General features: G+C 40.5%; 54 protein-coding genes and 1 pseudogene (1 of these 55 cut by a window edge). 24 read left to right on the top strand and 31 right to left on the bottom strand.

The window, feature by feature from the left end; genetic code table 11:
* Positions 1-396 carry the 5' end (the start) of a serine hydrolase domain-containing protein gene (locus R2Q80_RS20980; RefSeq protein WP_316801493.1) on the bottom strand. The gene continues 1,023 nt to the left of window position 1, outside the view, so the window shows 396 of its 1,419 coding nt (coding positions 1-396); its start codon is at positions 394-396; the stop codon falls past the left edge of the window.
* 255 nt (positions 397-651) lie between these two features.
* On the opposite strand from R2Q80_RS20980, the gene R2Q80_RS20975 reads away from it, so the two are divergent.
* A complete protein-coding gene (locus R2Q80_RS20975) occupies positions 652-1,263 on the top strand; it encodes a GIN domain-containing protein (RefSeq protein WP_316801492.1) in 612 nt (203 codons plus the stop codon).
* Positions 1,264-1,366: 103 nt separating this feature from the next.
* Here R2Q80_RS20975 and R2Q80_RS20970 read toward each other — a convergent pair whose 3' ends face one another.
* Together R2Q80_RS20970 and R2Q80_RS20965 are read right to left on the bottom strand one after the other, a co-directional pair.
* Positions 1,367-1,921: a hypothetical protein gene (locus R2Q80_RS20970; RefSeq protein ID WP_316801491.1), complete on the bottom strand. Its 555-nt coding sequence runs from the start codon at positions 1,919-1,921 to the stop codon at positions 1,367-1,369.
* Positions 1,922-1,964: 43 nt separating this feature from the next.
* Positions 1,965-2,150 (bottom strand): hypothetical protein, encoded by a 186-nt coding sequence (locus tag R2Q80_RS20965; RefSeq protein WP_316801490.1) that lies wholly within the window; start codon positions 2,148-2,150, stop codon positions 1,965-1,967.
* Between the two features lie 227 nt (positions 2,151-2,377).
* On the opposite strand from R2Q80_RS20965, the gene R2Q80_RS20960 reads away from it, so the two are divergent.
* Entirely contained in the window at positions 2,378-2,989 is a 612-nt protein-coding gene (locus R2Q80_RS20960) for a GIN domain-containing protein (RefSeq protein ID WP_316801489.1), read from the top strand.
* Between the two features lie 134 nt (positions 2,990-3,123).
* Here the strand turns inward: R2Q80_RS20960 and R2Q80_RS20955 are convergent, their stop codons facing one another.
* Both R2Q80_RS20955 and R2Q80_RS20950 read right to left on the bottom strand, forming a co-directional pair.
* A complete protein-coding gene (locus tag R2Q80_RS20955) occupies positions 3,124-3,597 on the bottom strand; it encodes a hypothetical protein (RefSeq protein ID WP_316801488.1) in 474 nt (157 codons plus the stop codon).
* Positions 3,598-3,705: 108 nt separating this feature from the next.
* On the bottom strand, positions 3,706-5,148 hold the full coding sequence (locus R2Q80_RS20950; protein ID WP_316801487.1) for a S41 family peptidase: 1,443 nt from the start codon (positions 5,146-5,148) through the stop codon (positions 3,706-3,708).
* Positions 5,149-5,329: 181 nt separating this feature from the next.
* On the opposite strand from R2Q80_RS20950, the gene R2Q80_RS20945 reads away from it, so the two are divergent.
* A complete protein-coding gene (locus R2Q80_RS20945; RefSeq protein ID WP_316801486.1) occupies positions 5,330-5,854 on the top strand; it encodes a hypothetical protein in 525 nt (174 codons plus the stop codon).
* A gap of 401 nt (positions 5,855-6,255) precedes the next feature.
* Here R2Q80_RS20945 and R2Q80_RS20940 read toward each other — a convergent pair whose 3' ends face one another.
* Together R2Q80_RS20940 and R2Q80_RS20935 are read right to left on the bottom strand one after the other, a co-directional pair.
* The gene (locus tag R2Q80_RS20940; RefSeq protein WP_316801485.1) at positions 6,256-7,572 is read right to left on the bottom strand and encodes a Fic family protein; all 1,317 of its coding nucleotides are present in this window, start codon (positions 7,570-7,572) and stop codon (positions 6,256-6,258) included.
* Between the two features lie 128 nt (positions 7,573-7,700).
* Positions 7,701-9,089 carry a DASH family cryptochrome gene (locus R2Q80_RS20935; protein ID WP_316801484.1) on the bottom strand — a complete coding sequence of 463 codons (1,389 nt, stop codon included), beginning with the start codon at positions 9,087-9,089 and terminating at the stop codon, positions 7,701-7,703.
* A gap of 513 nt (positions 9,090-9,602) precedes the next feature.
* Here R2Q80_RS20935 and R2Q80_RS20930 point away from each other — a divergent pair.
* On the top strand, positions 9,603-10,172 hold the full coding sequence (locus R2Q80_RS20930; RefSeq protein WP_316801483.1) for a Crp/Fnr family transcriptional regulator: 570 nt from the start codon (positions 9,603-9,605) through the stop codon (positions 10,170-10,172).
* Between the two features lie 71 nt (positions 10,173-10,243).
* Positions 10,244-10,633: a glyoxalase gene (locus R2Q80_RS20925; RefSeq protein ID WP_316801482.1), complete on the top strand. Its 390-nt coding sequence runs from the start codon at positions 10,244-10,246 to the stop codon at positions 10,631-10,633.
* 81 nt (positions 10,634-10,714) lie between these two features.
* Here the strand turns inward: R2Q80_RS20925 and R2Q80_RS20920 are convergent, their stop codons facing one another.
* Complete coding sequence (locus R2Q80_RS20920) at positions 10,715-13,648, bottom strand: GAF domain-containing sensor histidine kinase (protein WP_316801481.1); 2,934 nt, start codon at positions 13,646-13,648, stop codon at positions 10,715-10,717.
* A gap of 177 nt (positions 13,649-13,825) precedes the next feature.
* On the opposite strand from R2Q80_RS20920, the gene R2Q80_RS20915 reads away from it, so the two are divergent.
* Positions 13,826-14,188 carry a response regulator transcription factor gene (locus R2Q80_RS20915; RefSeq protein ID WP_316801480.1) on the top strand — a complete coding sequence of 121 codons (363 nt, stop codon included), beginning with the start codon at positions 13,826-13,828 and terminating at the stop codon, positions 14,186-14,188.
* An 11-nt stretch (positions 14,189-14,199) separates the two neighbouring features.
* Here the strand turns inward: R2Q80_RS20915 and R2Q80_RS20910 are convergent, their stop codons facing one another.
* Complete coding sequence (locus R2Q80_RS20910; RefSeq protein WP_316801479.1) at positions 14,200-15,816, bottom strand: ATP-binding protein; 1,617 nt, start codon at positions 15,814-15,816, stop codon at positions 14,200-14,202.
* 376 nt (positions 15,817-16,192) lie between these two features.
* Here R2Q80_RS20910 and R2Q80_RS20905 point away from each other — a divergent pair, with 376 nt between their 5' ends.
* Positions 16,193-16,549 (top strand): DUF1761 domain-containing protein, encoded by a 357-nt coding sequence (locus R2Q80_RS20905; RefSeq protein WP_316801548.1) that lies wholly within the window; start codon positions 16,193-16,195, stop codon positions 16,547-16,549.
* 350 nt (positions 16,550-16,899) lie between these two features.
* On the opposite strand, the gene R2Q80_RS20900 is transcribed toward R2Q80_RS20905, so the two are convergent.
* The gene (locus tag R2Q80_RS20900; protein ID WP_316801478.1) at positions 16,900-17,247 is read right to left on the bottom strand and encodes a helix-turn-helix domain-containing protein; all 348 of its coding nucleotides are present in this window, start codon (positions 17,245-17,247) and stop codon (positions 16,900-16,902) included.
* Positions 17,248-17,388: 141 nt separating this feature from the next.
* Here R2Q80_RS20900 and R2Q80_RS20895 point away from each other — a divergent pair, with 141 nt between their 5' ends.
* Positions 17,389-18,087, top strand: a complete 699-nt coding sequence (locus tag R2Q80_RS20895) for a nitroreductase family protein (protein ID WP_316801477.1) — start codon at positions 17,389-17,391, stop codon at positions 18,085-18,087.
* 18 nt (positions 18,088-18,105) lie between these two features.
* Positions 18,106-18,258 carry a hypothetical protein gene (locus R2Q80_RS20890; RefSeq protein WP_316801476.1) on the top strand — a complete coding sequence of 51 codons (153 nt, stop codon included), beginning with the start codon at positions 18,106-18,108 and terminating at the stop codon, positions 18,256-18,258.
* 559 nt (positions 18,259-18,817) lie between these two features.
* On the opposite strand, the gene R2Q80_RS20885 is transcribed toward R2Q80_RS20890, so the two are convergent.
* The 3 genes from R2Q80_RS20885 to R2Q80_RS20875 all read right to left on the bottom strand — a co-directional run bounded on the left by R2Q80_RS20885 (position 18,818) and on the right by R2Q80_RS20875 (position 22,791).
* The gene (locus R2Q80_RS20885; protein ID WP_316801475.1) at positions 18,818-21,214 is read right to left on the bottom strand and encodes a TonB-dependent receptor domain-containing protein; all 2,397 of its coding nucleotides are present in this window, start codon (positions 21,212-21,214) and stop codon (positions 18,818-18,820) included.
* 90 nt (positions 21,215-21,304) lie between these two features.
* Positions 21,305-22,420, bottom strand: coding sequence for a M56 family metallopeptidase (locus tag R2Q80_RS20880; RefSeq protein ID WP_316801474.1), 1,116 nt, complete (start codon positions 22,418-22,420; stop codon positions 21,305-21,307).
* Between the two features lie 2 nt (positions 22,421-22,422).
* Positions 22,423-22,791, bottom strand: coding sequence for a BlaI/MecI/CopY family transcriptional regulator (locus R2Q80_RS20875; RefSeq protein ID WP_316801473.1), 369 nt, complete (start codon positions 22,789-22,791; stop codon positions 22,423-22,425).
* Between the two features lie 239 nt (positions 22,792-23,030).
* On the opposite strand from R2Q80_RS20875, the gene R2Q80_RS20870 reads away from it, so the two are divergent.
* From R2Q80_RS20870 to R2Q80_RS21950, 5 genes and pseudogenes are all read left to right on the top strand, one after another.
* Entirely contained in the window at positions 23,031-23,615 is a 585-nt protein-coding gene (locus R2Q80_RS20870) for a hypothetical protein (protein ID WP_316801472.1), read from the top strand.
* A gap of 313 nt (positions 23,616-23,928) precedes the next feature.
* Positions 23,929-24,303: a hypothetical protein gene (locus tag R2Q80_RS20865; protein ID WP_316801471.1), complete on the top strand. Its 375-nt coding sequence runs from the start codon at positions 23,929-23,931 to the stop codon at positions 24,301-24,303.
* A gap of 1 nt (position 24,304) precedes the next feature.
* A complete protein-coding gene (locus tag R2Q80_RS20860) occupies positions 24,305-25,600 on the top strand; it encodes a hypothetical protein (RefSeq protein WP_316801470.1) in 1,296 nt (431 codons plus the stop codon).
* A gap of 56 nt (positions 25,601-25,656) precedes the next feature.
* Positions 25,657-25,920, top strand: coding sequence for a tetratricopeptide repeat protein (locus R2Q80_RS20855; protein ID WP_316801469.1), 264 nt, complete (start codon positions 25,657-25,659; stop codon positions 25,918-25,920).
* Positions 25,921-25,926: 6 nt separating this feature from the next.
* Positions 25,927-26,124, top strand: a pseudogene (locus R2Q80_RS21950) (hypothetical protein); the annotation flags it as partial.
* Here R2Q80_RS21950 and R2Q80_RS20850 read toward each other — a convergent pair.
* Together R2Q80_RS20850 and R2Q80_RS20845 are read right to left on the bottom strand one after the other, a co-directional pair.
* A complete protein-coding gene (locus R2Q80_RS20850) occupies positions 26,029-27,567 on the bottom strand; it encodes a P-loop NTPase fold protein (protein ID WP_316801468.1) in 1,539 nt (512 codons plus the stop codon). The pseudogene R2Q80_RS21950 and the gene R2Q80_RS20850 sit on opposite strands and share 96 nt — an antisense overlap.
* Positions 27,568-27,766: 199 nt before the next feature.
* The gene (locus tag R2Q80_RS20845; protein WP_316801467.1) at positions 27,767-28,456 is read right to left on the bottom strand and encodes a hypothetical protein; all 690 of its coding nucleotides are present in this window, start codon (positions 28,454-28,456) and stop codon (positions 27,767-27,769) included.
* Between the two features lie 325 nt (positions 28,457-28,781).
* Between R2Q80_RS20845 and R2Q80_RS20840 the strand changes: the two genes are divergently transcribed.
* Complete coding sequence (locus tag R2Q80_RS20840; RefSeq protein WP_316801466.1) at positions 28,782-31,484, top strand: hypothetical protein; 2,703 nt, start codon at positions 28,782-28,784, stop codon at positions 31,482-31,484.
* Positions 31,468-32,499, top strand: coding sequence for a hypothetical protein (locus R2Q80_RS20835; protein ID WP_316801465.1), 1,032 nt, complete (start codon positions 31,468-31,470; stop codon positions 32,497-32,499). The genes R2Q80_RS20840 and R2Q80_RS20835 overlap by 17 nt, the downstream gene beginning before the upstream one ends.
* 323 nt (positions 32,500-32,822) lie before the next feature.
* Here the strand turns inward: R2Q80_RS20835 and R2Q80_RS20830 are convergent, their stop codons facing one another.
* From R2Q80_RS20830 to R2Q80_RS20810, 5 genes are all read right to left on the bottom strand, one after another.
* On the bottom strand, positions 32,823-34,265 hold the full coding sequence (locus R2Q80_RS20830) for a two-component regulator propeller domain-containing protein (protein ID WP_316801464.1): 1,443 nt from the start codon (positions 34,263-34,265) through the stop codon (positions 32,823-32,825).
* Between the two features lie 326 nt (positions 34,266-34,591).
* Positions 34,592-35,722 (bottom strand): protein kinase family protein, encoded by a 1,131-nt coding sequence (locus R2Q80_RS20825; RefSeq protein ID WP_316801463.1) that lies wholly within the window; start codon positions 35,720-35,722, stop codon positions 34,592-34,594.
* A 64-nt stretch (positions 35,723-35,786) separates the two neighbouring features.
* Entirely contained in the window at positions 35,787-36,545 is a 759-nt protein-coding gene (locus R2Q80_RS20820; RefSeq protein ID WP_316801462.1) for a DUF2971 domain-containing protein, read from the bottom strand.
* A gap of 69 nt (positions 36,546-36,614) precedes the next feature.
* On the bottom strand, positions 36,615-36,947 hold the full coding sequence (locus R2Q80_RS20815) for a hypothetical protein (protein ID WP_316801461.1): 333 nt from the start codon (positions 36,945-36,947) through the stop codon (positions 36,615-36,617).
* Entirely contained in the window at positions 36,937-39,075 is a 2,139-nt protein-coding gene (locus tag R2Q80_RS20810) for a hypothetical protein (protein ID WP_316801460.1), read from the bottom strand. The genes R2Q80_RS20815 and R2Q80_RS20810 overlap by 11 nt, the downstream gene beginning before the upstream one ends.
* A gap of 398 nt (positions 39,076-39,473) precedes the next feature.
* Between R2Q80_RS20810 and R2Q80_RS21945 the strand changes: the two genes are divergently transcribed.
* Entirely contained in the window at positions 39,474-39,659 is a 186-nt protein-coding gene (locus R2Q80_RS21945) for a winged helix-turn-helix transcriptional regulator (RefSeq protein WP_410478777.1), read from the top strand.
* 148 nt (positions 39,660-39,807) lie between these two features.
* Here the strand turns inward: R2Q80_RS21945 and R2Q80_RS20805 are convergent, their stop codons facing one another.
* The 4 genes from R2Q80_RS20805 to R2Q80_RS20790 all read right to left on the bottom strand — a co-directional run bounded on the left by R2Q80_RS20805 (position 39,808) and on the right by R2Q80_RS20790 (position 41,846).
* Positions 39,808-40,248, bottom strand: a complete 441-nt coding sequence (locus R2Q80_RS20805; protein ID WP_316801459.1) for a hypothetical protein — start codon at positions 40,246-40,248, stop codon at positions 39,808-39,810.
* Entirely contained in the window at positions 40,245-40,793 is a 549-nt protein-coding gene (locus tag R2Q80_RS20800; RefSeq protein ID WP_316801458.1) for a peptidoglycan-binding protein, read from the bottom strand. Before R2Q80_RS20800 ends, R2Q80_RS20805 begins: the two co-directional genes overlap by 4 nt.
* On the bottom strand, positions 40,712-41,086 hold the full coding sequence (locus R2Q80_RS20795; protein ID WP_316801457.1) for a hypothetical protein: 375 nt from the start codon (positions 41,084-41,086) through the stop codon (positions 40,712-40,714). The genes R2Q80_RS20800 and R2Q80_RS20795 overlap by 82 nt, the downstream gene beginning before the upstream one ends.
* A gap of 109 nt (positions 41,087-41,195) precedes the next feature.
* Positions 41,196-41,846, bottom strand: a complete 651-nt coding sequence (locus R2Q80_RS20790; RefSeq protein ID WP_316801456.1) for a DUF6266 family protein — start codon at positions 41,844-41,846, stop codon at positions 41,196-41,198.
* Between the two features lie 536 nt (positions 41,847-42,382).
* Between R2Q80_RS20790 and R2Q80_RS20785 the strand changes: the two genes are divergently transcribed.
* Together R2Q80_RS20785 and R2Q80_RS20780 are read left to right on the top strand one after the other, a co-directional pair.
* Positions 42,383-43,018, top strand: a complete 636-nt coding sequence (locus R2Q80_RS20785; protein ID WP_316801455.1) for a DUF6266 family protein — start codon at positions 42,383-42,385, stop codon at positions 43,016-43,018.
* Positions 43,015-44,196, top strand: coding sequence for a hypothetical protein (locus tag R2Q80_RS20780; RefSeq protein WP_316801454.1), 1,182 nt, complete (start codon positions 43,015-43,017; stop codon positions 44,194-44,196). Before R2Q80_RS20785 ends, R2Q80_RS20780 begins: the two co-directional genes overlap by 4 nt.
* Before the next feature lie 67 nt (positions 44,197-44,263).
* On the opposite strand, the gene R2Q80_RS20775 is transcribed toward R2Q80_RS20780, so the two are convergent.
* Positions 44,264-45,184 (bottom strand): LytTR family DNA-binding domain-containing protein, encoded by a 921-nt coding sequence (locus R2Q80_RS20775; protein WP_316801453.1) that lies wholly within the window; start codon positions 45,182-45,184, stop codon positions 44,264-44,266.
* A 171-nt stretch (positions 45,185-45,355) separates the two neighbouring features.
* On the opposite strand from R2Q80_RS20775, the gene R2Q80_RS20770 reads away from it, so the two are divergent.
* The 3 genes from R2Q80_RS20770 to R2Q80_RS20760 all read left to right on the top strand — a co-directional run bounded on the left by R2Q80_RS20770 (position 45,356) and on the right by R2Q80_RS20760 (position 46,973).
* Positions 45,356-45,739: a hypothetical protein gene (locus R2Q80_RS20770; RefSeq protein WP_316801452.1), complete on the top strand. Its 384-nt coding sequence runs from the start codon at positions 45,356-45,358 to the stop codon at positions 45,737-45,739.
* Positions 45,740-45,823: 84 nt separating this feature from the next.
* On the top strand, positions 45,824-46,378 hold the full coding sequence (locus tag R2Q80_RS20765; RefSeq protein ID WP_316801451.1) for a hypothetical protein: 555 nt from the start codon (positions 45,824-45,826) through the stop codon (positions 46,376-46,378).
* A 235-nt stretch (positions 46,379-46,613) separates the two neighbouring features.
* The gene (locus tag R2Q80_RS20760) at positions 46,614-46,973 is read left to right on the top strand and encodes a hypothetical protein (RefSeq protein WP_316801450.1); all 360 of its coding nucleotides are present in this window, start codon (positions 46,614-46,616) and stop codon (positions 46,971-46,973) included.
* A gap of 40 nt (positions 46,974-47,013) precedes the next feature.
* On the opposite strand, the gene R2Q80_RS20755 is transcribed toward R2Q80_RS20760, so the two are convergent.
* From R2Q80_RS20755 to R2Q80_RS20745, 3 genes are read right to left on the bottom strand one after another with little or no spacing between them, the layout of a single operon-like run.
* A complete protein-coding gene (locus R2Q80_RS20755) occupies positions 47,014-48,369 on the bottom strand; it encodes a RagB/SusD family nutrient uptake outer membrane protein (protein ID WP_316801449.1) in 1,356 nt (451 codons plus the stop codon).
* 15 nt (positions 48,370-48,384) lie between these two features.
* Positions 48,385-51,561 carry a SusC/RagA family TonB-linked outer membrane protein gene (locus R2Q80_RS20750; RefSeq protein ID WP_316801448.1) on the bottom strand — a complete coding sequence of 1,059 codons (3,177 nt, stop codon included), beginning with the start codon at positions 51,559-51,561 and terminating at the stop codon, positions 48,385-48,387.
* Positions 51,558-52,151: a TlpA disulfide reductase family protein gene (locus R2Q80_RS20745; protein WP_316801447.1), complete on the bottom strand. Its 594-nt coding sequence runs from the start codon at positions 52,149-52,151 to the stop codon at positions 51,558-51,560. The genes R2Q80_RS20750 and R2Q80_RS20745 overlap by 4 nt, the downstream gene beginning before the upstream one ends.
* Positions 52,152-53,198: 1,047 nt before the next feature.
* Between R2Q80_RS20745 and R2Q80_RS20740 the strand changes: the two genes are divergently transcribed.
* Positions 53,199-53,765, top strand: coding sequence for a hypothetical protein (locus tag R2Q80_RS20740; protein ID WP_316801446.1), 567 nt, complete (start codon positions 53,199-53,201; stop codon positions 53,763-53,765).
* 182 nt (positions 53,766-53,947) lie between these two features.
* Positions 53,948-54,349 carry a hypothetical protein gene (locus R2Q80_RS20735; RefSeq protein ID WP_316801445.1) on the top strand — a complete coding sequence of 134 codons (402 nt, stop codon included), beginning with the start codon at positions 53,948-53,950 and terminating at the stop codon, positions 54,347-54,349.
* A gap of 8 nt (positions 54,350-54,357) precedes the next feature.
* On the opposite strand, the gene R2Q80_RS20730 is transcribed toward R2Q80_RS20735, so the two are convergent.
* From R2Q80_RS20730 to R2Q80_RS20720, 3 genes are read right to left on the bottom strand one after another with little or no spacing between them, the layout of a single operon-like run.
* Positions 54,358-55,911, bottom strand: a complete 1,554-nt coding sequence (locus R2Q80_RS20730) for a non-canonical purine NTP pyrophosphatase (RefSeq protein WP_316801444.1) — start codon at positions 55,909-55,911, stop codon at positions 54,358-54,360.
* Positions 55,904-56,899 carry a beta-ribofuranosylaminobenzene 5'-phosphate synthase family protein gene (locus tag R2Q80_RS20725; RefSeq protein ID WP_316801443.1) on the bottom strand — a complete coding sequence of 332 codons (996 nt, stop codon included), beginning with the start codon at positions 56,897-56,899 and terminating at the stop codon, positions 55,904-55,906. The genes R2Q80_RS20730 and R2Q80_RS20725 overlap by 8 nt, the downstream gene beginning before the upstream one ends.
* Complete coding sequence (locus R2Q80_RS20720; RefSeq protein ID WP_316801442.1) at positions 56,886-57,575, bottom strand: hypothetical protein; 690 nt, start codon at positions 57,573-57,575, stop codon at positions 56,886-56,888. Before R2Q80_RS20720 ends, R2Q80_RS20725 begins: the two co-directional genes overlap by 14 nt.
* Between the last annotated feature and the right edge of the window lie 96 nt (positions 57,576-57,671).

Raw genomic sequence — 57,671 nt, 5'->3', positions numbered from 1 at the left:
TTTTATTCCACTGGTATGGTGAATAAGATTCTCAATGGTAATGATAGCCTCATATTCAGGCAGCTCCGGGATGTAACGTCGTACATCGTCATTTACTGACAGCTTGCCTTGTTGTTCTAAAAGAAGAATAGCTGCAGCAGTGAATTGCTTGGATACAGATCCCGCTTCAATTAAAGTATTTCTGGTGATTTTATTTTTATTGCTAATGGATGCGAGGCCCCACTGGTTTGAATATATGATTTTATTATTTCTGGATACACATAATTCGCCTCCCGGTGATTCAGGGCTATATTGTTCGAATATTTTATTAACGATAGCAGTGGTATCTTTTAATGTCTGGGCGGTCGAGGTAAAATAAGCTAAACATATAATACCAATACAAATGAGCTTGCGCATATAGCTGATATAGTTCTATTTAAATGTGAAGATACAAAATTTGAATACGCTAACAATCAGTCGCTCTTTAATCCCCATCTCCGGTCGATACATATCTTTTGATACGCTCCCGCCTGCTGCTGTTCGTATATAAATTACAGGCGTTGGTCTAGCGGTTACTCATACTGGTATAATACAGCGGTTTTGCTTGCAACGTTTGCCGTGTAGTGGCGTCTTAATAACAAAACAACAGCAAAAATTTAAAATATAAAAGATATGAAAACCTTCGCAAAATCATTATTCGCAGCAGCATTAACAGCAGTAGTAATCACTTCATCATCAATGGCCACTTTCGCCGCCGAGCCTGTTAAAACAGAAACTAAAACTCCGTCATCCTCCACCTTCAACAGGATCTGGGTAAGTGGGAATGTAAAGATCGTTCTAACGCAAGGCGATAAACAAAATGTAACCGGCGCAGCCAATTACGATGCTACCAAAACCACCGTATCTACTAATGGAAAAACCTTATTCATTAATTCACTAGAAACCAGCCAGGTCACTTTGAACATCACTGTAAAAGATCTGGAAAGAATTGAGGCTTATGGCCAGTCGGTTGTGGTAACCAGCAATAACTTCGATGTAAAATACCTTCAGTTATTCTTAAGCCAAAGCGCTACAGCAAGGATAAAAACTACAGCCCAAAGTTTGTATACCGTTGTTAAAGAAGATGGGGTATTGAAATTAAACGGTACAGCCGATCAAAGCACCATGATTGCCAGCAACCTGAAAAACGTAAAATTAGCCGACTTCGCCAGTCTTAAATCAGAATCATTTGCTTCTGAAGCTATTATGGAAGCAGAACAAAATGCAATGGTTCTGGCCAAATAGAAACGTATTTACCAGATCAATCGAAGCTGCTCCTATAAAGGGACAGCTTTTTTTATGATCCAACTTTTTTAATTACGCCGCAAAGCCGGCAGTGATTTAGAAGTTAATAAAAGATATCAAACCGTCCTTCGGTTATCTTGATGACGCCACATTTATCTGTAGGAATATCACACCAAAAAGTACCAGAGATGATTCGACTCGATTTATTAATTTTGGTGAAAACAACTTCCCCTTTATTCGATTTTGCCATTCCAAACCTTGTACTTGTATTGAAACAATCACGATAACTTGTAAGCCTTGCATAGGTATGATCAAGGTCCAGCTTATGAGTTGTGGAAACAGAAGGGCCGGAAATAATTAATGTAAGGTCTTCATAAATCAAGCCTGATGCTGAATCATTTATTCCATTGATGGAAAGCTCACTATCTGCAACAACTGCTTTAATGGAGTTAGGACTTTTTTTTGAGATCCAATTTTCACCATTGATTTTACACGCAAATATCATCGCTCCAATTTGAGTTGCTTTTGGAAGCCCATTTGCATCAAATTCCTGTTCTCGTTTTTTCTTACAACTAAAACTAACTGATAAGAAAAGGATTATGGTTGCAAAGCATTTTAGAGTAATCCTGTTTTTTGGTTGAGAAGCGTATAGAAACATGTTATTTGTTTTGGATGTGAGGAATATTAAAAAAGTCTTTTGGCTATAATCCTTTATTGCCTTCTCCATAAGTAATCTGAATGGTCCCGGTATCGATATTGATTGTCCCACTAATTTTATATGGCTTCAATTCAGGTTGATGGGCAATTGAAGTTAACGGCCAAAGCATAGCGGTAAAAGCGATGAGGGCAGCGAGCTTGATCAATCTTTGCATTTTCTTATTTTTCATCAGTTCGCCAATTTAATTAAAATATGTTATTGCTCCCGGCAAAATTCCTACCTCAGGTATATAAAGATCTTTAAACATCCTCACTTCTGAAACCGTTGGTCTATAAATTACAGGCGTTGGTCTAGCGGTTCCTCATACTGGTATAATACAGCGGTTTTGCCTGCAACGTTTGCCGGGTAGTGGCGTCTTAATAACAACACAACAGCAAAATTTAAAATATAAAAGATATGAAAACCTTAGCAAAATCATTATTTGCAGCAGCATTAACAGCAGTAGTAATCACTTCATCAGCAATGGCCACTTTCGCCGCCGAATCTGTTAAAACAGAAACTAAAACTCCGTCATCGTCAACCTTCAACAGAATCTGGGTAAGTGGAAATGTAAAAATCGTTTTAACGCAAGGCGATAAACAAGATGTAACCGGCGCAGCCAATTACGATGCTACCAAAACCACCGTATCTACTGATGGAAAAACCTTATTCATTAATTCACTAGAAACCAGCCAGGTGACGTTGAACATTACTGTAAAAGATCTGGAAAGAATTGAGGCTTATGGCCAGTCGGTTGTGGTAACCAGCAATAACTTCGATGTAAAATACCTTCAGTTATTCTTAAGCCAAAGCGCTACCGCAAAGATTAAAACTACAGCCGGAAGTTTGTATACCGTTGTTAAAGAAGATGCAGTGCTGAAATTAAATGGTACAGCTGATCAAAGCACCATGATTGCCAGCAACCTGAAAAATGTAAAACTAGCTGACTTCGCCAGCCTTAAATCAGAATCATTTGCTTCTGAAGCTATTATGGAAGCACAACAAAATGCAATGGTTCTGGCCAAATAGAAACGTATTCACCAGATCAATCGAAGCTGCTCCTAATAAGGGGCAGCTTCGATTGATCCAACCTTTTTAATTACGCTGCAAAGCCTGCAGAAATATTGAAGTCTGAGGGTAATCGTTAATCAACCTTCTTGAAACTATTTTCTTTGAAAGTTAGACCTGACCCCATAAACCTTAATCAAATCAATGCCAAACTCACGGAATGATTTCCGGGCACCCGGGGTCATAGTTTCTAATACATTTTTATCTTTTATATCTAAAACACGTACAATGGAATGACTAGAATCATAGATAAATGAATATTGCTCAGCATAGGTATCTGATAAATCTCCATCGATATACATATCAACCCTGAATTTCACCCAAAACAATGATGCATTCTGCCTTATATCCCTGGCCGTATAAGTCATTGCACATCCACCACCACAACTCACCACAAAAGACCTGTTTCTAAGCCGCCTCAGATCTATAACTCTCTCCTGTTTGGTACCTTTCAATTCGGTGCTGAACAGATCTATGGTTTGGAAAGGGTGCTTTGCAGAAAGCCCGGAATCCAGGAAAACCAAAAACAGAAAAAGAAAACAGTGTGATATGGTTTTATGGTAATGCATGTCGTAAAAATTGCTTTTCCGCAGTTTATAAGAAAATTTTAGCCCCTAAGAAAGTCACAGACCAACACAATCGACATCAGGTTACTGTAAAACTCCGATCAGCCGATTTTAGCGGTTCTTTAAAAATTCCAGCACCTCATCAACAGGCGTAAGCGGATTGTCTGCAACCTCCAGTTGTGGCAGAACCGGAGATCCATCTTTAGCATCGCCGTTAGCCCTGATAAATTGCTTGGTAGAGGTTGAAAAAGAAAACCCAGTATGGGGAAGGGTTAAAAAGACCAGTTCGCCATAATCATTTGCCGGCTCACCCGAAGACTGGCCCACCAGTGTAGCCAGCTTATAATCCTGAATCGCATTGGCAAGCATGTTTGCGCTGGAAAAGGTGCGCGGACCGATAAGGACAAAAACCTTTCCCTGATAACGCAGCGGGTTTGGCCCAGGCGCTTTTTCTTTAATATCAGTGTCGGAAAGGATAGTTCCGTTCACCGCATTAAAATAATAGGGCATGTTTTCAGCACCCTTACCACTCTGATTTTTATCGAGCTGTGATTTGTATTCTTCGCTCACTTTCCATTTTACCCCACCGCTCATCCGAAAAGATTTGTCGGTTATGTAACTCAAAAGCAGCTCTCCAAGCTGCGAATTGCCCCCTCCGTTTTTGCGCAGATCAATAATCAGTTTTTCACGGTGGTTCAGCTTTAAGTTGTTGAAACAGGAATCCAGTATTTTTTTGAAAGCGGGCAGTTCTCCTGTGAGTGAATTTATCCCAAGATAAGCAGTCCTGGCATCGGGATAGTTAAAGGAGAATGGTTCTCCGGCAGGATTTGGCAAAAAAGACTTTCCGCGTGTCTTCGCATTTTTCCGCAGCTCGTCCCAGTTAATCGCATTCAATATTGCCCTGCCGGTTTGCCCTTTCCTGATATAATCGATCGTGTAAGGTGCCTGAATATTGTAAAGGTAGAGGTAGGTAATCAGGTTACGGCAAACATCTACAGACCGGTAGACCTTTAACCCTCCTGCATATCCGCTGAGCAGGTCGACCAGTTCTGATGTCGGGATATTATTGATCGCGGTAATTTCATCACCCGGCTGAAGTGCTGCTTCCTCCGACACATCACCGCGGACCACAAAGTTTCGTCCATTATATTCCTGTACCATCACCGGAAACAATACCTTACCTCCCTGCTTCAACCGGGCCACAACACTATCGGGATAGTTGAAAACACTATGCCCCTCTCCGATTGCACCTACCATCCTGGCCAGTATCGGCCAGGCCTCGCGTCCAGTCATTCCCTCTTTCAGTGCTTTGCCGACGCTGTCCGACAAACGGCGGTAATCACTTTTACTGAGGCTATGATACATATTAGGATGTACCCTTTCTATGGATCTGATCATGTAGCTTAAATCCTGGGTAAGTTCCTTTTTGGAAAAGCGTTTTTCTGTGGCCGTGCTGTCAGCGTTTGCAAATAGCCTGGTTGTTAGCAGCAACAGTATCAGTGTGTATGTCGCTTTGATCAGCAGGATTGAATAGGTGGAATATGATCTGTCCATCTTAAAATGAATGATAGTAAATTTTTGTTCTGATCAATCTCCTGGATGCATGTAAAGCATAGCGGAGATAGATTTAAAGCAAATATATCATAACTCACCAAAATGTGATATAATATTTATTACATTTGAACTTAAAGATTTCAACACAATACTTAGAATTTTCATAGTGACCATCCAAACCATGCAAAAATGCTACTACCTTCCAAATTGGAGAGCCGCATGTGCAGGAGCCGTTGTTATTCTTGTTGGATTAGGGCTATCTGCCATCGGTTTTATCGGAAACAGAAACAGGTCTGCAATGGATACACTATTGTACGGACTTCTGGATTTCCATTCCGTCTCCGCTTTTATTGTCAGTTTAATCTTACTCGCCTGTAAAATAGGATTTGTTGGCACAGGGGTTTACTACATCTGGAATTCGCAAAAGATCATCAGGGCAAAAATTGACGAGAAGGGCTTGCACTATAAAGCTGGGCCAATAAGTAAGTATGGCGCGATATTTTTCCTGGATACCCTTGGACTAAACTTCATCCCGTTTAAAGAAATCACGGACATCAGACTAGTTGAAAATAAACTTCTGGGCGACGAGATTGTCATTATCACGAGATCTAAAAAAATTGATTTAACGACGCTGACAGTGTTAAGCCAAACTGAAAAAGAGGAGATCGTTAAGGTAATAGGGATCAAAATACTATCAATAAAATAATTTAAAGGAGATGACTGATCGGTCTGCTATAGCTCATAAGCCTAACTTAAAAAACAACCAAAATTTAAAAGATAAAAGGTTTACAGCAGCAGTATTTACGTCATTAGCAACGGTAACTCTCGCCGCTAAACCTCTTAAAACATCAACTAAACTCCGTCATCGCCAAGTCTTAAATCTGAATCATTTGCTTCTGAAGCTATTATGGAAGCACAACAAAATGCAATGGTTCTGGCCAAATAGATAAGTATTTACCTGATCAATCGAAGCTGCTCCTATAAAGGGCAGCTTTTGTTATGATCCAAGCTTTTAAATTATGCTCCAGAGCTTTCGATGATGAACCGACTTCCAAACATTTCCTAATTTATAATAAATTAGGAAATATTGATGGTATTTTGATTTACTTAACTCAGGTGTTTGTTTAATAATTGGTCAAAATTTTCTGACTTGCAGAAACCTTTCATTTTCCTGTTCAGTTCGATCACTTCCAGATACCCCATTTTTACCAACCCCTCCAAATCCGTCCTTGCCGTCTGATTGGAAATCAGTAACCTGTTCTCGAGTTCCTTGACCGTCAGCAGGGAATCAGGATCCTCGCTAATCCATTTGAGTATAGTCGCCTGCCTTTCATTAATTCCCCGGATTTTCTGAAAATCAGACATCTGCCTTTTTTCATCCATCTTTCGCTGAATATAGTCCTTGAGTTCCTTAAAGGACATTTGCATCACGTTGAGTTTATAGGCAATGAAATAGGTTAAATCATTATCGTCTGTTTCAGTGTATAAAAACGCTTTCGCATACTTCACCTTGCTTTTGTAGATGAGTCTGGAAATAGATAGGTATACCGTTAGCCAGTAACCCTTTTTTAGCAAATACCAATAGAACAGCGCCCTCGCTGTCCGGCCATTTCCATCAACGAATGGATGGATGTAGCCTATCATAAAGTGGATGATGCAGCCCTTGATGATGGGATGGATGAACTGCTCATCGTGTTTATCATTACAGAAATCGATCAGTTCTGCCATCAGGATTTTTAAAAGGCTATGATCGGGAGGAAAATGAACTACTTCTCCGTCAGTTGAGTCTACAATCCTGATGTCATTATTGTCCCTGAACCGGCCTTCATCCTGCTCCTCATCCATAGTATCCTTAACGATGAGTCTATGGATCTCAAAAAGTTTGTCGAGGGTGAGTTGATCATCCTTTTCTTTAACGATATGATTGATGGTAATGTAATTGTTCAGAATCATCTGTTCAGAGGTATTCCTGGGCTTGGCGCTTTTCCTGAGCATTTCCTTTGCCTTTTTCCTGGTCGTGACCGCGCCCTCGATCTGACTGGAGGCAATTGCTTCTTCCATAATAGAACTGACCAGATAACGCTTCTTGTCTGCTTCGGGGATGATCCTGTTCGCACCAAGGTTACCACCAATGTGCAGGTCAAATTCATGTAGCTGCTTTTGGATGGTATTGGTTAGGTTGAAAAGGAACTTGTGGCTGCCAAAAGCAAGTTTTTTAGCGTTGATGACCCTGGACGCTTTAACCCTTGCCCATAATTGATCAGGCCTGATACCCGCGTCGTAGTGTTTCACTTTATCCCAGTACAGGTAGCCGTCATTGATCTTGTCAATCATGGCCGTCACTTCATCAGACTTGCTCAGTTTCAATGATTCGGTGTATAAGGGTTCTTTATACCATAAGGGAGCACTCTCCAGTTTTTTCATAAAATATCCTAATTTATGGTGGATTTGGAAATCATACAAGTATAACACTATCTCCAAATATTTCCTAATTTATCACAAATTAGGAAATAATCCCTCCATCCGAACGCATTTTTTCTGCTGCTATACTTTTATTTTTTGATCAGGTTAATGGCCCTGTTCCATTTGGGATAAATTTCGATTGGTTCCGGATAGCCCTTGAATCTGTATTCCCAGGGAATAAGTACCTCCATATTGTTGGCTGATTTAAGTTCCGGGATCCAGTGGCGTATAAAATCCTGCGCTTTATACTTATTGGACTGGTTAACCGGGTTCGTATACCAGATTTCAAAGGCCTGCATGTGCCAGTTCATCCAGTTCGAACTCACGTCGTAGTCGATAAGCTTCGATTCGAAATAAGCTGCGCCCCAGGTCCAGTCGATTTTAAGATCATGGACGAAGTAACTCGCGCAGTTGACCCTGCCCCTGTTGCTCATGAAACCGGTCTGGTTCAACTGGCGCATGTGGGCATCAATGAAAGGGATCCCGGTCTTGCCTCCGCACCATTTCCGGAATTTCGCGGGATCGCTCTCCCACTGGTAATGCCTGTTTTTGTAGCCTTTGGTCTTAAAGATCTGATCCCCAAAGCGCATGGACTTGAAGGTGAAGTAGTCCCGCCAAACGAGTTCAAAGATCAGCCACCAGGTACTCTGGTTTTTTTTGATCTCCTGCTCATAGGCCTGCACCTTTTCAAAGATTTCCCTTGGTGATATACAGCCCAGGGCCAGGTATGGCGAAAACTTGGAACTGTAATCCATGCCTTCGGACTGGTTGCGGCTCCAGCGGTAACGGGTGAGCTCTTCGGATTTGAAGGTATAGTATTCAAGCCGTTCGAGCGCGGCATCTTCGCCGCCTTTAACAAAGGGCTTGGCGTTTTTGTATTCCTTCGGGGTAAAGCCGTAATCTTTGTAAGTCGGGAATTTAGTAGCCTTGACTTTTTTGACCGGGTTTAGCTTTTTGGGGATGTCCATTGTTTTCCTAGGCTCGGATTCCCTGCCTGCCGTAATGCGGTATGCTTTACTGGTCAGGGGAATCTTGTCAATGGTAAAGGGAATGTCGTCCTTATGGTAAAGCGTCTTTCCCCAAAAGAAATGGAACTCCGTTTCAGGGAGTTTCTGCTGTAATTCCCTGACTATGTTTAGTTCATAGCTGGCATATTCTTCCTCTGCATAGATATCAGTAATCTGAAATTTGTGGACCAGTTCGGGAATGGTAACCAGCGCGGATTGGGTACCGATAACCAACTGTCCGCCGATTGATTTCAGATTGGCCTTAAGGTTAGTCACGGATTGCTCCAAAAATCTGAACCGGTTGAGATCTGCTTTACGGAAACCCAGCTCATGGTTTTCGAAAATTGACTTTTCCAGGCAGTAACAGCAAAGCACTTCACTGCATTCCTGTTGCGCGGTAACCAGGGCCTCGTTGTCGTGCAGCCGCAGATCATTTTTAAACCAGATGAGTCCCCGTTTTTTTGCTTTCATATGTTTCCGCTATGGTGAAAAAGGCCTGATTCCCCATCACTCCGTCCTAGTACAGGCATTGTTCAGTGTGTCTTTCAGGTTAAACAACATAAAGTGCTGAAATGTTGCGGTCCGTTTTTTCTTAACAGGACACCTCCCGTCCTTTCAGCGCTGGCCGAAGAGGCGCAAAAAAAATGATCTTGATATTTCTGATCGCACATCAGTGCACGAAACCCAGACTCCGGGAACAAAAGCCGGATGCAAAGTTTGCACCGGGACCAGGTGGATACTATCTGTGAAATCCTCACGCAGAGCTAACTTTTAAAGATAAAGCTGTTTTAAATATTAAACCGATACCTGAGCGAGCTATCAACAATTTAACTAATTTGGATTTATTTTATGAGTATTCAGGTGTTGAGGACAAAAGATATCTTATATGTTGCCTTTTTACGGAAAAAATGGATACAATGGCAACCGATATCGAACACCTCAACCCAATCAGCAATTATTGATTTTATTATATTTGCCAAACACATGATTACAGACGCGCTAAACAAAACAGGATCATACAGCGAATATGATTTTGATCTTTTTGAAAAGGAATATCGAATTCGGGATATCGGGCCAGGTGACATGATTTTAAACATTGGCGAGGTGGCAAAATCTGCCTATTATGTCCTCTCTGGAGCAGTATATCAATATCGGTTGGATGATGAAATTGAGGAAATCATATTAGATCTTGCTCCAGCGGGAAAGTGGGTGCTGGATCAAAAAAGTTTCGTTGCGCAAAAACCTTCAGAAAATTGTATTAAAGCTTACGAAACAAGTCAGCTACTTGAAATAAGCCTGGATTCCATTCATAAACTTATTGGGCTTTCTGCATCATTTTTTCAGTTGGGTCGCCTATTGGACGCAACGGGTCATCGGGCACTTTTTTTTGACCGCTCACTCTCACCCCTCGAAAAATATCAAACGCTGTTAGACGATTCACCTCAAATCCTGCAGAAGTTTCCTTTGAAAATGATCGCATCTTATCTGAGAATCACACCAGAGACGATAAGCCGGGTAAGAAAAAAAATTGTTGCCAATAAGAACCCTTCTTGATCAGGATCAAGTGCTTTATTTGACTGGGAGCATTACCTTCGCTTTGTTGCTTACTGGAAAATAAAAACAATATGATAAACAGTTTATTACAGAGAAGTTTAATCGGTATCCGGCCTTTTATTGGTGCGAAAGACTTTGATCGGTCGAGGGATTTCTATAAATCTTTGGGCTTTAACGAAATAGTTTTAAGTCCGTTGCTTTCCTTATTTCAGTCGGAGGGTGTGGGTTTTTATCTGCAAAATGCATATGTGAAGGAATGGGTGGACAACACTATGGTATTTCTTGAGGTTGAGAACGTTAACCAGACCTGGGAAGAACTTTTAAACTTAAGTCTTACTGATCACTACCCTGAAGTTAGGATAGTTCCTATTCGGATGGCAAGCTGGGGCAAGGAATGCTTCCTGCATGATCCATCAGGAATACTCTGGCATTTTGGCGAATTTTTCGACAAGAATCTATAATTACAGGATACATACACCCACGTAATGCAACGTGCACTGGTGTTATCTTCAGTGAATACAAACCAACATTATGGATATGTGCTATGAGGGCTGCATAGGCAATCTGAAATAGAAAAGTGAACCTTGAGATGGCTCGCTCTCCAGTCCAATCGTTCCACCGTGTCTGCCAATCACCTCAGCACATAAATAAAGTCCGACTCCGAAGCCCCGGAAACCCTTGTTCGCTGAATCTGTTCTATAAAAACGTTTGAAGACATGTTTGTGGTCGCTCGGAGCAATACCAATACCATAATCGCGAACGCCTACTTTTACCTGCCCATCCGCTTTAGTCGCAAAAACTTCAATTTTCGGTGCACCAGGCGCATACTTTACAGCGTTAGTTAACAAATTGGTCAATACCTGGCCAATTTTCTCCCGGTCTGCGTTAACGTTGAGTGGTTCGGTGCCATGAAAACTGAGTGCATGAGTTGGAGAAGTAGATTGTACATCCATTATTGTTTCACGTATGAGCGCACTGATTTCAAAATCCTCGTGATTGAGATGGAGCATGCCCTCATCAAGCTTACTGACGTCGAGGAAATCATCAACCAATCTTGACATTTTCAACACCTGATAGCGTGCTCTTTCAGCTGAGTTAACCATTAGCTCATCCCCGGATTTACGCGCTTTCATCTGGATCACCTGAGCGTAGCCCGATAGCGCGGTCAATGGCGTTTTTAGCTCATGCGTGGCTACTGCAACGAAATCCCGCATGCGCTGTTCATTGTGAAGTCTGATGCGGTTAATTTTGATCTGTGCTCTGACCTTGCTTAGCAACTCCTGCGCTGAAAAAGGCTTTACTAAATAATCATCCGCCCCTGCCTCAAGCCCATCAATCCGGGCTTCTTCTCCGGCCCTGGCCGAAAGGAAGATTAATGGTACCCAGTGCTTTTCTTCTTTTTCACGAATCCTGGCCAATAGTTCTTTTCCATCCATAACGGGCATCATGATGTCGCTCAGAACAAGATCAGGTTTAAAGGAATCCAACTGCACGAGTGCATCTGCCCCGTTTATTGAGGCCTGTACGATAAACTCTGCACCGAGCAGGCGTTGCAGATAGGCCCGCATATCATTATTGTCATCAACGACCAGGACACGTGCCATTTCAGCAGACGTTGAATCAGCATTCAAGTTAGCATTTTTTTGTTGGTCTTGCTCATACTCAGATCCCAGCAGTCCGGAGGCTTCCTGCAGGAAAGATTCCCTGATTGCGCCAGGGCTTGCCTGATAGTCATGCTCCTGCACCAACTCCGCTGGTAAGTGTGCCCGTCCGAGCGGTATGCGGACAGTAAATAAAGAGCCTTCACCCAATGTACTTTCTACACTTACTTCACCTCCATGGAGGCTGATGAGTTCACTCACCAGTGAAAGTCCGATCCCCGAGCCTTCATGCGTTCTTCCGGCAGAGTTCTCGACCCTATGAAAACGCTCGAACATATGAGGGAGTTCATGGGGGGGTATACCGACTCCCGTGTCAGAAACTTTTAAGACAACCTCCTCAAAAGAAGATTCTAAGGCAACAGTAATGACGCCTTCGAGGGTATATTTGAATGCATTAGATAGTAAATTTAAGACAATCTTTTCCCACATCTGTTTATCAACAAAGGCTTCAAGGGGCCCCTGACCAGTCTGTACCTCCAGGCGCATGCCTGCTTTTTCAATAATCGACCGGAAGCTGCTTGCCAGATCAGCGGTAAGTTCCGCTATATCTACAGGCTGATAGGCAGCCTGAACACGCCCTGCTTCCACCCGGCTAAAATCCAGCAAATTATTGACTAGTTTCAGAAGTCTCATCGCATTGCGATGGGTGGCCATTACCGTTTCTCTCACCTCCGGATCATCCATCACCTGGTGGCGCTGAAGATCTTCAAGCGGACCGAGCATTAAGGTAAGTGGTGTTCTGAATTCGTGACTAACGTTACTAAAAAAAGCGGTCTTGGATCTATCTATAGCCGCCAGTGCTTCTGCCCGCTTCTGCTCCTGCTCATAGGCATAAACATTGGAAACCGCGGTAGAGAAAGTTCCGGCAAGCATGCTATAGAAACCCATATAATCTTCATCCATTGCCCTTCTTGAGCTCACCCCGGCAATGAGGTAACCAGTGGGATTATCATTACCTGAAATAAAAACAGGAAGAATCACAGCAGAATTGGGAGCTTCGGGATAAGGTCCACAGGAAAAATCACCAAAACGTTCATCTAGATCTTCTAAAACAAAGGGCTCTGTAACACTGGCTGACAATGGCCATCTTGCATGGTCATTGTCGTCCAAAACAATTTCGTATACTCCAAGTTGTGGTGCATTTGCAGTACCAGCCGCACTTACCAGCCTGGCGGTTTTGTTCATCTGTTCAACACTGTAGAACAATAAAAAGGGAAGATCGCTCAGAAAATCTTCATGGCGTTCAGTTGTCAGCGCTCCGATTTCTTCAATCGATTTGGCTTTTCCGATCAAAGCAGACAAATCTCGTAACACCTGTGTCCGTCTTGCACTAAGCATTTTATCGGTGGTTTCGGTAATTGGATGGAATATTCCGCCAACCTCCCCTGATTCATCCCGGATGGGCGCAAAAGAGAAGGTCATGAAGGCTTCTTCCAGATAGCCATAACGAAACAAAAACATTTGTTGATCCTTAATATAAGTTCCCTCTCCCTGCTGGCCCCGGGTAAACTTGTCGCCCACAACCTCAAGGGCAGATTCCCAGCAAATGCGGAAATTCATGCCCATCGATTGGGGATGCATGGCACCGCAAATAGGCTTATAAGCATCATTGTAGATCTGAATGGTTTCAGGCCCCCAGGCAATTAATATGGGAAATGTAGAGGAAAGGCAAAGGCTGACCGAAGTGCGCAAGCTTTGTGGCCAGTTCTCAACCGGCCCCAGCGGGTTATTGCTCCAGTCCATAGACCTAATCAATTCCCCCATTTCTCCTCCACCCGATAAAAATTGTGCCTTTGACAAGCTTTGATCAACCATTCTTCTACAATTTGTTTTTGCTTTAAAGGTAAAAAAATCAAAATTACCGGCATGGATATTCTACAAATTTTTTAAATCTGAACTTGCGTCAAGGTAATTTTATATTTACTTTTATCAGGCAGCCTGGCTTTAAATGAACAAAGCAACTGGATAATTTCATAAATACGGTTTTTAGACATGGGAAAAATTATATACGTTTTGGAAGATGACCAGGGCATTAGCGACATTGTAGAGATGGTATTGGAATCCGAAGGCTACCAGGTGAGCTGTTTTCCCAGCGTCAGCACTTTTAACGCCACTGCCTTCAAGCCGCCGGCAGACCTTTACCTGCTGGATATTATGCTTCCAGACGGCAATGGCCTTGATGTGCGTGAAGCGCTTTCAAATAACAGTAACACGGCTGCAAGTCCGGTGCTGATCATGAGCGCACATACCAACCGTTCAGAGGTATCGGGTTGGCCACGGGCTCAGCATTTCATTGCCAAGCCCTTTGACATCAATGAACTTACTGAAAAGATAGCTTCTTTATTAACAGACTAATACTTTTATTATTAGCTGAGGGGAATTGTAAACCAAAAGGTAGCCCCCTGTCCGCTGGTTGATTCAACTCCAATTTCCCCGCCGTGCTTACGGATGATGTCGGCACCAATATACAGGCCCAATCCAAGTCCTGAATAATGCAATTCCTTGTAATCCGCCCGGTAATATCTGTCGAAAAGATGAGGGATTTTTTCTGCTGAAACCCCCTGCCCCTTGTCGCTCACTGCTATTCTTGCCAGATTATCCTGTCTGGAAATATTGATTTCGATGATTTTCGACTCCGGCGCATATTTGACGGCGTTGTTAACCAGATTAATAACCACCTGCTGGATACGATACTCATCAGCGTAGAGCTGTAGTGCCCGATCCCCGGTGATGATCACCTGGTAGGCGCTGGCCAGCCTGAGATGGTTAAAGCATTCATCAAGCATCCCGGCTATCGTAAATGTCGTCTTGTGAAGCGAAAGCTGCCCTTGCTGAATATTGTTTACGTCGAGCAGGTTTGCCACCAATCCGTTTAACTTGTCCATACTCTTACTGGCCTGTTCAATGAGTTTGGGAAACATGGGAGAAGAAAGGTTTTCTTTAATCTTTTCCATAAGCTGGAGCGATGCTCTCAGGCTGGTAATAGGTGTTTTGAGCTCATGGCTTACGATACTAATAAAATCATCTTTTTCTTTTATGAGCTTTCGTCTGGCTGTTACGTCCATAAAAGTGCATACCCCACCTGAAAGCTCCTGCAATTCGTTAAAAAGCGGGGCAACATTTACAGAAATGTAAAATGTTTCTTTTCCATGGCGGCTGATACCGATTTCCTGGTCATAAACAGGGAGCCCGGTTTTCAGCATGATATACATAGGATGTTCTTCCTCTTTAATTACGGTACCATCGAGATGAACATTCACCCACAGCTGATCATTGTAAGCGCGATGCTGCATCCCCTCGAGGTCTACTCCGAATATATGCTCCGCCATGTGGTTGATGTAAGTAGCGCGGCCATTAGCATCCACGATGCAAACCCCGTCGGCCATGGTATCAAGGATACTTACCAGTCGTTGTTCGCTATCAAATAACTTTGAATTCGCCGCCTTTTGTATAAATTCGTTTTCAAGGTTCTGCAGGCGCAGTTCAAGCTGCTCAGAAACAATTACAGCTAATTTCTCCAACAAATTAATCTCTTTTTCCGAGAGATGCATGACCTCGCGGCCGACAAGACACATTGTGCCTACGGTAAAGCCATCCCTGCTCTTTATTGGTGCGCCTGCATAAAAGCGAAGGCCAAATTCACCGTAAACGTAAGGATGCCCCGCAAGTCGTTCATCCTTTAGCGCATCCGGAATTACGGTGACCTCCTCGTTCAATACAGCGATAGCGCAAAGGCTGGTTGTCCGAGGAACACGAACTACCTCATCTCCAAGTCCGACGTTCGCTTTAACGAGCTCAGTTGTTGCGTCCAGAAACGAGACATGAGCCATAGGAACGTTAAATAAGGAACAAGCCATTTCACAGATGCGCTCGAAGACCGGTTCGCGGAGGTCATTAAAAATCTGATAGCGTTCCAGTGCCGCAACCCGGCGGTGATCATTATCTGGAATGAGGTTGTCTATCGCGTGTATATAGGTATTCAAATCTGGAAGTTTTCGGATAAGTTGCATAAACATACGCACCTTTCTCAAAAGTTTTAACTTCTGGTTTGTATTTTTTTTTCGACAGCAATTGCATATATGACGAGCCTGCGATATACATTTGAAATATCGTTTTCAGGCTTAATCGGGTAAACCTGAGTAAATTGATCCCGTCTCACCAGAAATAAAATTGCTTTAAGATTTTGTTTGCCTGCATTGTAGTGAGCTGGCGGAAAAGAGTCAAATGAATTGGTTTGAACAGCCAAAGATTAATATCAAAAACATTTTTAAGCCGTGACAAACTGTTGTCACAGCATAAGAGACATTTGTATTATTAAATCATACTAAAATTTAAACTTATGATCAATCATTTACATCGCTGAACTGGATCAGCGTACTTATCGCATTCGTTATCTACTTTATGTTAAGGGGAATGTGGTTTACTTTATTTTTCAAAAAACAGTATGCCATATTTTTGGGAAAAGCCGATCAACTACCCGTCAAACCTGCGGCAATTTCTATTATCGGTCCGGCGATTTGCTCCCTGGTAATTGTCATTACGACCGCATTATTGATTTATGCACTGGATATTTCTTCAATCGCCGGTGCCATGGAATTAGCGCTGGTAGTGGGTATTGGGTGTCTGGTTGCAAATATTGTAAACATCGCAATCAGTCCTAATATCCCAAAGCATAGCCATTTTGAGGGCCTCTTTTACATGTTATTCTCTTGGTAGAAAAGAAATGCTCCGCTGCAGAGTTAGGATATATTTTGGAATTTATTAACCTAAGCCATTTTGCGAAGTTATTTGCGCGGTACCAAGGATTGAAACCAAAAAAATATGTGAAAGTACATTAACAAAAATAATCTGACGCTGTATTCGTAACCCACGATATACTGTGGATTGGCTGTAGATTTTTTTTGGCTTAGCACAAATAGTGGATCAACTGGAGTTCTGGAATAATAATCAGTTCATGGACCTATCTTATTTACAGAAAGTTGCTGAGATCATTATGAGCTTAAAGTCAGAATAAATGATTCTTTAGCCAATAAGCATCGAATTAACGGATAGCAGATGTAACTGATTTAAATGTCACTGAGAATTCTATTACGATGCCTAATTCCCCAATCGGCAATGGTATCTGTCAACTGTTTTAATGACATCCCATATTCTGTAACCGAATAGTTTACAGCCAGCGGCTTGGTTGAAGCAACTTCACGGTTGACAACCCCGTTGATTTCCAGTTCATGTAGTTCCCTGCTGAGCATTTTGCCAGATATTCCATTAAGATTCTTCAAAAGTTCGGAATAACGCATCGGTTTATAACAAAGTCTTGCAATGATAGAGATTTTCCATTTCCCATTTAATAGCTCCATGGTATCATCGATAGCTCTGATTTTAACCAGGCATTCACTAAAAGGCATTTGCTCCATAATCTAAAAGCTTAATTCTGATATAGTTACTTAAATATGGTTACTTATTTGTCACATAGGATACCTGAATGTAACAGTAACTTTTTGTCACAAAGTTACTTTATTCAAGTCGAACAATGTAATTTTGGTTAAAAAAATAATATGAGTTTACTTACAGATTTACAATGGCGATATGCCACAAAGAAAATGAATGGTAGGAGGATACCTCAAGAGAAATTAGATTACATCCTGGAAGCCGCACGTATGGCGCCTTCATCATCAGGTCTTCAGCAGTATAAGATAATTGTAGTCTCTGATCCAAAGTTACTTGAAAAAATCAAGGGATTTGCCTATAATCAAAGTCAGATCACTGACTGTTCACATCTGCTCATCTTTGCAGCCTGGGACGAGTACACAGATGAACGGATTAGCAAAGTATTCAACTATATGATGGATGAGCGCCAACTTCCGCATGAAACAATGGACAGTTACAAGTCTGTCATTATGGAGTTATTTGCAACTGAAGGAAAAGAATGGGAAGCGCATCACGCCTCCAAGCAAAGTTATATCTCCTTTGCCCTGGCAATTGCTGCGGCCGCAGAGCAAAGGGTAGATGCCACACCAATAGAAGGTTTTTTACCAGAACAACTGGACATATTGCTTAAACTGAAGGATACAGGTTACAGAAGTACCGTACTCTTGCCCCTGGGTTACCGGGATGAAGAAAACGATTGGTTAGTCGAAATGAAAAAAGTGCGAACACCCAAAGAAGTTTTCATAACAGAAATGACCATTGAAGATGCGGTGGAAACAGGTCTTGAGGCAATGAGCCAGTCTCTGGACGGCCTAATGCAAAAATAACGATAATTTACCTAAAATATGAGCAATCCAAATCATGAAAATAAAGAGTACATAATTGACTCAGATACCGCTTATCCATTCGGTGAAATTGCTGAATTGCTATCGATAAGAAAAGGCATAACCTTGCCTTACAATCCAGCAGGGATTGAGCTGTATATTAGCACCTTATAAGCCTCGGCGTTTCAAAGGATGATGAAGCGACCTGTCTAGATTTGCTACAGCGATAGCGAATGGTGAGTTCAAGCCAAATAAAAGCGATGCAAGTAAATTACCTGGCAGACAAACAGTTAGTTTATTAGATTTTTTGAGAGCATCGGGAGAAAGTGCCTTGCCAGGCATCCTTTAGACCATACCTCAATAAAAGGCCTCCGAAAACCCTTTAAACAGATCGAGATCAGCTAAGCGCTAATAAAAAAATGCCGCCCAAGGCGGCGTTTTTTTTATCATCCAAGTGAAAACTGAAAGGCAGGAATGAGAAGAGACATTCCTATGCCATACAAATGGAGCTTTCTCAGGAAATCGCAGGTCTTCCTGTTCCAATAAGCATGATCTATTGCAGCCATGAAGACTAAAGGAAAATGTTCCGTTAATTTCCAGAGAAGTTTTCCGAATAGCCCAGCTTGAAGATGGTGATATCATCGCCCTTCAATAAGATTTAGATAGCATAGAACAACTAAAATTAAATCAGTCCGATAGTTAGGAAGGGTTACACTCGGGTTCTTCCTGAACTTTAATTCTCATTTAAAGCACTTCGTTTTCGTTCATCTTCTGCACCATTGCTCTTTTTAGTGTTTTTAACCGTACCTCCAAAGCTGTAGCTAAAATTCAGCTTCACCATCCTGGTTTCAAACTGGTTTCGCCACAATTGTTGCAGGGTACCGCTATTCTGGTTATATTCATTACGGTATGATTTAAAAATGTCCATAGCATTTAACTGAACAGATGCTTTTTTATTTAATAGTTGCTGCCGAATACCTGCCGTAACATAAGTAAAAGCCCGGTTGGTAATTGTCCGATCTACACTTTTGCCACGATAATTGAAAAGAAACATCACCGAGAAATTTTTGCTCAGCGAGAAACTGTTATACGAAGTTCCAGAAAGACTGGCTATCCCATCGCTCTCCAGCAAACCCCCATTAAACTCTCCCTTAAATGAACGTTTGGATAAAATGGTATTCGAACTGGTATACCACCATGGCAATACCTGTTTGCCATACATTGCCTGAAGCGTAAAGTAATTGCCATAATCTGCATTTCCCGGGAGTGTTGATATCACACTATTTACCAAAGGAACGGAAATACTGGTAAAATCATCAACGCTGTGACTATATGTTAGTCCAAAGAAAAATGCATTTTTATAACCATACCATATATCAGCATTATAGGCAACCAAAGGTTTCAGTGCCGGATTTCCCTGTTGCAGGTTGTTGCTGCTAATGATTCGCACCAGCGGATTCAGGCTTTCGTAACCAGGGCGTTCTACCCTTTTGTTCATCCCTAAGCTAAGGCTATGATTTTTGGTAAACTTATAGTCAAGATGTACTGATGGAAATGGCTGGAAATAGCTCCTGGTAAAACGGTCCTTTCCAAACTCCTGTTCACCCTGCCCATTGGTATATTCGCCCCTTATCCCCAACTGATAGGAAAATTTATCGCCAGTGCGGGCATAAGTAAAATAAAGTGCTGAAATACTCTCTTTGTAATCAAATAAGTTGCTTTGCTGACCAGCGAAATCCTGATAAAAATTGGAATTTTTAGCATTAACATAGCTCGTTTTCATACCCATTTCTAACTGATGGCCTTTGGCTAAAGGATGTGTGTAATCCATTTTAAAAGCATAAACATCGAAAACACGGTCTTGACCAACCACGCTTTGCAGGTCTGATGCGGGGCTGAACGTAAGGGTTCTGTTGTCCTGATCGTTGTAATTACCGTAACGGTAATAATCTAAATCTAGTGTCAAATCCCTTCCCAAGCTATCTATTTGATGTTGTAGTCGAAGTCCAGATGAGAGATTAGATGCATGAATATTAACCAGATTAATAAACTGCGATTGCCGAGCAACATCATCTATATTGGCAGTGCTATTGCGGCCGAAGGTCTGAAATCCAGGTTTAAACGAAGCAGACAGTGTAGTACGCTTTGAGAGATAAAAATCCATTCCCAGATTTGGCGTGTAATTCGCATTGGTTCTGGTGCTTTTGATCGCAGTAGTTGATTGACTTAAGGCTATTCCTTCGGCACCTAAAAAAGTAGAAGCAATGTAACTATCGTAGAAATATTTGTTGTAATTATAATCTAAGTTAAGCAGCAGATTATAAGCTTTTCCTTTGTAGTTCAGGTTAAGACCTCCATTCGCTTTACCAAATGTCCCTTTCCCTCCTCCTGCGTAAACATTTCCATTCAGCCCGGCTTTATAATTACGTTTACGGATAATGTTGATGATTGCCCCATTCCCGGCAGCATCATATTTTGCAGAGGGTTGGGCAATGAGTTCTACCTTTTGGATAGCGGATGAAGAAATTCCTTTCAGCATACCAGCCAGTGCCTCTGATGAAAGTGTGGTGGCCTTACCATCAATATAGATCTGGACCGATTTACCATTCAGGCTGATTCTGTCATCTGGGCTAACACTTACACCAGGTAGCTGGTTCATCACTTCCATAATCGGTGCGCCAGAACCTAAACCGTTAAGATTTACAATGAGTTTGTCTGCCCGTCTTTCCACAAAAGGAACTGTTGCCGTAATATTTACAGCAGCCAATTGTGTTGCCGTTGGCGATAGCCGAATAACCCCGAGCGATTGAGTTTGTGCATTAGCGATGTCAAAAACTTTGGAGTGCACCGTGCTGTAACCCATCATCCTCAAATCGATAAAATATTTGCCATCAGGAACTTCGAAACTAAACTGTCCCCTATCGTTCGCAAGTATCGCTTTAACCACGCTAGAGTCTGCACTTCTTTTTAAAAGGATCTGTACAAATGGGAGTTCAGCAAGCTTTTCATCAACTACATTTCCGGTTATTTTACCCAATTTTTGTTGGGCATTAACAAGCATGGTGGTGAAAACCAAAACGAAAACTAAGCCATAATAAAAGCGGGTGGGTTGAGGTAAAATAAAAAGCATAACGTTTGGATTAATTTGAACAACCCAAACATATAACTAAATATTTAGTCAAACAACTAATAAATTAGCTATAGCAGCTAAATTATTAATTTATTGCTTATCTATCTGATTATCAGAGTTAAAATTTATCGCAATTTGATAAGCTGAATTTACTTTTTCTCCATTTTGCAATGCAGGTTTCCATTTTGGGCAAGCTTTAATAAGCCTCAATGCTTCTTTATCACTTGCTTCATCTAAACTTTTTTCAACTTTTGCATTGCTAATTTCCCCATTGGCCTGCACAACGAAACTCACAATTACCCTTCCATTTTTACCGGAAACTTTTTTTGCATTATCAATCAAGTATTTACTGAAAGCATCAAACCCACCAGGGAAACTTGCTGACTGGTCAACTTTATCATTGTTACCCGTTATACCTGAGGTATTAAATGAACACAAAACTGCAATTAGAGGCAAACATAAAACATACTTCCAGCGCCTATAATGGTTAGACCTTTTACGTTGTAACATCTTTATTCTCGATTCGAGCAGGGAGGTATTATAGAAGGTATTTGCCAATGTTGGTCCCGCATTCAGGTTCTGCAGAAAAAGCAACATGGCATATTGTTTTTTGCTTGCTGTAAAGTTACAAGCATACTCATCTGCCAAATATTCGTGGATCAACTTCAGGCTTTTACGATAGGCATAAACAATGGGATTGAACCAAAAAAATACGCCTACTGTTTCAACCAGCAACAGATCGAATGTATGCAACTGTTTAACGTGTATATTTTCATGCGCATCAATCACGGCTAGGCCAGAAAGCTTTCGGTCTATCACTTTTGTTTTCCAAAAAGAAAATGCATCGCCATCCCTGGGCAGTGTCAGCTGTTTTTTCACACCTGCTATCTTGATGAATAATCGCGTTGCACTTAGCACAACTCCAATCCAATACACAAGAGTTACCCAGTTCAGTTCTTTCTCTGTATTATTCCCTAATTTCTCTGCCCCAACAACCGCAAGTGTATGGGTTATTAGCTCTGCCTTTGGCAATACAAGTAACCAAGACAGATCCAGGAATGGCATTAGCATCGATAAGCAAAGCGCACCAAGCAGGTAAACCCTGTTAAAAACAAAAAAAGTTTCCCTCTTAAGCAATAGCATATAAAAGAGGTAAAATATAACCAGCGAAACGCCAGACCAGAGAAAGTAATATTCAAGTCCCATAATCAATCTTTTATTTGATCGATCATTTTAAGCAACTGTTCGGCGTCTTTCATATCGATTTTCTTTTCCTGAACAAAAAAGGAGAGCATGTCTTGTACTGAATTGGAAAAATAACTGCCCAAAAATTTATCCGCCTCATAACGCATGTATTCTTCTTTGCTAATTATGGGAAAGTAGCGATGGGTTTTACCGAAAGCTTCATAGCCGATTACACCCTTGCTCTCTAAAATCCTGATGATGGTTGAAACAGTGCTGTATGCAGGTTTTGGATCTGGCAACTCACCTAGAATTTCCTTTACGAATGCTTTTTCTAATTTCCAGAGTACCTGCATCAATTGGCTTTCAACTCGAGTTAAATCTTTGATATCCATAGCCTGTTTATTGGAATCCAAATATCAGCTAAAAAATTAGTTACCACAACTAAATATACAAATTATTAAAGATTGACTTAATCTCGCACCAGCGTTCAGGCGCGAGTGAGGCCCCTCGATTGATCTTGCTAACTTATCCTTTTACTAATAAGGTTTACGAGGGTGCAGTTCCGCGGATGACTAAACATTTATTGGTTCCAATTTCTTTTTTTCTTAATTTGATTTAAATTTTAGTCGTTATGAAATTCATTGTTGCTAAAGCAAAGCTTGTCATATTCCTTAAGGACTTGTACCGAATATGGTTTCCCTGGTTGGATCTGGCAATCCTGGCATTTATATATTTGTTCATATGGGGAGAATACATCAATCCATACCGCCAGTATCAATTGATTGTCTATGGAAAAACGGCAATAGGAAAAATTTCCGGCGAAGACGGACTATATGCTTATTCGGATCATCCCAGCATGCGTGATTTCACTTATACCTTCAGTTTGCCTAATGGGAAAATTATCAAATCAAGCGCACATGCATTCAGCATTGATGAAGTTGAAAGCATGAACAAAAACTTTCCGGTAACTGCCACTATCTCCTACCTGCCAGATCAACCTACAATCAATTGGGTAAAATCTAACCTTCCAAGCGACCTAAATGAACTTTTCAAAACAACCCTAATCTGTGGAACCTCATTTTTTTTGATTTCATACCTGCTCATAATGGTGATTTTCAGGCTTGGTATATTGGAGCATCGGGAAAAGAAACGTATGAAAAAACTGGAAGAAAGTGGTTATACTATTTTAGAATTACCGAAATTCCTGATGAATTAAGTTTTCGCCATCGGCGTAACTAATCATTACACTCCACTGTTCGGGATTGTCTGTCGAAATGATTTTATCTTCGAAACCACCCACTAAATAAGCCAGATCAAAATATACAGTAAAGGCATTTAACCCATGGTCTATTTGATAGCTATATCCAAAATTAGAATCATAAGACTCCCGTCAAACCGCTTCTATCATAACAGATGGGTCAACATTATTTTTTATCACAAATGTTGATATAAATCTAATCCAATCATTCAGAATAGCCGAAAAACAACAATATAAACACCTATATTGCAGTAACTTAAAACAAACGCTAATGAGCTCTCAAATTTCAAACAAGCAAATTGACTTTACCGTAAGCAGCAATGAATCTTACTTTTTAAACGTGATCATCGGAAATGGACAGATCGGCTCTACCACATTCAAGAACCTGAACAACGATCAGTTTTCTCCCGATATCATCAATGCACCAGTAGGAATGGGTTCGTTGATCAAGGGGAAAAACTCTATGGTAGTTTCTGTTGTGATTGACGTCAATCCCGATACTGATAATCTCATTGTAGCCTATTATCTTTCTAAAGCGCCTAAATCCCCTGATCAACTTAGTCAAATGAATCCGGTTGGTACTTCTTCGATGACCCTACCCACCAATTCTACCGCCATTTTTGTCACCACACTTAACTTCATTTAACATGAAAAGGATTTTGTTAATAGTGGTATCATTTACGATGATGCTGAATGCGTATGGGCAACAAAATGATATTTCAACGGTAAGCCCAACATCTGCTCCGGCATTCACTGTTCTGGGAATCAGTCCGACAGAAATTGCAAAGCCAAACAACTGGAACAAGTTTCAGGCCTCTCTCTATCAAAACCTGACCGGGAATGATGGCGCTGCGCCCAGGAACTTCGCCATGGAATTCAAGCCCTATTGGCTGAGTAACCATCCTAAATTCACTTACACTGATTACCTGGAAAAACAAGGCTTTAGTTTAAGAAACCTTTCCCTGTCAATCGCTTCTGCCAAAGCGCCCTATATTAAAGATTCGGTGCAAAGCTTAGGTTTCGGCTTTCGCCTGCCAATCGCATTTGCCAATAAAAAAAGGCAAGCGCTGAGCCAAAACCTTCAAAAGGAAGCCAATAGCCTGAAAGCGAAAGTTAACTGGCAAAGCGATTTTGTATTATACCTGCTTACTTTTACGGGCCAAACGGCAGGCGATTTAAAAAGTGACATCGAAAGTAAAATCAAGAGCCCCCCTGCCGGAGATAAATTATGGAAAGAACGGGGCCAGATCCAAACCATGCTCAATGATACACTTTCCAAAACCTTATCGTCAATGGCCTACAATAATCTCGACAGCACTAACAAGGCCATCATATTATCGACTGTTAGCGATTACATCACTAAATATAACCAAACACCTGCAGCAGCTATGAGCGAAAAAATTAAAGAAGCGCTCAAAGAAACCGGAAACTTCCAGTTCAGCGGGGCCTTGGCGCTCGCTTTTCCAACTAATCAGTTTGATTATTCGAGATTTTCGCAAGCAGCCCTCTGGGTCGATTATACTACCAAATTTGGAAAAAGCAGTCCGGTTGATGGCACCGCAGCACTGCGTTACGTACGTGTATTTGAAACAGATTCAGTCAATGCATCCAGTAATGTTGATTTGATTTATAAAATCAACTTTTCATTTGGCACCGATCAAAAACTAGCAATATCAGCCTGGGGAGTACTCAGGAAGAAATCAAATGACTTGCCCAAGGTAGTGATTGATAACGTGACTTATACTGCCGCAAAAAATAGCTGGGATAATAAATATGGCATAGACATTTCATACAAATTTTCCAATACCATTGCACTATCCTATTCATTTGGAAAAGATTACAAAAACCTTTACGGAAGCAAAAACGGCGGTAATCAATTGATCAGTTTCTTAAACCTGTTTTATTCACTAAATACCAAATTGATCGGATCAGACCTGAGATAGGTACTCAATTCTATTGTTTTAAAATCAAAAAATTAAACATACATCTGTAATACTCCATGTCTATTCCACTATCTACACTCATCGAACAAGCTGACAGCGCATTCGAACTCAAAGACTTTCAAAGTGCAATACAACTATATTACCAGGCGCATCAACCCTCTCAGCAAGATGCAGAAATTGCACACAGCATTGGCTCGTGTTGTTATATGACAGACGAGATTGAAAGCGCATTGAAGTGGCTCAATTATGCCGTTTCGCTAAACGATCAGGATTTATATTTGCATAATTCACTTGCCGACATTTTATCCTATAATGATTAATATGAGAATGCAATTGAACATTATAGTAAAGCTATTGAACTCTCCCCTGATTTCGCCAGTGCATCGAGATGGTGTATTAAATTACAGGATCAACTATTACAATCAATCCTAATCGCGAACAATGCCGTTTTTAAGGCAATTTATCAGTGCTTGGTGAAGGTACCAGTATGGATTAGGCCGTTTAATGTAAAGTCTTCCTTCTAGGGAACTAGTAGCCAATTTTTTCATGAAGTAATTGCCCTCCAAAGACCGACTTAATTCCCCATTCACGAGTTTATTATGTTCATTTACAATTTGAAATTTGATGTTATCAAACTTCCCTATCTTGTCCAAAACCTTGTAATCTGGTGTAATAAATGGCACCGCCCATTGGATAAGTAGTTTCGCACTGGCATCATCATATGAATCTTCCTCTTCTTGTCCGTAATCGGAGTTGAATTCTTTGGAAAGGCGTAAAAGTTCAGGTGTCAAATCTTCTATCCGTGGGTAGAATTGCCTTAATACGTGAATTAAAACCAGAAATGGAAAATCGCGGTCATGAAAAGTCCGACCGCTTACAATTCTAAACTGCCCCATTGGGTATTCGTAAGTGCTGAGTTTGGTAAAGTTGCGCACTTTGATGGAGTCGATGGTAATCAATCCCTTCATCATATACTGTAGTGTTTCTGCAAACTTGGGCTCACGGCTAGAGATATTGGCAATAGAGTTTGCTGAGGTATGGATATCATGTACCATATTCTTCATGACATTCTTGATGAAAAAACTAGCTAGATTTTCACTCAGAAATTCTCTGAAATCGAACTTATAGATCACGGTGGAGTAGAATTTATTGATGTAGCCTTGAAAATCTACTAAGGGGCCATATTTATGAACGAATATATGGTGGATATTGACGATGTCACAAACGAAAATTACTTTATCAAAGCCAAATTTATTTTCCTCGGTCTGACTCTCGTGGTGCGCGGTAAAGATATTGAACAGTCTAAAGATGTGGTCCGGGTCTAACCTATCCATATCATCGATGACCAGGATGATTTTTTTGCCCTGTTTTGCCTGTCGAATTCGCTGAATAAACTCTTTGATGCGGCCGGTAATCCCGTCCAGCTCCCTGATTGATCCAGATCGGAGTCTTTCTTGCGCGAGGTATTTGATGATCACTTCTAACTCATCCTGACCTAAATCTGCTCTATGTTTTACGATCTGATGAAACGTATTTTTAAGCTCGGCAGTGAATTCAGTTATGGTATCCGAGCCCGGGACTAGCTTCGCCAGGGCGGGCAGAAATGGAAAAATATCTAGTTGGGAATCTAACCACATCTTTCCTGCAACTAGCATGTCGATGTCTTGCTTTTCAAGGGCAATCTCCGGGCTAAAGTTTTCCATCAGGTATACCAGCAAATCATGTTTGATTAGCTCGAATATATCCTCATTACTGGAGACACTATAATCGACCGGATAGAGTTTAACGGGGATATATTCCTCCTCTTTTTTGAAAAACTCCTCTAAAAATGAGGTTTTACCCGCCCCGAACGGTGCGGAAAATAGGATTCTTTTATTGTGTTCTGGCTTGATGTGCTCATGAAAATCTTCAATGATTTCACTGGTATTGATATAATAATCATCTGGTCTGTTGGTAGCGTTTGCCATAAGTAGAGATTTTTCAGCTTTTGCAATTTAAATTAAGAGCAAAATACCAAAAGGAAAACATCTTCTGAAGTTAAACAGTGAGAGTAGGTAAAGTTTGAAATTTTTATAATGGAAGTAATTAACTATAGATCAAAAGCTGTGGCTGCTAATAGATATAGAGATTATATTAATGTTTAGCAATATTCTCTATCATTTGTGTTTATGATTTCAATTCCTCGATGGTTTTATGGATTAAAAAAGGAGTTTTACCTTGGAGCATGTCTGCATAGGTGATGCTTTGGGCCCCATAAGTATCTACTGCGGTGCAGAATTTTTCGGAAATCTGGTGGGTGTCGGCGTAGTTTTTTTCAAGAAATTTATAAAGCAACTCGCAGAACATGCCCAGTTCTGCTTTCTTGAATCCGCCGATCTTGGCGATAAGCCAGATGGCGCCGACGTATTTTTTCCCGTTTTCCTCATAGCTGAAGACCAGATTAGGGTTCAGGTATAGGGGAAAGTTGTCAATGGGATAAATTTTATGGACTTTTTGAACGCGTTCGAATGTGGCAATCTTCTCGGGGCGGATTTCCTGGTGGTTGAAGTCTCGGAAGCTTGATAGAATCTCGATGTTTCTTCGGTGCATAGATTTGGTTTTGGTTATTTCGGTGGATTCGATTTTATTAAGCAGATCTTCGATTTTGCCTTCATAAAATGTATTGCTATTGTGTTTGATAACATTGTAGATGCAGCTTGTGCTCGTTATCCAATAGTCGCCTCCTCCACTCTCTTCCCCATCTTCTTTTTTTTCTTTTGGGAGGCGGGTTTTGAGCTTATAGGCAAAGTTGCGCTTGCTTTTTTCAGATGTTTTGCGGTTGAACTCTACGAGTTCCTGTACGGTAATCTTTTGCATAATGAACTTGCTTTAATTTCCAATTAATCAATTGCTTAAGTTAATAATTATTTTCGAATTGATTTCAAAGACCGACTTAAAATTACTAACATATCATACATTAATGATAATTTTTGTTGATCTATTTTTAATTTCGATGGGATTTTGAGGCAGAACTTGGAGAAGATGCTCGGGCTTGATATTCAAACTAAGTTTGTTTGGTAACAGGAGACCAATGAGTTCTGTTTTTTCCAGCTAAAATTAGAACTATCATTAATATAGCTTAGGAAATTGAACAGCTGTTGAATATTCCTTAGATTAGGCCAATTTAAAATTAACCTCCAAGATGACACCGCAAAAAAAAACAGCCAACGTTAATTGGGCAGATGCATATAGGGAATTATCGCAGGCACTGATGACATTTTCAAAAGAACATAAACATGCATCAGGTCCAGCGCTTTATGCTCGGCTCAGAGAAAACAAAGAATTTTTAAGTGCAAATCCCTGGCTTCAAAGATTTGATGCGACTGAAACCCCATCGGTCGACCCGATTACCATTTTCGCCAGTTTTAATGATTCAAGATTAAAGGATAAAACCAGAACCGATAAGTTAAATCATTACCTTAAGATTTTAGGAGCGAAACAGGTTGATGGAATTATCAATTATGATGGGTGCCCAACTCCGATTACCACAAGAATAATTGCCGTTAGGACAATACAGGCGCAGGTTGAGATTTGGACGCTTTTTAGAAGCTCCCAAAATTACAAGCCAGAGCTGAACAAAAAAATATTTTCCCTTTCCCAAAAGTGGTATGGATTAGATGTTGCTTCAATTACGATATTTCTCTTCTGGGTCAGGCCTAAATTCTATCTGCCGTTGGATAAAAATACAGTTGAATACCTATTGCTGTCGGGGCAGATTTCCAGTCGTCCAAAAACCTATGAGGAATATACATTCATCCTAAACATCCCACTGGGCGATCATATAGAATTCTCCAAACTTGTTTATCGGGCAGCTCATGAAAATGATAATGTTGCAACTGAAAACTTAATTGATAAAACCAATGATAGCCCTTCGGTAAAACGAATTCGTCGACCTCACAAGCTGTTGGCTATCAGGTTTGATAAAAAAATGAAGGAGTTCCCGAGCACTATCAAAACACTGGAGACGGACAAAACCTATCAATTTTATCAGTGTTATGATTTTTCGGATTTGGCGAGCATTAGCTATGATCCAAATAAAGATGTTTCATTTTATTTTCAAGGAGACTTAGAGATTAGCATATCGGCAATCGTAGGTAAAAATGGTTCAGGTAAGAGTACTTTAACCGAATTACTGTATGCCGCCATCAATAATCTTTCACAGAAACATCCTTCGGTAAAGAAGAAGGAAATTCAATACGTAAAAGATATCTACCTAGAATTCTTCTATCTGTCCACGTTTCTGCACCGAATTGTAATTAGCGGGGACGATGTTTTAATCTTCAGATATGAAAATGCAGGTACTGTCTATAACAGTCCCAGCTCCATTGATTTTGGAAAATTTGAGTTGGAAGAATTCTTCTATACTTTGGCTATCAACTATGCACATTATGGATTAAACAGTAACCATTTAGGTATGTGGATACATCATATCTTCCATAAAAATGATGGGTATGAAATGCCCATAACGATTAGTCCTTATAGGAAGAAAGGCAATATTGATATAAATAGTGAGATGGAGCTGGTTAAATCCAGATTACTATCCCTTCTCCTTCAACCAATAGATGAAACTGATTATTCATCTCAACAGGAGAGTTTACGTACATTGAAAAAGGGTAAAATAGCTACGAGTTTTAAAATTAAGGTAGAAAAGGAAAAGATCGAAAAACTTTTTGATGTGGCCGTTAGCATAAAAAAATCGAACTACATATATAAGGCTATTACGCTTAAAGATGCCAGAGGTTATTGGAAAACGGTTTTGAAAACAGTGTGCAAGACTTTTGGCATAGAGGAGAATAGAATCCCCAGTCTGGGTACTAAAAAACGTGATGCAGATTTTTACGCTTTTGCATATATAATTAAAAAGCTCATTAGCATTACCATAAAATATCCTCGGGACTGGGGCAAATATTTTAATGTTAATACCAATACTTTTAATAAGCATTCCGATTATATTTCACTATTATCGACTAACTATAGCCATGTAACTTTTAAATTGAGACAAGCCATCAATTTTCTGAAATATGATCATATCAGCAAACATTTAAGCGAACCAAATCTAACCTCAGGAACAATAGTTTCAATAGATTTGCTCTCTAAAGATATTCAGGCAATCATCGGGACCCATCAAAGCGAAAGATTAAAAATTCCGTATTTAGTTCCTCCACCATTTCTGGCGACAGAGATTTTTTTTGAAAAAGCGGGTGATAGTTTTGATTCATTAAGTTCCGGTGAGAAGCAGCGGATTTATTCAGTGACAACCCTTGCATACCATCTTATAAATTTGGATTCCGTACCAATTAAAAAAGGGGTTGCCTCTTATAGTTGTATTAACGTTGTTTTCGACGAGGTGGAGCTTTATTTTCATCCAGAAATGCAAAGAACATTTATCTCTTTCATGCTATGGTATTTGAAAAAAATTCAACTTGGAGATGGGTTAGCCCTTAATATCTGTTTTATTACGCATTCACCTTTCATTCTCTCGGATATTCCAAATAACAACATCTTATTTTTAGATGATAATACCAAAGGGCTTGGAACTTTTGGAGCAAACATACATGAACTATTATCCAGTAGTTTCTTTTTAAACGAGGGATTTATGGGAGCCTATGCACAATGGGTCATTTCAGATTTAGCCCTTTACCTATCGCCTGAAAAAGAAAAACCCAGCATCAAGTGGACTGAAAAAACTGCGGAAAATGCAATTAATATCATAGGGGAACCGCTAATTCAAAGAAAACTCAGAGAACTTTACCGGGAGAAATTTAAGCTCAAATTGAGTAGAGAGGAAAGAATTTCTGAATTAAAAATTGAACTTATAAAGCTGGAAAATGAGAAAAATAATTAAAACACCAGCATTAAAAACTGCCGTTGTTTCATTTAATAAAAATCTATTTTTGGGCAGAGGCCCGGATTTTGAAATGCCCATGGACCGGCTGGAGAATTTAAAATCTACCGTAACGAGTAATGGCGGACAGGAAAAATTTAAATTATCAGCCCTGGATATGATTGCTTATATCCTAAAAATAGAAGAAGAATATTTCAGGATACTGAACGCCGATGATGCTGAAATGGAACTTTTGAAAGCTGAGTTTGAAAAGTTGATTCCTCACAAATCCATTACAAATTTGTTTTGGAAAACAGTTGTCAGCGCCATGGGTTACAAAGAATTACGGGAACATGAATTTCTATACTTTCTCAGTTCTATGGGCATTAAAACTTGTGTTTACTGTCATTCACAATTGACTCTGGTTATAGAAAAGACATACTATAAAAAAAATTACCCCAAATTGGGCAAGGTAAAAGGACAGATTAAAACGTGGAAAGGACTATTAGAGCTGGATCATAAGCACCCCAAGTCTAAGTATCCATTTCTTTCCACATCATTTTACAATTTATACCCCGTTTGTGGAAGTTGTAACAAAGCCAAAAGCACCGGAGATGTCAATTTCTTTCTCTATAATGACACTGGCTCACCTGAAGTTTTTAAATTTTTTATAGACAACCAAAGTCTTATCAAATACAAAACCAAAGCTAACCCGGCAGATCTAGAAATCAAATTTAAACATGTTTTACCAGCAAATGTTGCAAATGACGCTTTTTTGGAGCACTATGAAAAACTTTTCAGCATCAGTAAAATTTACAATATGCAGAAAGACGTTGCCGAGGAGCTTATCATTAAACAAGCCGTTTACAGCAAGCCTTATGTTGAATCCTTGTTCAATAGATTTAGGTCTCTTTTCCCTGATAAAAAAATCATTAATAGATTGTTAATTGGAAACTACGATGAGCCTGATGATGTGCATAAACGTCCCATGGCAAAGTTTGTTCAGGATATTTCGAAGGACATTGGACTTTTATAATTTTAACTCTGAAAAAGGTTAAAACTTTAATGCCCCCCTGGCGCAAGCCTATAGCTTGTGCCTACACTAATTTCGTTAAATTGATAAGCTTCAAAGTACTAACTACATTCATTTTACCATATAATCCAAACCAACAATTCTATGCAGGTTTATCCTGTGATCAACAAATAGTTTGGAATGGATAAAAACAGCCCGAAACAAAAAATTTATAAGACTCACATAGCAGGTGATCTTGCCGACCAAGTAAGCTAGTTTTTTTGCTATATTCTCCAAGTAGTTTAGTAAACTTTCGTAGGAATTTTTTAATACTTTTTGTAGTAGGGTTATTTTAGTTCGGTCTTAATGACGCCTGCGTAAGTTGCTGCCCATATTGCACCATTCTTGTCTTTCGCAATCCTTTCAACGTTTACACTTGGTACGCTGGAATTTTCAGTGGTATATATTTCTGTCTTTTTTGAGGAAATGTTATATTTAATAATACCGACGTTATTTTGGCTGAGCCACAATACACATTTTTCTTCATCGAGAAAGAAGTCGTTGATACTATTGGCCGAAAACATCTGTTCATCCTCCTGCCAAAGGCGCTGCCATTTCCCATCAGGAGTGTAGTTATAAATTCCGGCTGCTGTACCTTTTTCGTTGTATAACGAAAACCACAAGTTTCCCAATTTATCTTCCTGCATTTTTGATATATATGCCCTTGAAAGCGGTGAAGTTTTATCGTTCAATAAAATTGTTTTTCCCTTTTCTATCATGACGTTCCCATCGAAAGTACCAATCCAGATGCGGTTTTTACTATCCACGAACGCCCCCAAAGTATTGTCTGATGGGAGTTTGGAGTTCTTTCTGTTAAGTACTGACCATTTACTACCATCAAATTTCATCACCCCATGCCAAGAAGTAAAAAATATATTATCGTGTCGATCGACAAAAATGTTTTTGGCCCAATTGATAGGCGAATTTACAGAGTCGAATTTGGTCCAGGTCTGATTATCATAGCGGTAAACATCATACCCGACCACAAACCATTTGTTATCCTTTCCGTCAACCTCCATATCGCGCACAGACTGTGTCTGTTTCTTGTTGTAAGGTTTTGCGCCTATTGCTGTGTTTGAAGCATTGAAATGTGACCACTTTTCATCTGTGATTTTTACAATTCCATTGTCCGTGCCAATCCATACATTTCCCTTTCTATCGCAGGCTACCGCCCTCGACATGTCCCAAGGGAGTTCTGAATTGCTTTGGGTATAAACTTTCCAGCTTTCGCTCAGCTGGGCTTTTTCACTTCCCTTTTTGTCGGGTGTGCCCGCAGCTTTCATATTTGACTGGTTGGTAAAATCAAATGTCCTGCGCTTGGCCCGAAACTTGCCGTCTTCGAACTCCAGGATAAGTGATACTGAACTGTTCTCCTTTTTGGTGCCGTTCATGGCGGGCGTCCAGTTTTCAGTAGCATTCACCGAACGTTTAAGGTTTAGCAATTCAGAACTAATCCCGGTCTTATTATCCACGCTCAGCAGGCAGGGTTTGCCATCCTGGCTGATAAGAATTTGCATCTCGAGGCTGCCTTTTAAACTGGCCAACTGTTGTTCTCCAATACCCCGAAGAATATTTTGGATGACTGTTTTCGGCGGTTGAGCCTGCGGGTCACCACAGTCGAGGCAAAATGAGGAAAGTTTGCAGTTTTCAAATTTTTCAGGATAAAGGCTTTGTGCCATGACAAGCTTGGCAAACAGTGTGAGGACAATAATCAGCGGCGTTTTTTTCATGGTATATTTTGTCGACTTTTTAATGGTGGTTACACGATGGGTTTGCAACAATTTTCTTTGAAGCTTTTTTTGAAAGGTATATTTATGATTTATTGACCAGAATCATCGGGCATTCAAGGCAGCAATGACGGATTGGTTGTTTTCAATGGGTGGCTCGGTTAGTTGGATTGCACTGATCAAGGAACCATCAGCTATATTAATCATATTCGGAATGATATTATTGTCGATGCGCCAATTCATGAAAGCCACTTTTGTCCATATCAGGGTTTCTGGAGAAGATAAGTTTGATCATGATGATTTAAAATTTAGTCAGGAGAGATGATTCGTTAAAATGGAAGGTCGTCGTCATCAGGATATACCTCATCCGTATACCTTGGTAAACGATCAAGTCGCTGCCATAGATTGTTTATTATAATTTTCTGACGCTCTGGACTCATCCTCTTTATCATTTGCAAAAAAGCGAACATATCATCAACTATAATTTCGGCAGAATTGTTAAAATAATACGCGCCTTTGATAAAACAGCGGGATATCGACTGAACATTTTGCAAGGTAGTCTCCAACATCGAATTGGTGTAGGCTTCTTCCAGAAGCTTAATTATCTGGGCAGGGTCTTTGATATATTGCGCGGTTGTTTCGACTTTTGAATAAATTTTGCTGAAATCTATGGCAAAATTGCGGTATATTTTTTTCTCCTCTTCATCGAAGACTAACTGAGATGAACCGCCTTCAATAATCAACCGCTCTAAATCGAAAAACGATTGGATTCTTGCCTCTGGATTTATAGTCGTCATTTTATGCAAAATCCCTTTATATGCGAATTCGGAGATACCGTTATCCGAGAGGATTTCCTCAAAGAGCTTACCAATAAAATATATTTCTGTCGCATAATTATATTTTTTTTGCGCAAAATCCATTGGTGTTGGGTACCGCCAGTTTAACGAGATGCTCTTGTCAAAATCCTCGTCAAAGAGCACTTTTTTACCAAACCCAAAGTCAATTATTTTCACATAACCGTCTTTAGATACCATTATGTTCTCTGGTCGGATGTCCCGGTGTAGTATCTTGTGTTCTTCTAAATGCCTGAAGCCACTAATCACTTGGACAAATACCTGATCGATCTGGTGGGGATTATTTGCGAGGTAGTCACTGATGATGCTGCCATCTACGTATTCCATTAAGATATATCCCGTTTTATTTACAGGATAAAGATAAAAATTGAATACCCTGACTACATTAATGTGAAACAATAGATGGAGCAACTTAATTTCATCTACGAAATGATCGTAATATAATTCTTTATGCTCATCATACATTGGGGTATATTTCTTACAAACGAAATTCTCGTCGATTAGTTCGTCTTGAATTAGATAAGTTTTACCCAAACCTCCCTGACCTATGTCTTTGATAAACTTATAGTCTTTAATTCGCAAGAATGGAATGATGTCATCTTTCATAAATTGTAAAATAACAGTCCAAATTTCTTTGCCTAGAAATTGGCTGAGGGTTGCTTCATGTTTACTAGATTGATAAATTAATGTCAAAGGTCCTAACCTTATACAGCCCGGATTGCATAACTTTTTTTTGGTACCCCCAACTTCGTAGCTCGCGTTTGGTATAGTTTACATCGTCCGTGGACATGCGTGGGTCCAAAACGATTTCGTCGAAGAGTTCAATGGGGTCAATGTCGAAATGGATTAAATCATCTACATTATTATCGTCTCTGAAAATAAGCCGGACTTCATTCTCATGCTTGAAAGCCCATCTTTTAAAATAAAACGAGGAAGCCTGTCCCCATCCTGATTGGTCCATGATTTTGCCGTTCATCCTGATGGTATCATCTAACATTGCAGTGAGTGATTTTTGAGATTGATACTTTACCTTACCTATAAAGGATTGGAGGTTGTATTCCTGGTCATGGATATCCCTAAAACTCCCACCTTTTTCAAACAGTGGCCTAAAAAGTTTAGCAATCGTAGTTTTCACTTTAACGCCTTCTTTGTCGGGCGAGTAGATGCGCCACATGGCGTCGCTTTCTTTTGTCCTCGACCAGCATTGTCCATAGTGGTGATTTCGGGAAGCAATGTTAAAAGGCGTACCACCATCCACGGTAGCCTGAGCACGGAGGATAAAATTTTCAAACGGGTCATCCCACATGGAGGGCCTCACAAGGGTTAGTTTTTTTTGCGTAAAAATTTCCTGCAGCCGCTGAAAGCTGAAGATCCGATAGATGGATTTTTCGAGGTCTGCTTCGGTGAGGAATATGAGGTTTTTTAGCATCGCTGTTTTAGTATGGTTTAGCAAAAAACGGGCAGGTCAAAGACTAGACAGTTTTTGAAAGATTTTAATTTACTCTTTACTGTCAACCGGGGCATCATTTCCCACCTGCTCACTGGCTTCTACGAGTTCAAACTTTTCCAATTCCTCATAGATGACAACCATTTCCGCATTCAGCTGCTTGACATATTCACTGCAGATATGGTAATACATATCTTCCTTCTCATCAGTTAACTCAAACTGAATTAAGCCCCTTTTTAAATCTTTGAGGATAGCGTTGAATACGCTTTTAATATTATTGGGATTATCCTCAGTTAGGATAATCTCAAAATTTTCTGAATGGCCCTCCAAAACTAATTTGCTTTGGTCAGTTTGTCTTTTGATTGTTGCTTTTTTAGTTACCATAGATTTTTCCTCTTTCCCCGAAAGCCGATTTTCCACCTTCCAGTGTTTTCATACTTATTTCTTTCCAGTCTAACTCCCCTCTGGAATTGTTGATGCATTTTAGTGTATTAAAAAACGGATTGCCCGTCATCGTATAATATAGCCCATTTTCTCTTAAGCGGTAGATGGAGTTGTAAGGTAAAGTCCTGACTGCGATGTTGGCATCGTGGGTGGCAATAATCACCTTCTTGCCTAACAATGCTTTTTCTTTGATGATCGGGACGATCACATCATTAATGTAGTCATTCCCCAAGCTCTTTTCAGGTTCATCAATAAGGTAAATCTCCTTGTCCTCTGTAAGTTCTTTGTGCAGCAGGATCATGGATGATTCCCCGTTTGATGGGTGATATAGGTTACCATCCAGAACAAATATCCTGTTGAACAATAGCAAATCACTGACGGTCCGAATATGCTCGACGCCATCAATATCCTTTAGGGTGGCGATCTTTTCAAAAAGTTCATTGCTGTACACATGCTTCGATATGGCGGTAATTTGATTCGCAAATTCTTTCTGTGGCGTCTTGTTAATGTTTTTGACGGTGCTATAAGCGCCATCAATAAAGGAACCGTTTTGAATCCTGAGGCTGGTCCTACAATAGAGTTTGCCCTTTTCACCCAAATCTCCAGCGAAATCTTCAATCGGTGGTATAGGGGTTTCGATGATAGATTTTATTTTATTAATCTGCCGTTCAATTTTAATGCGGTTACGCGCGTAATCGATAAATCCGGTACTGGTTGGCTTTTGTGGTACGCCCGTTTTTTTGGCGACTTCCTGATTGAATATCTTGACAATCTGATTGAGTAATCGCAGGCTATTAGCCTCTAAAAACTGTGCATCTATCTTAGATTTAAGCCGGATCAGAATACGCTCCACGATATTGATCAGTTCATCGAGCAATTGCTGTTCTATTAGGTCCATAACCAGTTCATCTTCCGAAACGAATGATTGGAATTTTTTGAAATGATCCAGAATTTCGCTGATTTCCTCCAACGAGCGCAGCGCATTCTCCTCATCGATATGGTTGATGTTTTTGATTTTTAGCTGCTGGGCTATTTTATTGGTTTCCTCTCCTGAAAAGTGCTGCCGGTATTTACCCATACTGGTAACGGCGACTTCGGTGGCAGTTTTGATGAATTCAAACTCATTGGTGCATTCATCCAGGCCGAAATCGCTAACGTCCGTATTAAAGCTGATTCCACGCAGGTTGAAAACATCGTTGACATGTTTGTCATTTGACATGTAAACACTGGTCGCATAGCCTTTGCTATTGTAATAGAGCGAAAGGCTTTTTAAGATATCTGTTTTACCAGTGCCTTTGGACCCAAAAAAGACATTGATGTCATTGTAAATATCTAAATTAATAATTTCTCCAACGCCAAAGGGCGTTATGGTAACTTGATCAAAAGTTTTCTTTTGCAAAATGGTGTTGATGGTCGCCTCGTTTTTATCCAGCAACAGACAGAATTGCTCGAAGCTATCCACGGGAAGTCGCAATTCGGGCAGATCCTGGGAAAGTACCTCGTATTGGTTCCAGTCCTGGATATCTGAACCATAAATAGAGTTATGACCGTGACTGATAAAAATACCGGCGGAAATGGAGTTTGCAGCCTCCTTGATGACCCTCCGTGGATTAGGAATTTGCGAGGCTAAAAGGTCTAGTTCCTCATCCCTGAGATTGGGTTTTTTATTCAGGTAGTGCGCGATGTAGAGACAATCCAGATCTTTAAAATTTTCGACGGTATCTGAAATGGATATTGTATAAGCATTTGGATCTTGTCCATTTAGGATTTTGTCACAGCGTTGGCTGAAGAGTTCTGCATGCTTTGGATTTGCAATTACAAGCAGGTGGGCACGGTTGCCATCTTCCATAATATCCAGTTCAATACCTGGCCAAATCTGGCAAACATCAATCACCGTTGCCGCGATTGCCTGGTATTGGCCCAGGTCAAAATGGTTATGGTTAGTAATCGCCAATATCCGGACCTCCGTCAATCGGATAATGTCGTTAAAACGCTCAGGCGTTATAGTTCTGGTTTCTGCATCGCCTGTTTTTACTCTTTTGGTATGGACATGAATATCAATTTTCATCGTATGATTTCTTAAATCTCCTGGGCTGTCAGTTCCATAATGTTTTGGTTGGAAGTAACATACCACTAATGTTAAACAATTATCGGATAATTCGTAAAATGATGGTTACGGGAAACCGTACTGCATGTTTGTTTTCTATTTGTTAAACATCGACATGGCAATATTCAGTTTGGTTTAAGTGGCATCCAGACTAAGGAAGTCTAAGTGTCGAGGGCTCGATTTGCAGGTAACAAAAAGAATATTAGGGTAAAGAAAGCGAAATAACATGATGAAAATTTTAGATAGCTAAAGATAGGAAATAAGTTTGTGAAAAATAAATCAGGCTAAGTATGCTGAGAATATGGCAGATTTTAGCCTAAGCTAATAGAATCTAATTAGCTTACGTGTGTCAGTAAATATTGTGGCGAAAGCAGTTTTGGGATAATCAGCGCAGCGACAAGAGCATTACCAGCAAGGCGCTTTGTAAGGAGCTCCAGCAAAATAAGTTAATTCTACGACGGGTCTATCAAACAAATCCGCCAAGAGTAGAACACACGCTCACAAGCTTCGTTAATATCTTGCCTCCTAATGATTTCAATTTCTGAAAATACATTATGTTCACCACGGAAATATAACATTTCCTGCTTTTCGATCATGCCTCCAATCAATGACCCTGCAACAGATTTACCACTCAAATATGAATAGAAGAAGCCACCCAACTACTGCTTCGCTACCGGAATGCCCTAAGCATTGCTAACGGCTCACCCTCCACCACACCCACCCCACCAACATCACCCCACCGAAAACCCAATACCACCAACAAACCCCAACCCTCGAACTACTCACCGCTCCCTTCTTTTCCTTTAAACTTTGTTGCGCCTGTTGCTTTTGCGTCACAGCCGCCGCTCCTGTTGTTTTAGTTTCTACCTTCCGATTATCCCGTTTCCAAAGCTCCATCATTTCCACTTCCCCCTTAAAACCACTATCAGGCGAATAATACACAATGCCTTTCGGCCATATGCGCCACTGCAATTCGGAGTTACTGCTATCATGAGTCATTATTGTCCATTGCTGGGTAGCTGTCAATTCGGTTTGGAGACTGCTGGTCGAGCTCAATGAAGCCTTAGAGGAATCTTTCCGTAAGGTACTGCAGGCCGCCAGACAGGCGGCCAACAGTAGTAGTAAACGCTTCATGACTTATTCCCTTTCAGCCAATTGGCAAAATACTTGATGGTGCGGATATGGCGGTACTTGCTATACACGCCGTCACCTTCCCGGCTCCCGGCAACATTGGTATTTCCTTCCACGGTAATAATCCAGGAGCCACGTTGCATTTTCACGATGCCGCAATGGGCAATGCGCTTAAGGCCGGGAAAGTAAATACCAAATACATCTGCAGGTTCAGGCTTGCGGATGCGTTTGCTTAGTGGAAGCAAGGAAGGGCTCCAGGCCGTACGGGGTTGCCCGCAGCCGGCTTGTCCGTATACCCAGCTCACGAATGCTCCACACCAGGGATCTCCTTTGGCATTGCCTGTATAGTACAAAAATTTTTCTACAGCCAGGCCATCATTGCTGCCGGTGGCTTCATGAACACCCAGCTGGCTTTCCGCAACCTGAAGGATCAGTTGCCGGGTGGGTTGATTACGAAAAGGCGGCTTTAAAATACCGCCGCCAGGCAGCCCACTGCCGATAATAAAAGCAGTGCAAAGCAGGCATAATAAAAACTTAACTGTTGCCATGATGGTAAATTTTTAAATTGTGAAACCATTAAATAAATTGAAGGTAGTGCGAGTTGCTTTCGTAAAATATTGAGCAAGCCCAGCGATAAGAGCAGCAGGCAGAACCAGCAAATCAAACTGAAGAATGCGAGCTGCCAGATGCCGGCGTCTAACCATCCTACGGTAGCATCGCCATTGCCCAAAAACAAGGGTAATACCCGCCAGGCCGTTGTTAATCCCGATACCAATAATAGCAGGAGAAAAACACGAAATAGTAAATCTCCTTTGCGGAGTTGTAATAATAAAGTTTTCATGATGAATAAATTTAAAGATGAAAGAAATACCGCCCGGCAAAGCCTTGTGTTGCCCTTGGCTATAACCCCGGCTGGCCGGGCGGTAAATCAGGATAATTGATTTAGCCCCTTACAGCACCGTTAATTCGGAGATGTACGTGCTATCACTGTTCAAATTGGCAGTGGTAGTAGAGCTAAAAGCCACATAAATGTGAACCGTATCCCCGACAAACACGTTGGGAAGCTGCATGGCATAAGTACCGGCAGATCGCTCTGCTACCAGCGAAGCCCTCATGAATTTGGACTTTACCGGGTTATATACCAGTACACTTAAGCTGTCGCTAGGCATGTAGCGATCATCTTTAAGTTGTACGTCATACTCCCAGCTGATGTTCACAATACCGCCCGCAGCCGGCTCTACCAGAAACTCAACCGGCAATTCCAGCGAACCTTCACTGAAACGTACCTTGGTCAGCTCGATTTCGTAATCCGGATAAATGCCCACAATTGCGTTTTTGATGTGGTAAGAAACTGCAACGTTCATCGGTGTCGACACACCTGCCGATGAGGCAAAGCCCCTGTTGATCAGGGCTGCAAACCTGCTCAGGAATGGTGTGACCAATCCAAATTTAAGCTGTACCGACAGTTGCTTTTCCGTTGCCGCCTTCCCACTACTGCGGGGCAAACCCCTGATTACATCTAAGCTGCGCCAATAAGCACCAACCACTGTTCCTGTTTTCTTACGGAATCCCCCAAGGATACCCTGTTTAATTACTCCCATTGTTTTATGGATTAAATGAAAAAATTTGTTAATTCGTCGTCCTGTGCCTGAAGCTAACCGGTGTGTTCATGCCAGCGGCGACAGAACAAAGGAACACGAATAAAAAGCCTTAAAATAGTCCCCTGGGTACGGTACCTTTGGTCGAAATGTGCCACAGCACACACATAAATGGCATTTATTTTTATTTACAATTAATTTTCACGACTGTATTTCCGCTCAATAGGGTGACATTTGTAACCAAAAAATATTTTTTTTGGAAATTAAAATCTGATATTTTAAATTTAAGTGTTGGTTCGTCACAACACCTGGCTCTGAAATGAGGGAATGCTTCATTCTCCTCCTGTATTTCAGGCACAATGCTTTTACTTTTCCCTATAACTTGTTCGTATTTCGTACGTGTCTTGAACGTGTCTCGAACGTGTCTGCTACGTGTTTTTACGTTCCAGGCCAGTTTCGGGTATGGCCCGGCTATGCTATAACCCTGTACCGATTATATGCCGTGGTCGAAGGATTATAAAACTAAAACCAAAGGAATTATGACGAAGATTAAAAAAGGAATTTTAGGCGGCCTGTCAGGAAAGATAGGTCCTGTTGTTGGCGCTAACTGGAAAGGGACGGATTATTTACGGTCCAAGCCCTCCATACCACCGGTGCAAACCCCACCGCGCAAAATGGCCCAGGCTAAATTTGGGTACCTCACTTCTTTTCTCAAACCCTTCCACCCATATCTGTTGCAGGGATTTAAACATGCGGCAATAGGGAAAACGGAATTCAATGCCGCTTTTACGGCCAACTTCAAAACAGCGCTGCAAGGGGAATATCCCGATTTCAGTATCGACTTCAGCCAGTTGCTTTTGAGTTCGGGAAAGCTGGAAGTGGTTGCAAACCCAACATGTACCCGCTTAAGCGCTTCTAAATTGCAGTTTAAATGGCAAGATGTAACCAAAGGTCATTTCCATATTGATGATCTGATCATGATTGTGGTATACAGTGCTAAACGGAAAAGGGCCGACGGTATGATCGGGGGTGTAAAAAGAAATGCGGGCAACTGTATATTCAAGATGGAGAAACGTTTATGGACCAGCGAGGTGGAGGTTTTCATCAGTGTGATTGGCCATAACGGAAGAGCAGTATCTAACAGCTATTATCTGGGAAAGGTGGATGTGATATGAAAAAACAGCTTCATCTACTCAGGCAGTTGGTGCAGCAAGCAGTAACGCACTCAGACAATACCACATCCATTGTTACAGATTCCTTTGCCGTAAATCAGGCTGGCGATTTGTTGATGATTAAAGATGTAATGATTGATTATTTACAGAATTTGAGCTTTAGTAAAAAGCCGGAAGTTTTCATTAAAAGGAAAATCCTGCATACGCAGCGCGAGTGTATTACGCTGCTTGATATGTTGCCCAGAACCAAAATGGCTACGCCTGATCAGGTTGCATTAGCAGATCAAATGAGGAAATGCCTGGATGAGTTACTGCGACATCTGCATCAGCACAACTGCTATTTCAGCTGTGAGGTCAATGCGCCCTACATAGAAATACAGCGCATTACTGATAAAACCTTTCAGAAAATGACGGTGATGAAAGCCGCTTTGAAACGTAAAAAGATTTACAGTGAATTGCTCAACATTATTTGCGCTGCTTTTGACCGGTTTCATCTGAGTCAGCAACATACCTACCAGCACCTGCAATACATGTCTGCGCTACAGCTTTCCATTCTGAAACTATGTGAGAAAGCGAGTGATCTGGATTTCGATTATCAGCTCATTGAACACCTCACTTACTGGTGCTTTAATGAATGTCATTTTGTGGATTACTGCAAGTCGTTGATTAAAAAGGCGCTAAAACCCCATTATGGAACGAAACAGTGTTATGAACAACTATGTCATTTCGAAAAGCGGCTAACCGTACAACAGGAAAAAGCCAATCTCCGGTATAGCGTGCAACGTAACAGTGTTAAGTATCAGTTAATGGTTTTTGTGCAGGCCGAGCTGGAGTGCATTGAAAAGAAACAGCAGTACCATTCTGGAGGTAAAGGTGTAACCCTGAAGCATACCGCTCAAATAGGTAGCTACCGCGTGCAAACCAGTTTCTCTGTAGCGGCACTGGCTTATTTCATGAAGCTACTGTGCGAATCAGGCATCATTCAAGCCGAACCCCGGTCACAGCTACTCGCCTTTATTGCGCATCATTTCCAAACACCGCGCATTGGCGAGCAGGAGTTATCAGCCAGTAGTTTAGCCACTAAATACAAGCAGGTAACTCCGCGAACGGCCCATGCAATGAAAGCCAAGCTGAAGGAGCTTTGTCAGAGAATTGATGATGATTTTGGAAGTGGTGACTAGATTATGTTCAAATCCGGATATACTATCATTTTTCTCCCGGCAACGGATTTGCTCCGTTGCCGGGATTTTACTGAGTTTGGTTCCGCATGTGCTCAAAATACCACTTTTTAAATGCCCTTTTTTTGCTCCTGCTGACCAGCAATTTTTTTTCATAAGCATGGTGTGGTATTACATAAAGTATTTTTTCATCGCGTTGTAATTCTTTTATATTTCTCCAATGAATCAATGCTTGCTTATTAATTCGAAAATAATCTTCTGTTTTTATCTTGTTCAATGACTGTGTAAGGTTATAGTCCCAGTTAACCCATTCCCCGCTACTATGGTAAGCCGCATGGCCCAGGTTTTTCACACAAATGATATAGCAAAACTCATCCTCACCAAGCGGCATCTTCTTTTCGGGCTTAACAGGCAAAATCACATAACGAATTTTAGGCGTATCTTCAGTGGCAGTTGGTGGGTTTATATCAGTGGATAAAGGTGGCTGACTATCCTGATCCGGAATTCCGAAATCAACGATTTCTGGTCGGTGAGCCCGCGTTTCCATGTATTCGAAATAAAAGCAATAGGTTGAATTGACCACCATTAAAAAAAGTAACACCATCATAAAAATATGGTAAAAAAAGCTTCCCCCAAATGGCTGTCTCCCATTTAAGTGATAAAGCATACCGGCAAGCATCAGTTCGATACCAGCGGCAACAGCCACCCCATAAAAAAACTGTTTCTTAAATCGCTTCGAGGTCAACTTAAATCCGCCATCCTTGCTGTTTAACCAGCATGTGATGGCGTAAATATACCAGATCAAAACAAAGGCTATCGCCCCACTTTCAGATATGGAAATATAATAATAACCTTCATGAATCAAATCACGAATTTTTTCGCCTGTAAATTGCATTACAATAACCAAGCCTGCTAAAAATGAAATAAAAAGGGTAACTAAAAGATGTACCCAGGCTCTCCAACCCTGGAGGCAAAAAGCTGAAAAATGCATAACCACAAGTATTAAAAATATGCTTATGGGATGTGTTTTGGGCAAAAGGTACCGTTCCCGTAAAAGGGAATATACCGTTTAGCGAGTTTGAGGGTGATTTTTTTCAAATATAAACAAATGGGGAATAATTTTATAACGCCGAAATAATTTGGCAAAATAAAATTACATAACATGATTAAACACTTTTTTGATGAGGAGGGTGTAGAGCAGACACAGCTTGCCCTCTATGGTTTAACCGATGCGGAACGGCAGGAAGAAGCCGCCGCCATCCGGCTGGATCTGCCCGCCTGGGTAGTCCGATGGTTTGAGCTTGATGCTCAACAACAAGCGTACTTTAATCAGATGAACAGCCAGATGATTGGTTTTTTAGCTGAGCAAGCCAGTTTCGCAGTAGCCAACCGTTTACCCATCACTTTAATCAAGTACAGCGCAAGGGCTGAAGGTGATGAATCGGATAAACTGTTTAAACCGACCAGTAGCCTTACCGCTACAGCCGATTCCAATGGCAACTTCGAGGCCAGCGGAAGCCTGACGATTGAAGTAAGCTATAACTGACATGGTATGGAACGAACAAGTCCTTAAATTAAGCCCTGCAATTGACGAAGGTTGCAGGGCATTTCTCATTTAAAATCAAAACCTATGGATCAGCTCATCCAACTTAAAACCTGTTTAGATGCCATCGGACTAAACAGCCTGGTGGCCTGGCAGGCACTTGCCGCAGCATGTGTTACTGTTAAGCTTAAAACCGGAGAAAATTTTATCTGCCAGGCAGGTACAGTTGCATTTATTATTGAAGGTATTATTAAAGAATATGACTCCTCGCTGCGCACTAAGCCAGCAATCGTAAACCTGCTCACTGCCAATGAATATGTTGTGACATTTGTTGGTAGCAATCACCATTTCTACAGGGCGAGTTGTCCATCGACCCTAGTTTACATTGATAATACCAGGCAGTGGCAGCTATTCGATCAGTTCAATGAATTGCAGAGCCTATACTTCAATATTGAAGATTTACATTTTCAATCCCGACAGCGCCGTACTCAGTTATTGGAATTCAATACCGCCCGGGAACGTATCAAAGCATTTATCAGAAAAAACCGGAGCATCCTCCCTTTTCTGCGAAAAAAGGATATCGCCAACTACCTCTGTCTGGAATACAATTTATTTGTCAGGCACTATAGTAAACTGCTATAACGCCCTTTTTGCTGTTCATCCGACAGTAAATTTACTACCCATCGAACAGCATTTTTGCCACCCGTTGAACATCGTTTCCAAGTAGCATTTCATGGTACCTTAGTATTAGAAATCAGATACATAACCCTGATCGCCTGAACCTGTACCGATACGGTTATGTTCAACAATTTGGCGGAGTGGTTCACGTGATCGTGGTAATGCTTTTTGGTTTCTGTAAACCTTAAATTATAACATTATGTACAAATTAGCTAGTATCAAGTCCGGCCTGATGGCCGTAGTACTCGGTTTAGCTACCGTAGCGGGCATGAGTGCCTTCACCCGCTCCGATGGCGAAAAAGAAAACAACAGGGTGGGGTATTTTTATAAATACAAATTAACCACCTACACTCAGGCACAAATCGAGAATCCTGCAAATTATCAAAGGGAGGATCAAAACTGTACAACTGGTTCACATGTCTGTGGTGTATCATTAGCTACAGATAACGGTTCACTAGCTGCACCAGACACTGATGAGTTTAATGATGTAAAAGATGCATTGTGGGCTTCAGAACAAGCTGATGCCGCTCAGATTACCGAGATTAAAATGCGTAACTAACCAGTGGAGCGGCGGCATGCGGATACATGCCACCGCTTTTTTATGGATTCTGTTCCATCCCGCTCAGCTGTATTGCTGTTTTGTCAATTGGCAGCACATATCTGATGTCGCCTGGTTTTAAGGTGTATACCACTTGTTTTATCGTTCGGGATAAAGTGATCGCCTGTGCAGGTTCCTGATTCAGGCGTTTTAAATCCGGCCAGCGCAAATTTCTGAAGAGCAACTCCTTTCTGCGTTCCAGCAAAACGGTACTTAAAGCCGCAGCCTGATTAGTAAACGTGTATGGACTGAACGTTCCTGTTTTATATCTTTTACTAAGCAAGGTATTCAGGTCGCCTGCTGCTGCACCAAGCAAACCCAATCTTGCTTTGCATTCTGCCCTGATCAGCAACACTTCATCGGTAGCCATGCCACTAAAAAATACCGCAGTACTCAATCCCGTATAATTTCCCTTAAATGCGTAAGTAGCATCGGTATTTTTCTTAAAGAACACCGTTTTTCGGAGATCATTTGAGGCGTAAGATGCATACAAGACCGGATCGACTTTCGCTTTGGTTTGTGCCAGTACCGAAGCTACCGCTGTCCGGCAATCGTAAATCACTTCATCATTGAACTGGGCAAAAGGGATGGTGGCTGTTGTACTCACACTATTATAATCAATTAGCGTACTGCTCACCTGCAAACAGGAATCGGCGTAAAGGGCGGCATCCTGATAATTCCCCATCAACAGGTTTGTCCGCGCCAGTAATGCCCATGCCGCAGGTTTAGTCGCCAGATACTTAGCCTTTGACACATTAGGCAATAATCGTACTGCAGCCTTTACATCGGCCAATATTTGCGCGTAGGTTTCAGCCAGATTTGGCCTTACGCTTTTAGCCTCTACATCGCTAACTAGTTTAAGCGGAATACCCAGTTGGCTGGCCGCGTTGGTATTATTGTAGGTAGTGGCAAAAAGCTGCACAACCGCAAGGTGGTAAAAGGATCTTAGAAATAAAGCCTGCCCTTTAATCACATTTGCCTGGGTTTGTTCAGCATCGCTAAGCTTTAGTGTTGGTATGGTTTCAATAATCAGATTAGCATTAAAAATCACTTTGTATGGCGGATTCCAGTCTGCAGTAGTCACATCATATTTTTGCCAGAGGTAAAGATTTCGCTGCCTTTCGGTGGATGAAGACCAGCTGGCATCGTTAAGGTAATAATCATCTGCCGAGGTTTCACCTGCTGATGGATACTGCCCGTTCATCACGGCATAATTATCAAGTATCCCTTGTAAGTCACTTAACTTGTCCGGGGTCGAAATTCTTTTGTTGGGTTTTTCTTCCAGATACTTCTCACAACTCCAGTGCATTACTGAAATGACGATAATTAAGGTGAGGTATAAAAATCTTGTTTTCATTGTTTTTATTTTAAATTAAAAACCGGCTTTAATTCCAGCTGCCAGGCTGATCCTGTTTTGAATCCCTTGAACTGCGTCAGGATCAAGATTCAGTTTATTTTCCCTCCAAAGGATCAGGTTAAGCTGATTGGTGTAGAGGTAAAAGTTAACCTGTTTCAGGAATTTAATTTTTTGAGGCTGCCACTGGTAATTGAGGTAAATGTCTTCCAAGCGGATATGATCGCCCCTTTCCACAGTGATCTCTGATTGTGTATAAAAGAGATCGCGCATCCCATTTTCGGGATACACCAGCGAAGGCACATTGGTATGTGCTTCATCGCCCGGTTTTTGCCAGCGCTGTTCGTATTCGCTGATTCCATTACTATTGAGATACATACTTGCATAATTCAGAGCGGGTCTGCGGAAATAATATCCAAGTTCATAGCGGATATTTAACGTCAGGCTCAGGTTTTTCCAGTTAAAGGTGTTTCGGAGGTTTCCGAAAACGGGTGGAACAGCAGAACCATGTACCACCTGCTGGCTGAGCGGAGTCAGGGCAATGGCATCGTAATCAGTGCTGATTTGTCCGTTTACATAACCACGCGGATTCCCTGTTGCCGGATCCAGCCCTGCCCATTTGAAGCTTACTACCGCATAAGGATTAAGTTCCAAAACTGGAAATACGGTTACGCCATCACTGGTAAGCCCATCTGTTATTAAATTTGCTGAGGTACCCACCACTCTGTAATTAATGTAGCTAAACAATAAGCTGCTCTGCCAGCTGAAATTACCATTGATGTTCCTGCTATTCAGTACCACATCTATGCCCCTGGCTTTGATGGCTGCCGAATTCAGTGTAACAGAACTAAAACCTGAAGTGGCATCCGTATAAACCGTATTCATCAGATCAAAAGAATATTTTGAAAAAGCCTCGATACTGCCGTTAACCCGATCATTTTTAATGGCGAAATCAAGACCCAGGTTTAATTGTTCAGTTTGCTCCCACCTCAGGTTGGGATTAGGCGGCGTAGTTACGGTTACGTATGCCTGGTTGATCGGTGAACTTGCAGCCTCTGCATAGGTGATCCGCGTGAGTGCAGACGCATTCGTATTTACATTCCCGCTAAAGCCATAAGATCCCCTCAGGTTCATTTTCGGGATGAACTCACTGTGATAAAATGGTTCTTCACTCAATTTCCATAACGCGCCTACCGACCACAAGGGTACCCAACGTTGATTCGTTCGTATCCCAAACAAATTCGAGGCGTCCCGTCGTACGGTACCCGTAATTTTGTAACGCCCGCGAAAAGTATAGGCAGCATTGGCATAAGCCGAAATAAAACGGTTCACAGTTTCTGCAGGTATGCCGGCAGTGGGAATATATACACTGCTACTGAGGTTTAAATATGTTGGATAGGCATGTACCCCATCTACCGCAACACTATTCAGGGTTTCAGGATTGTATCCATATAACAATGTATTATCCGTCCGCTGGTTTATTTCCCTTTGCTCCCCGCCTAAAATGGCATCCACCTGGTGATTGCCCCAGTGATGGTTCAGGTTGAGCTGTGCCCTTAGCGCATGGCTCTGCTGCGCAATGTCTGATGACTTATAAATTCCACCGCGGGGCAGGTTGTAGGTAGTGGAACTGCCTAATACGGTGAAACGGTTAATCAGGTCGCGGGTAAAATAGGTGGCTTCGCTATTAAATTGTGGTGTTTTCTCATTACTTCTTTGGTATTGATACTTCACATCAGCGCTAAGCCAGGGCGTAATGCGATAGCTACTGCCCAGATTCACCACTACGTCGAAAAGCCGGTTTTGTTTATCACTATTGGCAAGTTCGTCCAGCGGCCGATATTTCCAATCTAGCAAACGCCCTTTCCCTACAGTATCGGTAAAGCGCCCCCTGTAATATAAATTGATGGGTAAGGCATTACCCTGATCATCGGCTAACCTGCTGTAAGCAGAAACCCCTCCTTCCGATGCGGAAAAGCTGCCATAACCGGCAGGGCTATTGCTCTTACTCAGGCTATTGGTTACCGCAATCCCCGCTTGTACCTTCCAGTTTTTGTTTAGGGAAATGGTATTGTCAGACCGGAAAGTTAATCGTTGTGACTCATTGCCCTCAAGATTAGTCAGATTTCTGTCGGAACCTGCCGACAAACGGTAAGTTACCGCATTGCTGTTTCCTGCAATGGACAAAGCATACTGCTTCCCTACTGCTGTACGGTACAGATATTTTAGCATATCGCTCCGCAAGTCCTGTGTTTTCAGCTGGTTTAGTTTTTGTGCAGCAGTCGCAGTCGTAATTGTACCTTGTCGCTGATCATTGAGAATTTCTGCAACTTCAGGAATAACCTGATAGTAGGTACTATTGAAGCGATCATCATAATAGCCCTGTGCAAATAGCATGCTTTCCAGATCAACAGTTGCCTCCGGACTAAGCTGATCGGCCTTATATAGATCTGGTTTGGCCTGAATGTTCAAACTGCTGTTAAAATCAATACGCATGGTCTCCCCTGTTTTGGCTTTTTTACTGGTCAACACGATTACGCCGTTGCCTGCCCTTGCACCCCATATAGCACTTGCCGCAGCATCTTTCAATACCGTTACACTTTCGATATCGTTGGGATTAATGTTATCGAGGTTACCTTCATATGGAAAATTATCCAATACCACCAATGGCATCATGCTCCTGCTATCCAGTGATGCCAGCCCCCTGATCTGGTAGGTAGTGGCTACATTCGCTCTCTTATCTACCTGAAAACTACTGGTGATGTTCGCCAGTCTGGTCAATATTGAAGGACTCACATTCTGTACCAACTGTGCCTGATCTACTTTATAAAATGATCCGGTTGAACGGCCTTTTACCACATCCTGGTATCCTGTGCTCACTGTTACCTCTTCCAGCTGCCGGTTTGCAGGTTGCATCGTTACCTGTAGATTGTGTCCGAATGGAACATTGATTACCGTATCAATAGAATGAAACCCGGTATAGGTAATATTAAGGCGGTACCTTCCCGCTGACAACGTGAACATGAACTCTCCCCTGCCCCCGCTTGATGTTTTTTGGTTTGAACCTAAGATCGAGATAGTTGCATCTTTAAGTGGTTCTCCCTTCTCATTTAAGACAGTTCCTTTCAAGCTTTGCCCATATAAAACACAGCTATAGCTCATCAGTAGCAATAAAAAAATATACTTCCTGATCATGGCTTTACGTTTTTCTGTTGTCTATACCTCTCCCGAATAATTAGTACCCTTCTTCGTTCCTGAGCAAGAACGATGATGTTTGAAGGGTGAAACATTGAACCTTCCATTACCGCTGTTAAATATCCATCACCATTGATAACCACCAAAGTTGGTAAAGACACAGCTGGAAATAAATAATTAACTAAGGTATCTTCGACCAGCGTAAACATATTCTCGACAGCTGCCTGATTATTATTGAATACATTTTCTACTTTCGCCCTATCATCGCGAACTGCTTTCTTGTTTACCAGTATAACCTGCAAGTCATCACCCAGACTATCCTGTAGCTTTTTCAGTTTTGGAAAGCCTTCAATGCAGTTTCCACACCAGCTTGCCCAGCTATCGAGCACGATGACCTTGCCCTTGTATTGCATTAAATTCTCCGTGGTAAATTTCCCGTTCCGGTAAACTTGCATAGGTGTATTCCAAAATTCATCGGGAACCTGCTCACCTCCTCTTACAGGCCTAAGTAGGATTTGTTTTTCTTGCGCACTGGCGCTAAAATTCAGGCATAGCAATGCCACTGCGTTGAAAAGTATATTTTTTCGCATTTGGTTTTGTTTAATAAAAGTTTAGGATTGAAAAAGCAAAAACAAGGCAGGTCAGTATAATCCGAAGATAAAAGAATTACATAACATGATCCGCCTGCCTTGCAATGGGGTTATTCTGGCTGCCGCGGCTTCATTGCGAAAAGCCTGTTGAAGTGGTAAAATAAATGTGGTTTCATAATATAGTTAGTTTGGTATAGTAGCTTTTACTAAAAATAACAGGTATCATCACAAAACCTGGCTGCCCCGCATAAATCACCCTTTAGTCATGCAACAGCAGCACAGGAATTGCACGCCCAGCTTCAATGCTATCTTTAAACTTTAAAAAATGTATGGTTGTAAAATACCAAGCCCAATGGTTTCCCACCAATAGGCGGAAAACCATTATGCGAATTATAAAAAAGATGCTTACCTTAGAATCGTCACAACCCAAAGAAGTAGGCCCTCTGTTTTAATTAGCATGGAGGCTTGATCCGGAAATAAATTACCAAGGCTCAGGAGCTCTTCTGATTATATTAATCAGCCGTGTTCCATTGTACCAATAGGTAACTTTTTTTCCAGTTTTTTTTTTACAAAAAATTGGGATGTTGAATAAGTACGTTCTTACACAAATTTTAGGGCATGATTTCGTTTTCTTTCATCGAAAATGAAACTTCTTAATAAAGCATAGTTCTTTCGTTTCCATAATCTTACTATTTGGTTATGTAAAGCGATGTATACTCAATAAAGTGGAAGGAAACCAGATTGGTAAGAAACCAATATGGCGAACTTCAACGCTTTTAGCAGTGGTACCGTCAGAAACCATTTCAGAAATTCTGAAATCCACAAAAGACTCACATGAAGTTCGCCATATTGAATATAGAATATCAAAGATATAAATATCCAATATAAATGGCGAACTCACGATCGGCTCATGTGGAAAGGTTGACGGTTTTCTGCCATGAGTGACATCGTTTCAAGAGAGGACTACCCCACTCGATTTGTCGCTGTAATTATCTGATATCAAATATATAAATAAAATTATAAAAGAAGAAATAATTTAAAATAATTATGAACAAATTGGAGCTTTCAGAAGAATTTGCAAAGATATTGGTTCGTTACTTTTCTGAATTCAATTTGGAGCCTATTGATGTCGCTCATTTAATTAATACAAAAAAGGAAGTGATAGAACGCTTACTAAGTGGTGAAAGTACAGTAGTACATTACACCTTAGAACAAATTGCACAGATTTTTGGCTTAAGATATTTTAAATTTGGAGATCCTGAGACCCCTCTTCCATCTTATGAAAGTCTACCAGATTCCACAAAAGATAGAATAGAACTTCGTCTAAGAGAAGGTCCATCTGTAGTGACTAAGTACAATCCGAGCAAAATCTACCAACATATGTCAAGCCTTTTATCAGCTTTTAAGATTGGTGAGCGATTTTTAGCAACGAATATGGCGGAGCTCATTTTTAAAGAATATGGGATTAAATATAAGCCAAGCGATATTATCATTCGTCTTAATACTTCTTTCAAAGATTTTGTGGAGAAAACTGGTGAAAAGGAGGTTGCAAAAAAGGGTCCAGGTGCTAAGCCAGAATATTACAGGCTCGTAAAAATATTTGAGGCTGAATGATAAAGTATTTAATCATTTGATAGAATTAAGAACAAATTATCAAAAAAATGGCAGGCAACTTTTGCCTGCCTAAACTAATTTAAAGGATTATTCTTAGACCTTGATCGCACTAGCAACAAAGGCACTAAAACGGTTGAGTCTTTGATTGAAGCCAAATAAATTACGCTACTTAAATTATACTTATGAAAAACAACAAACATTTAATTACAAATGGTGTGGAAATTCCCCTTGAGAATATCAAATTTCATGGAGAGGCTCCATTAAAGAGATTATTGATGTCTGGATTAGGTACAGATGTTAATTTCAATATGCATATAGCAATTCATGAGATATCCGAACCATTAAAATTTGAACACCGAACATATTCTGAAAAACATGCGCATAATTGTGATGAATGGAACATTCTATTAGGTGAAGATTTAATTTTTGAGATAACACTGGATGATGAAGTTTTTCAAGTTAAATCCCCATCAACCGTATTTATCCCAAAAGGAACATACCATTCTGCAAATGTTCTAGCAGGAAAAGGATATTACATTGCTATTGTTGACACAATTGATTACAAAAATTCATTTATCGATTAGCCTTTGAGTTACAATGATAAATTCCTATTAATCCATTTTCCGTAAGATTTCCCCGTCTGAGATAACCTATATGTGATTTTCCCGTCTGCATTAACACTTATCTCGTAAAAAGGATGAAAATTTTGGTTGAAATATCGACTTATATTATTTTTACTCTTTGGTAGAGAGATCTGGCTCTTTTTTATAAGATGGGAAATTTCTGTTGTAGTGTATGATTTTAGCGTATTATCATATAAAACTTGTATAACTACATTTTCTAAACTTCTTCGCTTAAATGCTTCAGGTAATTTTTTGTTATAATTCATCAACCCGCCCAAAAGTTGATTTTGATACTTACTCTCGAACAATTCGTATAGCTCATTTAATGACTCATTATTCTCTAACACTCCTTGTTCAAACCGTTCCTTAATTATTGTCAACCCCATTTTGAATTGCTGCAGGTCTTTTCTCTGAAAATTCTCAATGCTATTTACAACATCGGCCCGATTTCTTTCTAAATTTCGCACGAATCGAATCTTCTCATCAGACTCTACATATATTACTTCAATATTCAAGCCTCCACGGTACTTCTTAAGAAATTGATCAACTTCAAGGTGTGATCTAAATCCTGTAACCAAAATTGGAATATGTTTAAATTGGCGAAGGTATCTTAAGATTTGATTTGTAACAATCGTTGGATTTTTTTTTAACGCATCTTCAGCAAAGTCTCCAATTGGAACGTTTGACTTAACCCCATGAGTGTCATAATAGCTCAAATACATAAAGTCGCTTGCTTCAAAATGATAATAATTATATTTATCCTGTAGGAATGACGAAAGTGTTGTTTTGCCTGCGCACGATGGTCCACAAATAATAAATGCCACAGGTTCAAACAACTCCAATTGTTCATTGAATGTATCAGCCTTCAAGTAATTCTGGGTCTTTAAAAAGGTATAAAGTTCTTTAAAGGCACCTGCGCGAAAGTCGTATTTGTCAGCTTTACTTATAGGAAGCTTGCTCATTGGCACATTTTCGCCATTGGGTACAAACCATTTATTAAAAGTTCTATTATTGAGCCAAGGATATAGAGGCTGAGTCTTTATATATACCTCCTTTTCAACTATATGTCCTTTTGAAAAGCTTGTAAATGAAAGATACTTTTTTTTGAATTTATCACTCAAACTTTTATTTAAAACAAGAATCACATCCGATCTCACCGTAACGGCTCGATTATTTCCTGCTTTCTTGAGCATTTTGTCAATAGAAAGAAAATTATTCTCTCTCATCCAATACTTTACATCTACTCCTGGATATTCAGCTTTTTTACTTAACTCATCGATTATTACTGAAGTATCTTCAATAATAAAGAACTTTTCGTTAGCATTTTTCGTTGTTTTTTCAAACCTCAATATTGCATCCTCAACACTTCTTTTAATCAATTCTTCTCTACTACCAATTCTTGGTTCAACATAACCAATGCCATAGTTTTTTTGCTTACTTATTCTTACAGGGTAATCTCTAGACAAGTATATTGCATGAGATATCTTTTCTTTACTAGATGTGATAAAAGTTAACTCAAGCATTTTTTACAATTAATATCCTAGATTGATTATTTGCTACTGTATCAATAAAATGCCAATCTGGGAGTAGTGGTTCTGCCATAGTAATAATGTCTTTTACATCGGTTGCTCCCCAAAAAAACAATCCTGGCCCCAAGCTACTCATTCCCAACATAGTTGCTCCGGTTTGTGATAAAATTTTTTCGGCATGTTGCAAAGATCCTAGATATAACTTTCTTTCTGATTTTTTCCAAGTACACTCCTGAAGAGAATTAATTCCAGTTTCAAAAGCAAACTTATCCAGCTCTTTGATCCCACAGAAGACCTCCGTCATAGTGTGATATAAAGTTTTATAAACAGCATGCTCTGTAATATTTGCATTTTTTAAAAAAAAATCTTCTTCAGAATAAGCTTTCGTAAGCAATTTTTTGGGAAAACAAATACCAAATTTCCAAGCGGGCATGGTACCTTTTGAAATGAGCAAAGATTGTAAAGTATCAATTTCTTTGTTTGACGATGGAAGTAGCATTTGACCAAAATTTTTATGCCCCATATCAAACACATAACCCCCACTGAAATATGTTCTTATACCAATTCCTGATGTTCCCCCACGTCCTGAAAGTTTTACTAACAGCGGTTCATCATAGTCGACTTCATTAATTAAAAGCAATCCTTCAATACACGCTAGTCTTAAAATTGTACCTGACCCAAAACCAGAATGAACTGGCATACTTCCCGTTACTCTAACTTTAATACTTAATTTTAGACTTAAATCCTTTATTAAATTTCGGATCTTTGTGGATAGTCTACCTAACTGACTCTCGTCAATTGGTTGTTGTCTGTCGTCTGTTATTTCAAAACTTTCGGATTTCGAAATATGTATTTCGATTTCGGGATTTTTAATAGAAAAACCAATGCCTCCATTTAATCTTATGCCTTTTTTAGTCATATTAATCAAAGTGACATGGACTCTTGGGAATGCCTTGATATGTACTGATTTACCTCCACTCATTTTCAAAATATTCTAGATAGGTTCTTGAGAAAGGACTTGAAGATTTAACATGGATAGAAGGCGTATTTCTACTCGAAATACCAGGAAACATTGGCCCTAAAATACATTCATCATCCACGAGAAAAATACTATGTGAGGGTGAATGTTGAAAATATTTATATTCAAAATTGGAATATTGAGCTTGAAGAGCTTGAAATTGATTTTTAGTGTTGTCGAATTGCGCTTGTTGGCCTTGTTCTAAATAGTGTTTATCTGGTAAAAGCACTCTAACCCTTACCCCCTTACTTAATGCAGTTAACAAGTACTTATTTTTTGCTTGATTGCTAGCTGTATTTGCAAAATCACTCAATAATCTTGAAGCTGTCGAACCTAACACAATTATTTGCTCCTTCGCGTCAGAAATCAAGGAACCATACAATTCTCTGTCATCTCTATCTTTACGAATATCTATTATACTCATCTTTTGATACTTATCGATCTTTGCATACTCATACCAACTAAAGAAAAATTGAATTGTCGCAAGAGCGAAACCAGTAGCTAAGCCTGAGACCAGGCTACTATATTGTGGGTCTGAAATGCTAAAAAACAGCTTAGTTGATAGGACTGTTAATGCTATCAATACTACTGCAATTACTTTGCTTAGATTAAATTTGAGGTATTTGTCGTAGAGCGCCATTTAGTAAGTACATTAATACAACTGTAAACCTAAAAATCAATTAGCATTGTTCAAAGTATAAAGCTAAAAATTTACAGTTTAATTTAACTTTTTGGC

Source organism: Pedobacter frigidisoli, from assembly GCF_032678525.1.
Lineage (GTDB): Bacteria > Bacteroidota > Bacteroidia > Sphingobacteriales > Sphingobacteriaceae > Pedobacter > Pedobacter frigidisoli_A.
This window is presented reverse-complemented; position numbering and strand designations above follow the sequence as displayed.

Excerpts from the sequence above, each read along its gene's own strand:
- R2Q80_RS20975 (WP_316801492.1), top strand. The coding sequence starts at position 652 with ATGAAAACCTTCGCAAAATCATTATTCGCAGCAGCATTAACAGCAGTA.
- R2Q80_RS20970 (WP_316801491.1), bottom strand. The coding sequence starts at position 1,921 with ATGTTTCTATACGCTTCTCAACCAAAAAACAGGATTACTCTAAAATGC.
- R2Q80_RS20965 (WP_316801490.1), bottom strand. The coding sequence starts at position 2,150 with ATGAAAAATAAGAAAATGCAAAGATTGATCAAGCTCGCTGCCCTCATC.
- R2Q80_RS20960 (WP_316801489.1), top strand. The coding sequence starts at position 2,378 with ATGAAAACCTTAGCAAAATCATTATTTGCAGCAGCATTAACAGCAGTA.
- R2Q80_RS20955 (WP_316801488.1), bottom strand. The coding sequence starts at position 3,597 with ATGCATTACCATAAAACCATATCACACTGTTTTCTTTTTCTGTTTTTG.
- R2Q80_RS20950 (WP_316801487.1), bottom strand. The coding sequence starts at position 5,148 with ATGGACAGATCATATTCCACCTATTCAATCCTGCTGATCAAAGCGACA.
- R2Q80_RS20945 (WP_316801486.1), top strand. The coding sequence starts at position 5,330 with ATGCAAAAATGCTACTACCTTCCAAATTGGAGAGCCGCATGTGCAGGA.
- R2Q80_RS20940 (WP_316801485.1), bottom strand. The coding sequence starts at position 7,572 with ATGAAAAAACTGGAGAGTGCTCCCTTATGGTATAAAGAACCCTTATAC.
- R2Q80_RS20935 (WP_316801484.1), bottom strand. The coding sequence starts at position 9,089 with ATGAAAGCAAAAAAACGGGGACTCATCTGGTTTAAAAATGATCTGCGG.
- R2Q80_RS20930 (WP_316801483.1), top strand. The coding sequence starts at position 9,603 with ATGATTACAGACGCGCTAAACAAAACAGGATCATACAGCGAATATGAT.
- R2Q80_RS20925 (WP_316801482.1), top strand. The coding sequence starts at position 10,244 with ATGATAAACAGTTTATTACAGAGAAGTTTAATCGGTATCCGGCCTTTT.
- R2Q80_RS20920 (WP_316801481.1), bottom strand. The coding sequence starts at position 13,648 with ATGGTTGATCAAAGCTTGTCAAAGGCACAATTTTTATCGGGTGGAGGA.
- R2Q80_RS20915 (WP_316801480.1), top strand. The coding sequence starts at position 13,826 with ATGGGAAAAATTATATACGTTTTGGAAGATGACCAGGGCATTAGCGAC.
- R2Q80_RS20900 (WP_316801478.1), bottom strand. The coding sequence starts at position 17,247 with ATGGAGCAAATGCCTTTTAGTGAATGCCTGGTTAAAATCAGAGCTATC.
- R2Q80_RS20895 (WP_316801477.1), top strand. The coding sequence starts at position 17,389 with ATGAGTTTACTTACAGATTTACAATGGCGATATGCCACAAAGAAAATG.
- R2Q80_RS20890 (WP_316801476.1), top strand. The coding sequence starts at position 18,106 with ATGAGCAATCCAAATCATGAAAATAAAGAGTACATAATTGACTCAGAT.
- R2Q80_RS20885 (WP_316801475.1), bottom strand. The coding sequence starts at position 21,214 with ATGCTTTTTATTTTACCTCAACCCACCCGCTTTTATTATGGCTTAGTT.
- R2Q80_RS20880 (WP_316801474.1), bottom strand. The coding sequence starts at position 22,420 with ATGGGACTTGAATATTACTTTCTCTGGTCTGGCGTTTCGCTGGTTATA.
- R2Q80_RS20875 (WP_316801473.1), bottom strand. The coding sequence starts at position 22,791 with ATGGATATCAAAGATTTAACTCGAGTTGAAAGCCAATTGATGCAGGTA.
- R2Q80_RS20870 (WP_316801472.1), top strand. The coding sequence starts at position 23,031 with ATGAAATTCATTGTTGCTAAAGCAAAGCTTGTCATATTCCTTAAGGAC.
- R2Q80_RS20865 (WP_316801471.1), top strand. The coding sequence starts at position 23,929 with ATGAGCTCTCAAATTTCAAACAAGCAAATTGACTTTACCGTAAGCAGC.
- R2Q80_RS20860 (WP_316801470.1), top strand. The coding sequence starts at position 24,305 with ATGAAAAGGATTTTGTTAATAGTGGTATCATTTACGATGATGCTGAAT.
- R2Q80_RS20855 (WP_316801469.1), top strand. The coding sequence starts at position 25,657 with ATGTCTATTCCACTATCTACACTCATCGAACAAGCTGACAGCGCATTC.
- R2Q80_RS20850 (WP_316801468.1), bottom strand. The coding sequence starts at position 27,567 with ATGGCAAACGCTACCAACAGACCAGATGATTATTATATCAATACCAGT.
- R2Q80_RS20845 (WP_316801467.1), bottom strand. The coding sequence starts at position 28,456 with ATGCAAAAGATTACCGTACAGGAACTCGTAGAGTTCAACCGCAAAACA.
- R2Q80_RS20840 (WP_316801466.1), top strand. The coding sequence starts at position 28,782 with ATGACACCGCAAAAAAAAACAGCCAACGTTAATTGGGCAGATGCATAT.
- R2Q80_RS20835 (WP_316801465.1), top strand. The coding sequence starts at position 31,468 with ATGAGAAAAATAATTAAAACACCAGCATTAAAAACTGCCGTTGTTTCA.
- R2Q80_RS20830 (WP_316801464.1), bottom strand. The coding sequence starts at position 34,265 with ATGAAAAAAACGCCGCTGATTATTGTCCTCACACTGTTTGCCAAGCTT.
- R2Q80_RS20825 (WP_316801463.1), bottom strand. The coding sequence starts at position 35,722 with ATGAAAGATGACATCATTCCATTCTTGCGAATTAAAGACTATAAGTTT.
- R2Q80_RS20820 (WP_316801462.1), bottom strand. The coding sequence starts at position 36,545 with ATGCTAAAAAACCTCATATTCCTCACCGAAGCAGACCTCGAAAAATCC.
- R2Q80_RS20815 (WP_316801461.1), bottom strand. The coding sequence starts at position 36,947 with ATGGTAACTAAAAAAGCAACAATCAAAAGACAAACTGACCAAAGCAAA.
- R2Q80_RS20810 (WP_316801460.1), bottom strand. The coding sequence starts at position 39,075 with ATGAAAATTGATATTCATGTCCATACCAAAAGAGTAAAAACAGGCGAT.
- R2Q80_RS20805 (WP_316801459.1), bottom strand. The coding sequence starts at position 40,248 with ATGAAGCGTTTACTACTACTGTTGGCCGCCTGTCTGGCGGCCTGCAGT.
- R2Q80_RS20800 (WP_316801458.1), bottom strand. The coding sequence starts at position 40,793 with ATGGCAACAGTTAAGTTTTTATTATGCCTGCTTTGCACTGCTTTTATT.
- R2Q80_RS20795 (WP_316801457.1), bottom strand. The coding sequence starts at position 41,086 with ATGAAAACTTTATTATTACAACTCCGCAAAGGAGATTTACTATTTCGT.
- R2Q80_RS20790 (WP_316801456.1), bottom strand. The coding sequence starts at position 41,846 with ATGGGAGTAATTAAACAGGGTATCCTTGGGGGATTCCGTAAGAAAACA.
- R2Q80_RS20785 (WP_316801455.1), top strand. The coding sequence starts at position 42,383 with ATGACGAAGATTAAAAAAGGAATTTTAGGCGGCCTGTCAGGAAAGATA.
- R2Q80_RS20780 (WP_316801454.1), top strand. The coding sequence starts at position 43,015 with ATGAAAAAACAGCTTCATCTACTCAGGCAGTTGGTGCAGCAAGCAGTA.
- R2Q80_RS20775 (WP_316801453.1), bottom strand. The coding sequence starts at position 45,184 with ATGCATTTTTCAGCTTTTTGCCTCCAGGGTTGGAGAGCCTGGGTACAT.
- R2Q80_RS20770 (WP_316801452.1), top strand. The coding sequence starts at position 45,356 with ATGATTAAACACTTTTTTGATGAGGAGGGTGTAGAGCAGACACAGCTT.
- R2Q80_RS20765 (WP_316801451.1), top strand. The coding sequence starts at position 45,824 with ATGGATCAGCTCATCCAACTTAAAACCTGTTTAGATGCCATCGGACTA.
- R2Q80_RS20760 (WP_316801450.1), top strand. The coding sequence starts at position 46,614 with ATGTACAAATTAGCTAGTATCAAGTCCGGCCTGATGGCCGTAGTACTC.
- R2Q80_RS20755 (WP_316801449.1), bottom strand. The coding sequence starts at position 48,369 with ATGAAAACAAGATTTTTATACCTCACCTTAATTATCGTCATTTCAGTA.
- R2Q80_RS20750 (WP_316801448.1), bottom strand. The coding sequence starts at position 51,561 with ATGATCAGGAAGTATATTTTTTTATTGCTACTGATGAGCTATAGCTGT.
- R2Q80_RS20745 (WP_316801447.1), bottom strand. The coding sequence starts at position 52,151 with ATGCGAAAAAATATACTTTTCAACGCAGTGGCATTGCTATGCCTGAAT.
- R2Q80_RS20740 (WP_316801446.1), top strand. The coding sequence starts at position 53,199 with ATGAACAAATTGGAGCTTTCAGAAGAATTTGCAAAGATATTGGTTCGT.
- R2Q80_RS20735 (WP_316801445.1), top strand. The coding sequence starts at position 53,948 with ATGAAAAACAACAAACATTTAATTACAAATGGTGTGGAAATTCCCCTT.
- R2Q80_RS20730 (WP_316801444.1), bottom strand. The coding sequence starts at position 55,911 with ATGCTTGAGTTAACTTTTATCACATCTAGTAAAGAAAAGATATCTCAT.
- R2Q80_RS20725 (WP_316801443.1), bottom strand. The coding sequence starts at position 56,899 with ATGAGTGGAGGTAAATCAGTACATATCAAGGCATTCCCAAGAGTCCAT.
- R2Q80_RS20720 (WP_316801442.1), bottom strand. The coding sequence starts at position 57,575 with ATGGCGCTCTACGACAAATACCTCAAATTTAATCTAAGCAAAGTAATT.